The organism is Frigoribacterium sp. CFBP9030, from assembly GCF_034045195.1.
In the GTDB taxonomy this organism is placed as follows: Bacteria; Actinomycetota; Actinomycetes; order Actinomycetales; family Microbacteriaceae; genus Frigoribacterium.
In genome coordinates, this window is sequence record NZ_JAXCWG010000003.1 from 287,283 (window position 1) to 344,953 (window position 57,671).

The following is a 57,671-nucleotide window of genomic DNA, read 5'->3' on the forward strand; positions in this document are numbered from 1 at the left end:
GGTGAGGAGGCGCCGATCACCGTGGCCCTGCGGCTCGCGGCGGACGCGTCCGAGGCATCGGCGGCGCAGTCCGTCGGAGTCACCGTGCTCGTCACGCTCACCGGTCAGGGCGGCGAAACGCTGGATCCGTGCGTCTCGACCGGCGGTTCGGAGACCGGATCGGGCGCCGGGCCGGCAGGCGACCGGGCGGACGACCAGGAGGCGCGCTCCGCTGCGACCGGCGGCTCGACGTCAGCCGGATCCGCATCGTCGGGCTCCGTGACGAGTGCCGCACGGCCGGCGACCGGGGCGGTCTCGATCGAGGCCGCCTCCGGCGGAGAGGGCGTCGACGGCGGTGCGACGGCGGACGACGGCTCGGATGCCCTCGCGGGAGCGATCCCGTTCGTCAGCGTCCCGCTGCCGGGGGAGTGGCTGCCGATCGCCGTGGGCGTGCTGGCCCTGCTCGGCGGCGGTTACGTCGCCCTCGGGCGTCGTCGCCGCGACCGCGGCGACGCGGACGACGCCGGCGACCGGGCCGACTCGGGCGAGCACCTCGTCGAGGCGCCGAGCCTGCTCGTCGGAGGGCCCCGCATGACCGACCGGAGGCGTCTGTGACCGCGCGCCGCGCCTCCTCGGCGGAACGGGGGCTGCTGCACAGCATCGGCGTCGGGCTCAGCGCGGGGCTGCTGCTGGTGGTCGTCGCGCTCGCGGTGCTGCTCGTCATCGTGCCCAAGGCGACCGGTTCGACGCCTCTGACCGTGCTGACCAGCTCGATGGAGCCGAGCCTCCCACCGGGGACGCTGCTCGTCGTCCGCCCGACGTCCACCGAGGATGTGCGGGTCGGCGATGTCATGACGTACCAGATCGAGTCCGGTCGGCCCGAGGTGATCAGCCACCGGGTGATCGAGATCGTGTCGGCGTCGGACGGCACCACGTCGTTCGTGACGAAGGGCGACAACAACTCCGCCGCCGACGAGAAGGCGGTGCTGCCCGTCCAGGTGCGCGGCACCCTCTGGTACAGCGTCCCGTGGCTCGGCTTCGTGAACCAGGCCGTCAACGGTCAGGCGCGGGCCTGGATCGTGCCCCTGCTGGCCGTCGCCCTCTTCGGCTACGCCGGGTACATGATCACCTCGGGTCTCGTGGCGCATCGCGCGGAGCGGCGGCGCGGGCGGGGTCGCGGGCGGCGGTCGGCCGGCCGGTCCGAGGACGCGTCCGAGGGTGCGTCCGAGGGGCGGTCCGCAGGGTCCTCCGAGGGTCGATCCGAGAGCTGATCCGACGGTCGATCGATGGTCGTCCGAGGGTCGAGTCGGGGTCGTGCCACCGGTCGTCCGAGCTGTCTCGGGGTGACCCCCCGGATTGGGGTGCGAGTGCGCGACCGGACGTGCTTGTCGGCCGTTTGGGGGACCGCTACAGTCGGGGACGACGACGCGGCCTGCCCGCCCGGGGCGACATCCGCCCCGAGAGCCCGGCGCCCGTCGATCGGCGGTGTCGCACTGCTGACACCCCGCCGGATGCATCGACGGCCCGGACCCGAGGCCGTCGCGTGCGACGACGAACACGACGAGCGACGGCGCGCGCCCGGACCCGGCCCGAACCGGTCCGGTCGCCGCCGGTGCCCGTGCGTGCGGTGCTCCCGACCCGGCTCAGGCGATCGCTGCGAAGGCTGCCGCGACGGCCGCCACGGCGACGAGGTTCAGGGCGACGGTCGCGGCGAACACGCGCCGGAACGCGGGCTTGCCCGTCTTGTGCCGCAGCAGCTGCTGTGCGACGACGGCGGCCGGCCAGCCGCCGAGCAGACCGCAGAGCAGCAGGCTCCGCTCGGGGATCCGTCGGAGCCCCAGTCGGGCGGCCCGTTTGTCGACGGCGTAGGCGACGGCGGTCGCGAGGTTCAGCAGTGCGACGGCCCCGACGACGGCGAGCCGACCCGCCAGCACGGGCGGATCGAGCGACCACACGCCGGCTGTCCCGGCCTGCGACCCGGTGGACCACACGCTGGCGATCGGCGACAGGGCGACGACGGTCAGGGCGAGCGCGACGACGACGGCCCCGGCGACGGCGAGACGACCCCGCGAGGAGGGGCGCGCGGGTCGGGCGCGCGGCGCCGACCAGGTCGTGCCCGAGGGAGCCACTCTCACCGCCTCGGGCCCGCGGTCGCCGTGGCTGTCGACCGTGTACGCGTACCGCTCGCCGACGCGCGGTCGCGCCGATCCGCCGCTGAAGGCCGTGATGTGGACGAAGACCCGGCCGCGGCCCGCGTCCGGGGTGAGGAACCCGAAGCCGCGGTCGTCGTTCCAGCTCGTCAGCGTGCCCTCGATGCGACGTTCCGACACGGCCGTCGCCCTAGCCGACGCGGTACACGACGACCGTCGGGCCCGAGATCGACAGCGTCTCGCCCGGTCGGCCGGCGTCGGGCAGTCGACGGTCGTCGCTCGACCAGAGGGGCTCGTAGCCCTCGACGCCGTCGACGGTCGGCAGGGTCACCTCGATGATCGTCTCGGCGCCGTGGACGACGACGAGCACGCTGTTCGGTGCCTCGTGCTCGGGGGTCGAGGTGGCGAGGTACTGGAGCGTGCGCACCGCCGCGTCGTTCCACTCGCCGGGCTGCATCTCGGCGCCCGAGGCCGAATGCCACGACATCTGGGTGGCGCTCAGGGTGCAGGCTCCGTCGACGCCGAACCGGACGGGCCGCAGCGCGGGGTTCTCGGCCCGCAGCCGGGCGAGCGCGGCGACGTCGTCGCGGAGCGCCACCTGCCACGGTTCGTCCGACCAGTCGACCCAGGTCAGCTCGCTGTCGATGCAGTAGCCGTTGTTGTTGCCGTGCTGGGTGCGTCCGCGCTCGTCGCCCGCCGTCAGCATCGGGATGCCCGCCGAGACGAAGAGCGTCGCGAGCAGGTTCCGCATCGAACGCCGGCGGGCGTCCGAGATCCAGGGGTTGTCGCTGTGGCCCTCGATGCCGTGGTTGAACGACCTGTTGTCGTCGGTGCCGTCGCGGTTGCCCTCTCCGTTGGTCAGGTTGTGCTTCGCGTCGTACGACACGAGGTCGAGCAGCGTGAACCCGTCGTGCGCCGTGACGAAGCCGACCCCGGCGAGCGGTCCCCGCTCGTGGGCGAAGATGTTGCTCGAGCCGCTGAGCTTCGAGGCGAAGCTGCCGAGACCCGAGGGCGGCAGGCCGTTCGCCCGCGCGGCCGCGACGTCGGTCAGCCAGAACTCGCGGGTGCGGTTGCGGAACCGGTCGTTCCACTCGATCCAGCCGTGGGGGAACGCGCCGGTCTGCCAGCCGCCCATGCCGACGTCCCACGGCTCGGCGATCATCTTCACGCCCTCGAGCGCCGGGTCGGAGACGATCGCCGTGAGGAGGGGATGCTCGGGATCGAAGACGTGGTCGGCGCCGCGGCCGAGGGTCGCCGCCAGGTCGAACCGGAAGCCGTCGATCTGCACCTCGTTCGCCCAGTAGCGCAGCGAGTCGAGCACCAGACGCGACGCGGCCGGGGTGCTCGTGTCGATCGAGTTGCCGCAGCCGGTGACGTCGACGGGTCGGCCGTCGGCGTCGTGCCGGTAGTAACCGGACCCGTCGAGCCCGCGGAGGCTCGTGATCGGGCCGTCGTCCGCCCCCTCCTCGGCCGTGTGGTTGTAGACGACGTCGAGGTAGACCTCGATGCCCGCCTCGTGCAGCAGTCGCACCATGCCCTTGAACTCGCGGAGGACGGCGGAGGCGCCGGCCAGCTGGGCGTCGCGGCTCGCGTACGCCGTGTGGGGAGCGAAGTACGAGAGCGTGTTGTAGCCCCAGTAGTTCTCGATTCCCTGGGCGACGAGACGCTGCTCGTCGACGTGCTGGTGCACCGGGAGCAGCTGCACCGCCGTGACGCCGAGCGACTTCAGGTACTCGATCGTCGGCTCGGCCGCGAGCCCCGCGTAGCTGCCGCGCAGCTCTTCGGGGACGAACGGCGCCAGGCGGGTCAGCCCCCGCACGTGCGCCTCGTAGACGACCACTCGGTCGAGCGGCGTGCGCGGCTTGGCGACGCCGCCCCAGTCGAACGACTCGTCGACGACGGCCGACTGCCAGCCGCCGCGCCCCGTGCGGCCGAGCCCGCGGGCGTACGGGTCGAGCAGCTCGAGCGACGGGTCGAAGGCGTGGCCGCCGCCCGAGGGGCCGTCGGCGTGGAGCCAGTATCGGCGGCCGGGCGTGAGAGAGGGGTCGGTCGCGCTCCACACGTCACCGTCGCCTCGGGTCAGCGGCACGACGCGGTCGTGCGGCGCGTCGTCGATCACGAGGTCGATGCGGGTGGCCGAAGCGGACCACACCCGGAGGGTCGGCCCCTCGGGGCCCTGGGTCAGGCCGAGGTCGCGCAGGGGGTCGATGTCGGACACGGCACTTACAGTAGATGACGGGTCGGCACCGGCTCGACCCGCGCCTCCTGCCTGCGCCCTCCCGCGCCGGCCCTCGCCCGCCCTCGATGCTCGAAGAACCGACATGACCGTCTACCTCGACCACGCCGCCACCACGCCGATGCACCCGGCCGCCATCGCGGCGTACACCGAGGCCCTCGGCGCGGTCGGCAACCCCTCGTCGATCCACAGCGCTGGGCAGAACGCCAAGCGCGTGCTCGAAGAGGCCCGCGAGCGCGTCGCGGCGACCCTCGGCTGCGAACCCATCGAGGTCGTCTTCACCTCGGGCGGCACCGAGTCGGTCAACCTCGCCGTCAAGGGCCTCTGGTGGGCGCGGCAGTCCGATCGACCCCGCCCGCGCCTCCTCGTCGCCGCCGGCGAGCACCATGCCACGGTCGACACCGTCGAATGGCTCGAGCGCTACGAGGGTGCCGTCGTCACGTGGATCCCGCTCGACGCCGTCGGCCGGGTGCGCCTCGACGCGCTCGCCGAGGCGCTCGACGCCCACGACGACGTGGCGCTCGTCAGCCTGCTCTGGGCCAACAACGAGGTCGGCACGATGCAGCCGGTGTCCGAGGTGGTGGCGCTCGCCGGGGCGCACGGGGTGCCGGTGCACTCCGACGCGGTGGCCGCGTACGGGCAGGTGCCGATCGACTTCGGCGCGTCGGGGCTCGCCGCACTCAGCGTCAGCGCCCACAAGATCGGCGGCCCGATCGGCATCGGCGCGCTCGTGCTGTCACGGGCGGCGACGGTCGTCCCGTTGATCCACGGCGGCGGGCAGCAGCGGCAGGTGCGTTCGGGCACCCAGGACGCCCCGGCGGCCGTGGCCTTCGCCGTCGCGGCCGAACAGCCGCATGTCGACTACGCGCCGCTGCGCGACCGGCTGATCGACGGGGTGCGCGCGGCGGTGCCGGGGGCGGTGCTGCGCGGCGATCCCGCCGACCGTCTGCCCGGCAACGCGCACTTCACGTTCGAGGGGTGCGAGGGCGACTCGCTGCTGTTCCTGCTCGACGCCGCAGGGGTGAGCGTGTCGACCGGGTCGGCGTGCCAGGCGGGGATCCCCGAGCCGTCGCACGTGCTGCTGGCGATGGGGTTGAGCGACGACGAGGCGCGCGGCGCCCTGCGCATGACCGTGGGGCACACGTCGACCGCGGCCGACGTCGACGCTCTGCTCGCGGCGCTGCCGGACGCGGTCGCGCGGGCCGGACGCGCCGGCTACGCCGACCGCGCGCCCGCCCTCGGCGCGCGGTAGCGCTGCGCTGCGCTGCGCTGCGCTGCGCTCCGCGCTTGCTCCATCGAAATGACGCGAAGCGGGCCTCTCACGGCTCGAAGGGCGCGTTTCGCGTCACTTCGACGTGGTGTGCGGGGTGCGCGTTCTGGCGTCGCCGCGCCCCGTTCATCGAAGTGACGCGAAGCGGGCCTTCTGCGGCTCGAAAGGCGCGTTTCGAGTCACATGGACGTAGCGCGCGGGGTACGCGCAGTGCTGCATCGCCGCGCCCCGTTCATCGAGGTGACGCGAAGGGGGCCTTCTGCGAAGCGGAGGGCGCGTTTCGAGTCACATGGATGTAGCGCGAGGGGTGCACGCAGTGCCGCATCGCCGCGGGTTCCGTCGAGGTGCCGCGAAGCGGGCCTTCTGCGGTACGGAGGGCGCGTTTCGGGTCACCTCGACGTGGTGTGCGGGGTGCGCGGTGCCACATCGCCGCGCCCCGTTCATCGAGGTGACGCGAAGCGGGCCTTCTGCAGCTCGGAGGGCGCGTTTCGGGTCACCTCGACGTGGGGCGGGGGCCCGCACCCGTCCTCCACAGGGGGCGCGATGCTCGGGCCATCCACAGCACCGGGCCCCACCCCCCGAGACGCCGCGGGGCGGGAGCGAGCATGGCCCCATGCACCCACGTCCTCTGCCTCCGCCGCTGGCCCGGGGCCCGTTCTCGACGGCGACGGCGCGGTCGCACGGCGTCGCGCCCCACCGCCTCCGGGCCCACGACCTCCGCTCGCCCTTCCACGGTGTCCGGTCGCCGTCTCCGGCCGACGGGCTGATCGGCCGGTGTCGCGAGTTCGCACCCCTGCTGCGCCTCGACGAGTACTTCGCCCACGAGACGGCGCTCGCGCTCGCCGGGCTGCCGACTCCCCGCCGTTCCGAGCCCGGGCCCCTGCACGTCGGCACGATTCGATCCCGTCAGCGTCGTCGGGCCGGTGTCATCGGCCACCGCCTCGTCCCCGCCACGCTCCACGACATCGGCGGTCTCCCGGTGGCCGACCCGGTCGACGCGCTCGTGCAGGCGTCGAACGACATGGGCCTCGACGACCTGGTCCGTCTCGGTGACGCGATGTCCGGGTCGTGGTCGAGCCACGCGTTCGCGCGTGAGCTCCCCGTCACGACTCTGCAGGCGGCGGCGTCGGTGCGGGGTCGCCCTGGCATCCGGCGGCTCAGGGAGGCGCTCGAGCTCGTGCGGCCGGGGGTCGACTCGCCGCAGGAGACGGACCTCCGTCTGCTGATCGTGCGGGCGGGACTGCCCGAGCCCGAGGTCAACGTCAAGCGGTACGCGGCGGACGGGTCGTATCTCGGCAAGCCCGATCTCAGCTACGGGTGGTGCCGGCTAGCCCTCGAGTATCAGGGCGATCACCATCGCACCGATCTGGAGACATGGCGCTACGGCCTGGCCCGCCGCGAGCGCTTCGAGGACGAGGGCTGGCGCGTCGTGCTGGTCAGTCGTGACGACCTGTACGGCGCAGCCGCGGCCGTCCTCACGGCCCGGATCCGTCGATACCTCGCTCGCTGCGAATCGAGGTGACCCGTCGGAACCCCTGCGGGGCGTCGGATGGCCCGGTTGGGTCACTTCGATGGTGGTGTGGTGCCGGGGAGGTGCGGGGCAGTGCGAAGGCGGGGAGGTGCGGTGCGGGGAGGCGCGGTGCGGTGCGGTGCCGGGCGGTGCGGTGCGAGGCGAGTTGCGGCTACCTCGCTCGCCGCGAATCGAGGTGACTCGTCGGGACCCCTGCGGAGCGTCGGATGGCCCGGTCGGGTCACTTCGGTGCTCGGGTGGCTCGCCGCAGGCGCGCGGCGCGCGGAGCGCGAGAGCGCGCGCACGCGCAGGGCGGGCAGACTGGGGCGATGCAGCTCTATTCGGCGTCGACGGCGGTCCGTGCGCGTCAGATCACCTCCGACGTCGTGGCGCTCGCGCTCCTGGTCGCGGCGGTCGTGGCCGGTCTCACGGCGGCGGCGTTCGTCCGCACGTTCGCCGAGCTGGGGCGTCGGGTCGAAGACGCGGGGCTGGGGTTCCAGCAGTCGATGGGCGACGCGGCCGAGTCGATCTCGGGTCTGCCGCTCGTGGGCGAGGCCGCGGGGCGCCCGTTCATCGGTGCGAGCGACGCGGCGTCTACGCTGGTGGCTGCGGGTCGGGACCAGCAGGAGGCGGTGGGCACCGCCTCCCTCGTGGTCGGCCTCCTGGTCGCGGGTCTGCCCGTCGTGGTGATCCTGCTGACGTGGCTGAGGCGACGGATCGCGTTCGTGCGCCGCGCCTCCTCGGTGTCGGCCCTGCTGCGCAGCCCCGGGGGCGACGACCTGCTCGCCCTGCGGGCGCTGTCGACGCTCGACGCGCGCGAACTCGCGGCCATGACCCCGGACCCGGTCGCCGCCTGGCGGGCCGGCGACGCCGACACGGTGAGGCGACTGGCCGACCTGGCCCTGCGAGACGCGGGTGTCGGCCGCGCCCGGTAAGCTCGGTCACCATGATCGCACTGGATTTCTCTGAGCAGATTGCCGCCCTCCGGGCCACGTTCGAAGACATCCGCGCGGTGATCGGGCAAGACCGTCTGGTGGCCGAGATCGCCGAGCTCAGCGAGAAGGCGTCCGCCCCCGACCTGTGGGACGACACGGAGAACGCGCAGAAGGTCACGAGCGCGCTCAGCCACCGCCAGGCCGAGCTGGAGAAGCTCGAGACGACCGAGCAGCGCCTCGACGACCTCGGGGTGCTGGTCGAGATGGCCAACGACGGCGACGATCAAGAGAGCGCCGACGAAGCGCAGGTCGAGCTCAAGGCCCTGCAGAAGATGATGGACACCCTCGAGGTGCAGACCCTGCTCGACGGCGAGTACGACCCGCGGCCCGCCGTCATCACGATCCGCGCCGGCGCCGGCGGGGTCGACGCCGCCGACTTCGCCGAGATGCTGCTGCGCATGTACCTCCGCTACGCCGAGAAGCACGGCATGTCGGCGACCGTGATGGACACCAGCTACGCCGAAGAGGCCGGCATCAAGAGCGCCACCTTCGAGATCGACGCGCCCTACGCCTTCGGCACCCTCAGCGTCGAGGCGGGCACGCACCGGCTCGTCCGCATGAGCCCGTTCGGGGCCGCGGGCAAGCGTCAGACGAGCTTCGCCGCGGTCGAGGTCATCCCTCTGATGGAGGAGACCGAGTCGATCGAGATCCCCGAGAACGACATCCGCGTCGATGTCTTCCGGTCGTCCGGGCCCGGTGGTCAGTCCGTCAACACGACCGACTCGGCCGTCCGCCTGACGCACATCCCCACGGGCACGGTCGTCTCGATGCAGAACGAGAAGAGCCAGATCCAGAACCGGGCCGCCGCCATGCGCGTGCTGCAGTCCCGTCTTCTGCTCCTGCAGAAGGAGGCGGAGAACGCGAAGAAGAAAGAGCTCGCCGGCAACATCACCGCCAGCTGGGGCGACCAGATCCGCAGCTACGTGCTCGCGCCGTACCAGATGGTCAAAGACCTGCGCAGCGAGCACGAGGTCAACAACCCGTCGAACGTCTTCGACGGCGACCTCGACGGCTTCATCTCGGCGGGCATCCGCTGGCGCAAGCGCGACGGCTCCTGACGCACACTCCTGAGCCGCCGCCGCTGCCCGCCGACGGCACCGCGCCTCCTCGGCATCCCAGGGGATTCATAGCCCCCGGGCGTGCGCGTCGCTGCGGTGATCACCGGGGCTGGCGCTTAGGGTAGCCACCGTCATGATTCGGTTTGATGAAGTCACCAAGGTCTACGTCGGCAATCCCCGACCGGCGCTCAACGCGGTCACCCTCGAGATCCTCAAGGGCGAGTTCGTGTTCCTGGTCGGGGCCAGCGGCTCCGGCAAGTCGAGCTTCCTCCGGCTCGTGCTGAAGGAGGAGAAGCCGTCGGCAGGGCAGATCCACGTGCTCGGGCAGCGTCTCAGCACGCTCTCGAGCCGCAAGGTGCCGTACTTCCGTCGCAACATCGGCGTGGTCTTCCAGGACTTCCGGCTGCTGCCGCAGAAGAACGTGTTCGACAACGTCGCGTTCAGCCTGCAGGTGATCGGCAAGAGCAAGGGCTTCATCCAGGAGGCCGTCCCCGACGTGCTGAAGATGGTCGGTCTGGTCGGCAAGCAGCACCGTCTGCCGCACGAGCTCTCGGGTGGCGAGCAGCAGCGCGTGGCCATCGCCCGCGCGATCGTCAACAAGCCCGCCGTCCTCCTCGCCGACGAGCCGACAGGTAACCTCGACCCCTCGACCAGCGCCGGCATCATGACTCTGCTCGAGCGGATCAACTCGGGCGGCACCACCGTCATCATGGCCACCCACGACGCCGGCATCGTCGACCAGATGCAGCGTCGCGTCATCGAGCTCAGCGCCGGCAACATCCTGCGCGACGAGCGCGAGGGCGGCTACCAGACGCAGGCGGTGCCCATCCAAGCCATCGGGGTCGAAGACCTGAGCCTGAGAGGGGCCGACGAATGAGACTCGGACTCGTCCTCAGCGAAGTCGGCAGCGGCCTGCGGCGCAACGTCTCCATGGTCGTCGCCGTGGTGCTCGTGACCTTCATCTCGCTGACCTTCGTCGGCACGGCGGCACTGCTGCAGATGCAGATCAATCAGATGAAGGGCTACTGGTACGACAAGGCCCAGGTGGCCGTGTACCTCTGCACCGACACCGACACGACCGGCAACTGCACGGGTGCGAAGGCCACGCAAGACCAGATCGACGCGGTGCAGGCGCAGCTCGACTCCGAGGTGCTGCAGCCGTTCGTCGACCGTTCGTACTTCGAGACGCAGCAAGACGCCTACGACCGCTTCACCACCCAGTTCGCCGACAGCCCCGCGACCGAGTTCGTGCAGCCGTCGTACCTGAACGAGACCTTCTGGGTCAACCTGAAGGACCCGACCCAGTCGGACGTCCTCACCGAGAGCCTCTCGAGTCTCGCCGGGGTGCAGAGCGTCGTCGACCAGCGGGCCTACCTCGACCCGATCTTCTCGGTGCTGAACGCCGCCAGCTACACGGCCATCGGCATCGCCGTGCTGATGCTGATCGCCGCCGTCCTGCTGATCGCGACGACCATCCGGCTGAGCGCCTTCAGCAGGCGGCGAGAGCTCGGCATCATGCGGCTGGTGGGTGCGTCGAACACGTTCATCCAGACGCCGTTCATCCTCGAGGGGGTGATCGCCGCGCTGATCGGATCCCTGCTCGCGGGCGGTGCGATCGTCGCGATCGTCAACTTCTTCGTCAAGGGCTATCTGGCGGTGAACTTCGTGGGCACCCCGTTCGTCGGCCTGCGCGACACCGCACTGGTCGTCCCGCTGGTCATCCTGGTCGGCATCGTGCTCGCGGGCCTCTCGGCCAACATCGCCATCCGCCGGTACCTCAAGGTCTGATCCGCTAGCGGAGCCCCAGAAGCAGATGCCTGCAGGAGGCGCGGTGCCGGTCCGACCGGCACCGCGCCTCCTGCCGTCGCAACCGCAGGTATACTGACAGGCTGCCTGCTACCGGCAGAACCATCATCCGAACGACCAGGAGGCACCTGTGGCGAAAGAACGCGGCGAGAAGGTCGTGGCCACCAACCGCCGCGCGCGCCACGACTACACGATCGAAGACACCTACGAGGCCGGCATCGTGCTGAGCGGCACCGAGGTGAAGTCGCTCCGTCAGGGCAGGGCGTCGCTGGTCGACGGCTACGCGTTCGTCGACGCCAACGAGGCCTGGCTCGACGCGGTGCACATCCCCGAGTACACCGAGGGCACCTGGAACAATCACGCGCCGCGGCGCAAGCGCAAGCTGCTGCTGCACCGCCAGGAGATCGACAAGATCGGCCAGAAGACCAAGGAGGGCGGCTTCACGATCGTGCCGCTCAAGATCTACTTCAGCGACGGCCGGGCCAAGGTCGAGATCGCCGTGGCCAAGGGCAAGCGCGAGTACGACAAGCGGCAGACGCTGCGCGAGCGCACGGCGACGCGTGAGGCGCAGGCCGCGATCTCGGCTCGCAAGCACCTGGGGGAGTAGCCGAGGAGGCACGGCGTGCCTTACACTGGAAGGCCGCAGAACACCGCGGTCGGCTCCATTGCGACAACTCCACAGAGTGTGACAACGGCCCCTCATGGGGATGATCGGTTTCGACATCGCCTGTGTGCGAACGAGAAGCGGGCCGAGGATCCAGGGTTATCTCGTAAACGATCTCTGGAAAACAATAAGTGCCAATAACAAGCGCACTGACTTCGCTCTCGCTGCGTAAGCAGTAGAGCCACATGGAGTCCGTCAGTCTGGTGACCGCCTTCTAACCAGAGCCTGACGTCATCTAGAGGGCTTGCTGCGTGACTACGCCTGAGGGTCACGCGGGACTTGCACTCGGGCTGGGCCCGTCGACCTAGAAGCCAGTAGCAAAGGTCGGGGCCGAGCAGAACGTCTCATCTGGCTACGCCCGTAGAATGCGTGCAATCTCAGCGATGGACGGGGGTTCAATTCCCCCCATCTCCACCATCGGCCGCTGTCACACTCCGTCGGATCACGAACGCCCCGCCTGACTCAGGCGGGGCGTTCGTCGTCTCGTCGAGAGCTATTCGGGTGACATCTGCAAAGTATGCGTGCCCCGGCTCTCAACTCGCCTGCGCCAAGTCGAGCTGCCACCATGCCCCGTCTTCAGGCGCCAGGATGAGCGACGACGGGTGCAGCGGAGGCACCGAGGCATGCGAGATCTTGGGGTGCACGGGGCGGTCGTCGGTCTCGCCGTCACCCACCAGCTCTTCGTGCAGCTTCTCGCCCTCGCGAAGGCCCGTGTAGACGATCTGGACGTCGCGGCCCGACAACGCGATCATGCGCTGAGCGATGTCGAGGATGCGCACGGGCTCGCCCATGTCGAGGATGAGCACCTCGGCAGGCGACCCGATGCCGCCGGCCTGAACCACCAGGTTGCACGCCTCGGGGATGGTCATGAAGAACCGCGTCACGTCGGGATGGGTGATGGTGAGAGGGCCGCCCGCCTCGATGAGCGACGAGAAGACGGGCAGCATCGACCCGCGGCTGCCGAGCACGTTGCCGAACCGGACCGACAGGTAGCGGGCACCGGTCTCGTCGGCCGCCGAGGCGGTGAGGCGCTCGGCCAGACGCTTCGAGCGGCCGAGGGCGCTGGTCGGGTTCGCCGCCTTGTCGGTCGAGATGTTGACGAACGTCGTCACGCCGACCGACCGACTCGCGTCGAGCACATTGCGGGTGCCGAGAACGTTTGTCTTCCAGGCCTCGTCGGGGTACTGCTCGAGCATCGGCAGGTGCTTGAGGGCGGCGGCGTGGAAGACGACGTCGGGGCGACGGTCGGCGAAGATGCGGTGCAGGCTCGCAGCGTCGCGGATGTCGGCCAGCACGACCTCCTTCGTGTCGAGCAGGCCGTTGCCCGAGATGGACAGCTGCGCCTGCTGCAGCCCGGTCTCGTCGCGGTCGAGCATGATCAGCTCGGCCGGCGCGTAGCGGGCGATCTGCCGGCAGAGCTCGCTGCCGATCGAGCCGCCCGCCCCGGTGACGAGCACCCGGGAGCCCGACAGGTAGCCCGCGATCGACTCGACGTCGGTGTCGACCGGGTGCCGACCGATGATGTCCTCGATGGCGATGTCCCGGACGTCACGGAGGCGCGACCGACCGTCGAGGACGTCGGCGAGGGGCGGCAGCACCAGCACCCGCAGGCCCGCGGTCGCCGCCAGATCGGTGACCTCCTGCAGCAGGGAGGCGTCGGCCCGGGCGATGCCGACGATGAGCGCCTCGGCGCCGGAGTCCGCCGCGGCCCGGATGAGATCGCTCCGCGTGCCGAGCACGCGGACGCCCTCGATGCGCAGACCCGCCCGCGTCGGATCGTCGTCGATGAGGCCGACGGGCACGTACGCCGAGTCGGGATCGGTCAGCATACGGCGGACGAGGTGGTTCGCGAGTCGCCCGGCGCCGAAGATCAGGGTGCGCTGCGCGTCGTCGCGCGGTCGGCTGCGACGTTCGATCAGGAGGCGCGCGAGGTACCGCAGGGACCCCATCAGCACGAACGCCACGGGCGTGGCGATGACGGCGGTGCTGCGGGCCAGGTGGATCTCGGTGCCGACGAGCAGCACGGGGATGCCGACGACGAGACCCGTGAGGACGACGGTGCCCGCGACCGCACGGACCTCGAGCGCACTGCCCGACACGAAGCGCCGACGGTAGACGCCGGTGGCGAAGCCGGCGGCGGCGTGGGCCAGCACGGCCACGGCGACGGCGACGGCGGTCGAACCCCAGGCGATCTGGTGCGCCGCGAAGTCGTAGCGCACGAGCACGGCGAAGACGAGCGCCACGGCCCAGGCGCTGGCATCGGCCGCCATCAGCAGCGACGTGCGCCGGGCCGGCGACCGCATGAACCTGGCCGCTGCCGCGTCGGCGACAGCGGGGGAGTCCCGTCGGGTCGGGCGGCGGCGGTCGTCGTTGCGTGATTCCACGGGAGTCCTCGTCTCGATCGGGGTCGGCGCCGGGCGCGGCATCGAGCGCCGGAGGGAGGCCGTGCCGTCAGCACCCTGATCGACCTCCTGCCACGACGCCGACAGCGATTCTCTCACATTCAACATGTGAAACATAAGGTGACATGCGAAGGGCGGTATCGGAAGGCGACGGGTGATCTTGCTGATGAGCGGCTGCGAAACGCGACCCGCGCCTCCTCGGCGTCCTAGCGTGTGATCACGGGCACGATCCCGTGCCCCGAGTGATCAAGGAGGATCACCATGGCAACGAATCACGCGGTCGCTTACAAGGGTCCGGGCCAGGTCGAGGTCATCGACGTCGACTACCCGACCTTCGAGCTGAAGGACGGGCCGGGCGTCAACCCGGCGAACATCGGTCGCAAGGTCAACCACGGGGCGATCCTCCGCACCGTGGCCACGAACATCTGCGGCTCCGACCAGCACATGGTGCGCGGCCGCACCACCGCCCCCACCGACCTCGTGCTCGGCCACGAGATCACGGGCGAGGTCGTCGAGGTCGGCCCCGACGTCGAGTTCATCAAGGTCGGCGACATCGTCTCCGTCCCGTTCAACATCGCGTGCGGCCGCTGTCGCAACTGCAAGGAGCGCAAGACGGGCATCTGCCTGAACGTCAACCCCGACCGCCCCGGCAGCGCCTACGGCTACGTCGACATGGGCGGCTGGGTGGGCGGCCAGGCCGAGTACGTGCTCGTGCCCTACGCCGACTGGAACCTGCTGAAGTTCCCCGACCGCGACCAGGCCCTCGAGAAGGTGCTCGACCTGGCGATGCTCTCCGACATCTTCCCGACCGGGTTCCACGGCGCCGTGACGGCCGGGGTCGAGGTCGGCTCGACCGTCTACGTCGCCGGTGCGGGCCCCGTCGGTCTCGCCGCCGCGACCAGTGCGCTGCTGCTCGGCGCGAGCGTCGTCATCGTCGGCGACATGAACGCCGACCGCCTCGCCCAGGCCCGGAGCTTCGGCTGCGAGACCGTCGACCTGACCAAGGGCGAGCCCGGCGAGCAGATCGATCAGATCCTCGGCGAGCCGCTGGTCGACTGCGCGATCGACGCCGTCGGCTTCGAGGCCAAGGGGCACGGCGGCGGCTCGGGCGAGGAGGCGCCGGCCACCGTGCTCAACTCGCTGATGGACATCACGGCGGCGGGCGGGGCCATGGGCATCCCCGGGCTGTACGTCACCGGCGACCCGGGCGGGATCGACGCGGCCGCGCAGAAGGGCTCGCTGTCGCTGAGCCTCGGCACGGGCTGGGCGAAGTCGCTCTCGTTCACCACGGGTCAGTGCCCGGTGATGAAGTACAACCGCGGTCTGATGATGGCGATCCTCCACGACCGTACGAGCATCGCCAAGAACGTCCACGCCGAGGCGATCAGCCTCACGGACGCCCCGCGCGGCTACGAGATGTTCGACAAGGGAGCGGCGACGAAGTACGTGCTGAACCCGAACGACTACATCAAGGCCTGACGAGGAGGCGCGGGTCGGCCCGAGAGGGTCGGCCCGCCGCCCCTGCCGGTCGGCCCGTCGCCCCGGGGCGGGTGTATGACGGAACCACCCCATGACGAAGCCACGCGAAGCCCCGAGCCCCGAGCGTCAGAAGTGGCAGGCGTTCGCCGTGTGCGTCGCGGTCGCGGCCCTCACCATCCTCGACCTGTCGAAGGTCAACGTCGGGCTGCCGAGCATCGAGGCGTCGCTCGGCGCCGGCCCGACCGCGCTGCAGCTGATCGTCGCCGGCTACGCGCTCGCCTTCGGGCTCTCGCTCGTCCCCTCCGGTCGTCTCGGCGACCTCAAGTCGCGCCGCCTGATGTTCGTCGTCGGCCTGACCGCGTTCACCGTCGCGAGTCTGCTCTGCGCCCTCGCCCCGTCGATCGAGCTGCTGGTGGCCGCGCGCATCCTCCAGGGCGTCGCCGCGGGCATCCAGATGCCGCAGGTGCTCGGGCTGATCCAGCAGCTCTTCCAGGGGAAGGAGCGGGCGCGCGCCTTCGGCTTCTTCGGCGCCATCATCGGCGTCAGCACCGCCTTCGGCCCCACCCTCGGCGGTCTGCTGATCGCGATCGGCGGCCCGGAGGACGGCTGGCGGCTGCTCTTCTGGATGAACATCCCGCTCGGTCTCGCCGCGATCGTCTTCGCGCTGCGTCTGCTGCCGAAGGCTTCGACGGCTCCGAGCGGTCACAACGAACTCGACCTCTTCGGCATCGTGCTGCTCGGTCTGACGATCTTCACCCTGATGCTGCCGTTCGTGCTGACCACCGGGCAGGGCGACGACCCCCTGCGCTGGCTGTTCCTGATCGGCTTCGTCGTCTTCGGCGCCGCCTTCATCCGGTGGGAGCAGCGCTACAAGGCGAGCGGCAGGTCGCCCGTCGTGCACTTCAGCCTGTTCTCGCTCGCGTCGTACCGGAACGGCACCCTGATCGCGACGGTCTACTTCTGCGCGCTGCCCGCGACGTTCCTCCTGACGACGCTCTACCTGCAGCAGGGGCTGGGGCTCGAGCCCGTCTACGCGGGCATGGTCACCATCCCGTTCGCGCTGACCAGCGCCGTGGCCGCGTTCTACGGCGGGCGGCTCGTCGAGCGGTACGGGCGCAGCCTCGTCGTGCTCGGGCTGCTGCTCGTCGCCGTGGGCTTCGTCGCGCTGCTGCTCGCCGCGATCCTCACCCCGCCCGAGATCACGCCGTACGCGATGGGCGTCGGGATGCTGCTCGCGGGCACCGGCGGCGGTTTCGTGATCTCGCCGAACCAGACGCTGACCCTGGCGGAGGTGCCCGTCGAGATGGGCGGCGTGGCGGGCTCGATGGGCCAGGTCGGCCAGCGAGCCGGCACCGCCATCGGCACGGCGGCCGCGGTGTCGACGTTCTACTCGGTGATCGCCGGCGCCGGGGGAGCGGACGGCGCGGGCCTCGTCGAGTACCACGAGGCGTATCGCAACGGCTTCTTCGTCGTGCTGGCTCTCATCTCGGTCGCCCTCGTGCTCGGCCTGCTCGACCTCCGCGGGCGCAAGACCGGCAAGGTGACGAGCTACTCGGCCGACTGAGCGGTCACGTCGGTCGAGTCGGCCACGTCGCCCGTTTCGCCGGGCCGTTCGGCCCCGTCGCTCGGCCGTTCGGCGACGATCGCGAGCACCTCGTCGTGCAGCAGGCCGTTCGTGACGATCGCCGTGCCGTGCCAGGGGCCGTCACGTCCGTCGGCGCTCGTGAACCGCCCGCCCGCCTCCTCGACGATGGGCACGAGCGCCGCCATGTCGTAGGGCTGCAGGTCGAACTCGCCGGCCATGTCGAGTGCGCCCTCGGCGAGCAGCATGTACGACCAGAAGTCGCCGTAGGCGCGGGTGCGCCAGACCCGGCCGGTCAGGTCGAGCAGCTGGGGCAGACGCCCGGCGTCGATCCAGTACTCGAGCCCGTTGAAGCTGATCGACGCGTCGGCGAGGTCGGCGACGCCCGAGACGCGCAGCGGCCCTTCGTGCTCGGTCGAGAAGGCGCCGCCGCCCTGCGTGGCCCACCACCGGCGGGCGAGCATCGGGGCGCTGACGACGCCGACCACGGGCACGCCGTCGACCACGAGCGAGATGAGCGACGCCCAGACCGGCACCCCGCGGAGGAAGTTGGCGGTGCCGTCGATCGGATCGACGACCCACTGCCGGTGCGACGGGGCGTCGTGCCCGTACTCCTCGCCGTAGAAGGTGTCACCGGGGCGGGCGGACGCGACGCGCTCGCGGATCGCCCGCTCGACCGCCTGATCGGCGTCCGTAACGTGACTGCGGTCGGGCTTCAGCGACACGTGCAGGTCGGCCGACCGGTACCGCTCGGTGCTGATCGAGTCGGCCAGATCGGCCAGCTCGAGCGCGAGCGCCAGATCGTCGGCCCAGGGGGAGGAAGCGGAGGAGGCGGGGGTGGGGTCGGTCACGGTGCCAGCGTACCCAGCGGGGCGGCGTCGACCCGCGCCTCCTCGGCTCGGCCTCGGGGGTCAGCCGCGTTCGTCGTCGCGGGCGTCGTCGGCGGCGGCCGCCTGGTCGCGCGCGGTGACGCCGCCCTTCGACGCGAGCAGCGACTGCAGCGAGGCGAGACGCTCGCGACCGACGTCGCCGAGCTCGCCCGCCTCGACCCGGTCGACGATCTCCCAGTCGTGGGCCTCGGCGAGCGGGATGCCGTCGGCGGGTTCGCCGGCGGCGGGGATGGCGTGCGCGGCGAACGACCGGAGGATGTTCTCGGGGTCGACGTGACCGAGGCCGAACGAGCGCACGCCGGGGGTGTCGACGATCCAACCGCCGGTCGGCACCTTGAACGACACCGTCGACGACGACGTGTGACGCCCGCGGCCCGTGACCGCGTTGACGACGCCGACCTCGCGCTGCGACCCCGTGAGGGCGTTGACGAGCGTCGACTTGCCGACCCCGGAGTGCCCGACGGTGACGGTCACGTGCCCGTCGAGGATCTCGCGCAGCTCGTCGAGCACGGCCGACGGTTCGCCGTCGGGCCCCGCGTCGAAGGCCGAGGAGGTGCTGGTCACGATCCGCAGATCGAGGCACGAGAAGTGCGCGGCGAACGGCGCGGGGTCGGCGAGGTCGGTCTTGGTGATGCAGAGGATGGGCTCGACGCCCGCGTCGAACGCGGCGACCAGGTAGCGGTCGACGAGACGGGGGCGGGGTTCGGGGTCGGCGGCCGCGACGACGATCAGCATCTGGTCGGCGTTCGCCACGATCACGCGCTCGACGGCGTCGCTGTCGTCGGCGCTGCGTCGCAGCAGCGTCGTGCGCTCGCGCACCCGGACGATGCGGGCCAGAGAGCCCTCCGCACCGGAGGTGTCGCCGACCACGTCGACGCGGTCGCCGGTGACGACCGACTTCTTGCCCAGCTCGCGGGCGCGTGCCGTCGTGATCTCACGCTCGTCGGGCGTGCCGGCATCCATCAGCACGCCGTAGCGGCCGCGGTCGACCGTCCACACGACGCCCTCGTCGGCGTTAGCGTAGGCCGGGCGCTGCTTCGTGCGCGGCTTGTTGCCCTTCGGGTTCGGGCGCACCCGCACCGAGCTCTCGTCGTACTGGGCGTAGTCGCCCTCGTCGGCGTCGTCGCCGTCCGTCCACCAGCTCATGCCGCGTGCCTCACAGGAATCCGAGCAGGTCGATGTCGGCCGGGCGCGCAGGCGACCGCCGACCGAGGAGGTCGTCCCAGAGCTCGACGAACTGGGGCAGCGTCTTCGACGTCACGCCGACGTCGTCGATCTCGACGCCGTCGACCGCGAGACCGATGATCGCGCCGGCCGTGGCCATGCGGTGGTCTTCGTAGCTGCGCCACTGGCCCGCGTGCAGCGGCGACGGCTCGAGGTGCAGACCGTCGTCGAGCTCTTCGACCGACCCGCCGAGCGCCGTGATCTCGGCCGCGAGCGCCGCGAGGCGATCCGTCTCGTGCCCACGGAGGTGACCGATGCCCGTGATCGTGCTGGGCCCGGACGCGAGGGCGGCCAGGGCGACGAGCGCGGGCGCCAGCTCGCCGCCGCGCGAGAGGTCGACGTCGACGCCGGGCAGCGAGCCCCCGCCGATCAGGCCGACGCCGCCGTCGACGGTGAGCGTGTCGCCGTCGAGGGTGACGGTCGCGCCCCAGAGGGGCAGCAGCTCGATCAGGTCGGCGCCCACCTGCGTGGTCTCGGTGGGCCAGTGACGGATCGACACGGTGCCCCCGGCGACCAGGGCCGCGACCAGGAACGGCGCTGCGTTCGACAGGTCGGGTTCGATCGTGACGTCGCGGCCCGAGATCGGGCCGGGTGCGACCCGCCAGACCCCGGGTTCGGGCGACTCGACCTCGACGCCGCGTCGGGCCAGGGTCTCGATGGTCATCTCGATGTGCGGCAGGCTCGGCAGCCGCTCGCCGGTGTGCCGGATGCTCAGGCCGCGGCTGAAGCGCGGTGCCGAGAGCAGCAGGCCCGAGACGAACTGGCTCGAGGCGGAGGCGTCGATCTCGACCTCGCCGCCCTCGACCTCGCCGGTGCCGTACAGGCTGAAGGGCAGGGCGCCGCGACCGTCGTCGGACACGTCGACGCCCAGGGCGCGCAGCGAGTCGACGGTGGTCGTCATGGGGCGGCGTCGTGCGCTGGCGTCGCCGTCGAATGAGACGGGGCCCAGGGCGAGTGCGGCGACCGGCGGCAGGAACCTCATGACCGTGCCGGCGAGCCCGCAGTCGACGCTCGTGCCGCCGGTCAGCTCGGACGGGGTGATCAGGTAGTCGGGGCCGAACGGCTCGTCGTTCGCGACCTCGTCGATGCCCACACCGAGACCCCGCAGGGCCCGCACCATGAGATCGGTGTCGCGCGAGTGCAGCGGCAGCCGCAGCGTGGAGGGCTCGGAGGCGAGCGCCGAGAGCACGAGCTCGCGGTTGGTCAGCGACTTCGACCCCGGCAGCGACAAGGAGGCGCGGAGCGGCCCGGTCGCCCGGGGCGCGACCCAGCGACCGTCGTCCACCTCGGGGGCGCGGCCCTCGTCGTAGGGACTGAACTCGGGGCCGGAATACCTGAAGACCTGCATCGGTTCACCACCGTAATGCAACGAACAGCGGGAGGACCTGTGCCGACAGCACTTGCACCGAGAGAGATCACCGTGGCCGAACTAGAATCGGCCGTGATGATCACCCTCGAGGGCGACGAGCCCACTTCAGAGCCCACCGGCGCGACGACACGGCCCGCCGTGACGAGCGAGTCGACCGGCGCGACGGCTCCGGCCGCCGAGACCGTCGACGCCGTCGTCGAGGCGGTCGACGAGGCCTCCGCCGGCGAACCCGATCTGCGGGCGCTCTTCGAAGAGCAGGCTCTGCCGTTCATGGATCAGCTCTACGCGGCGGGCATGCGGATGACCCGCAACCCGGCCGACGCCGCCGACCTCGTCCAGGAGACCTTCGTCAAGGCCTTCGCCGCGTTCTCGCAGTTCACGCAGGGCACCAACCTCAAGGCCTGGCTGTACCGCATCCAGACCAACACGTTCATCAACACCTACCGCAAGAAGCAGCGCGACCCCTACCAGGGCACGATCGACGAGCTCGAGGACTGGCAGATGGGCGGCGCCGAGTCGGCGACCCGCGCCTCCGGCAGCACCCGCTCGGCCGAGGCCGAGGCGATCGACCACCTGCCCGACAGCGCCGTGAAGGACGCCCTGCAGAAGGTCCCCGAGGACTTCCGCATGGCCGTCTACTTCGCCGACGTCGAGGGGTTCTCGTATCAAGAGATCGCCGACATCATGAAGACCCCCGTGGGCACGGTCATGAGCCGTCTCCACCGCGGTCGCCGTCTGCTCCGCGAGCTGCTGGCCGACTACGCGCGCGGTCGCGGTATCGAGGTGCCGGTGGGCACGACATCGAAGGGCAGCAAGAAATGACCGACTGCGGTTGCGACAAGGCCAAGGCCGAACTCGAAGAATATCTGCACGACGAGCTGTGCCGCGAAGACGCGGCCGACATCCGTGAGCACATGGCGACCTGCGGCGACTGCGCGGGCGAGCACGAGGTCGGGGTGGTCCTGACCGAGGCCGTCCAGCGGGCCTGCCGCGAGACGGCGCCCGAAGACCTGCGCGGGGCGGTGCTCGCGCGACTGCGCGAGCTGCAGTCGGCTCACCGCTAGAACCCCGCGGGAACCGAGGAGGCCCGGGTCGGCCGGCCTCCTCCACCGCCGGTCGTCACGGGCGCCGGGCCTGCGCTAGCGTCGGTGCATGACCGCACCGGTGCAGCCCCTCGGTACTCCGACCGCTCGCGACCTCGACGACCTCGTGTCGTTGATCCGCCTCCTCGGCTACACCCTCGACTCCGACGTCCTGTCGGCCCGGCTCGGGCGCCTGTCGATCGACGGCGGTCATGAGACCTGGGTCGTGCGCGACGCCGACGACCGCATCACCGCCGTCGCCGGCGGGCGCATCGTCTGGGCCTACAACGACGACTCACCCACGGCCGAGCTGCTGCTGCTGGTGGTCTCCGAGGTCGGACGTCGCGACGGACTCGGCTCGCACCTCCTCGGGCACGTCGAGACCTGGGCCCACGGGCACGGCGCCCGCGTCGTCAACGCCGTCGGCGCCGCCGCGACCGACACCGCCAGCCGGTTCTACCGCAAGCGCGGGTACCACGAGGCCGGCGTCCGCTACTCGAAGCTCATCTGATCGCGCGGCGCTCGCCCGCCGCCGCGCTCGCGAGCCGGCACGAGTCGGCCAGCGGAAGAGGATGTCCGCCGGAGGCATGACGGTGACGAGCGCGTGCAGGGCGACCCCGACGCCGAACGACAGGCCGATGCCGAGCACCGTCCAGCTGAGGCTCGTGGCCCCCACGCGCTCGGTGACGGCCACGGCCATCGCCAACCCGACGAAGTGCGAGAGGTAGTAGACGACGCTGCGACGGCCGACGACGGCGAGCAGTCTCGACACCCGACGGTGCTGGAGGGCCTGAGCCGCCCGCACGATGGCGATCATCCCGACGGCGACCGCGGGCGCCATGCTGGGCAGGTAGTGCACCTCGGCGGTGCCCCGCGCGACGGCGATGGCGACGCAGGCGGCGGCCGCGACGGCGCTGACGACGACGGCCTGCGGCGTCCTCGCGACGGCGACCAGGCGGCTCGGCAGGCGGGTGAGGGCGACGCCGCCCATGAAGAAGGCCAGGAGGACGAAGAAGCGGTCGATCTCAGGGTCGGTGCCGACGCGGGGCGTGACGAGGGCGATGGACCAGGCCCCGACGGCCACGATCGTCGGCGGCAGGCGCCTCGTGAGCAGGGCGATGGCGGAGAAGACCAGCAGATACGTCAGGAACCACACACCCGCCGGCGCGGCCAGTCGCGTGCTGAGCAGTGACTCGACCGGTGAGCTCAGCACTGCCGAGCCGTTCGCCGCGACGACCTGTATGCCCCAGGACATCAGCGACCAGACGACGAGGGGCCACGCCACCCCCGCCAGACGTCGCGTGACGAAGCGCCATGGCCCGTGGCGCAGCGATGCGGGGACGAAGAGGCCGCTCAGCACCATCAGCAGAGGCATGCGGAAGGGCGCCATCGCGTCGTTCAGCCACACCAGCGGAGCCGGCACGAGATGCGCGTTCTGCTGCAGGACGACGTAGTGGAACAGGACGACCAGCACGATGCAGGCTCCCCGCACGGTGTCCGTCCACGTCTCACGCGTCGTGGTGCCGGGATCGCGTCGAGCAGCCTGATGAAACGTCATGTATGCAAAATATCATAGACATAGGAGTTTGTGGTGGTGACAGAGAGACGGGGCGACAGAGAGACGGGGCGCAGCATCGTGCGATGCTGCGCCCCGTCGTCGAGCGATGAACCGTGCCTACAGCGTGAGCGCCTTCTCGATCAGCTCGGTCTGCTGGCGGGCGCTGGCCTTGGTCGACCCGGCAGCCGGAGACGCGGACGCCGGGCGCGAAGCCACCGTGATGCGGCGGTCGAGGTGCTTCTGCAGCTCGAGCACGACGAACGGCCAGGCGCCCTGGTTCTCGGGCTCCTCTTGCGCCCAGAACAGCTCGGCCTCGGGGTACTGCGCCAGCACCTCGCGGATGCGGTCGAGGGCCAGAGGGTAGAGCTGCTCGAGTCGGACGAGCGCGACGTCGTTCTGCACGCCCCGCTTGTCGAGCTCGGCGGCGAGGTCGTAGTGGATCTTGCCGCTGTGCAGCACGACGCGCTTCGTCGTCGACGGGTCGGAGACGCGGGTGCAGTCGAGCACGGGCTCGAAGCGACCGGTCGTGAAGTCGTCGACGCCGCTGGTCGCACCGCGCAGTCGCAGCATGGCCTTCGGCGTGAAGACCACCAGCGGCCGGCGGGGGCGGGCGTAGGCCTGACGGCGCAGCAGGTGGAAGTACGACGCGGGGGTCGACGGCCGGGCGATCGTCATGTTGTCTTCGGCGCACAGCTGGAGGAAGCGCTCCATACGGGCCGACGAGTGGTCGGGGCCCTGGCCCTCGTAGCCGTGGGGCAGCAGGAGGACGACGCTCGAGCGCTGCCCCCACTTCTGCTCGGCGCTCGAGATGAACTCGTCGACGACCGTCTGGGCGCCGTTCGCGAAGTCGCCGAACTGCGCCTCCCACATGACGAGGGCGTCGGCGCGCTCGACCGAGTAGCCGTATTCGAAGGCCATCGCCGCGTACTCGCTGAGCAGCGAGTCGTAGATCCAGAGCTTGGCCTGATCGTCGGAGATGTACTGCAGGGGCAGCCACTCCTGGCCGTTCTCGCGGTCGTGCAGCACGGAGTGGCGCTGCACGAAGGTGCCGCGTCGGCTGTCTTGACCGGCGAGACGCACGGGCGTGCCCTCCGTGACGATCGAGCCCATCGCGAGCAGCTCGCCGAAGGCCCAGTCGATGTTGCCGTTGCGGCTCATGTCGACGCGCTTCTTCAGCAGCTGCTGGAGCTTCGGGTGCACGACGAAGCCCTCGGGCGGGTTGTCGTGCGCGTCGCCGATGCGGTGCAGCAGCTCGAGGGAGATCGCCGTCGACTCGGGCTCGCCGGCGCTGTCGTCGCGCTGGGTCGCCGGGCGCTCGAGATCGGCGACGTCGTGCGCGTCGCCGGTGATGACGGGGATCGACCCGGTCTGGGCGGCGTGCGTCTCGGCGAAGGCCCGCTCGAGTCGATCCTGGAAGTCGCGGTGGGCGCCGTCGTACTCGTCTCGCGTGATGTCGCCTCGGCCGACGAGGGCCTCGGTGTACAGTGTGCGGACGCTGCGCTTCTCCTCGATGAGGTTGTACATCAGCGGCTGGGTCATAGAGGGGTCGTCGCCCTCGTTGTGGCCCCGGCGGCGGTAGCAGACGAGGTCGATCACGACGTCGCGCTTGAACTGCTGGCGGTAGGCGAAGGCGAGCTCGGCCACCCGCGCCACGGCTTCGGGATCGTCGCCGTTCACGTGGAAGACGGGAGCCTGGATGGTCTTCGCCACGTCGGTCGAGTAGACCGACGACCGCGACTCGGACGGCGGGGTCGTGAAGCCCACCTGGTTGTTGATCACCAGGTGGATCGTGCCGCCGACGCGGTAGCCGCGCAGCTGCGACATCTGCAGCGTCTCGACGACGACGCCCTGCCCGGCCATGGCGGCGTCGCCGTGGATCAGGATGGGCAGCGTGCCGAAGACCCCGGAGGCGCCGCGGTCCTGTTTGGCGCGGACGATGCCCTCGAGCACGCCGTCGCCGGCCTCGAGGTGCGAGGGGTTCGCGGCGATGTAGACCGGGATGGTCTCGCCCGTCGCGCTCGTGAACTCGCCCTCGGTGCCGAGGTGGTACTTGACGTCGCCGGAGCCCTGGACGGTCTTCGGGTCCTGGGTGCCCTCGAACTCGCGGAAGATCTGACCGTAGGTCTTGCCGGCGATGTTGGTGAGGACGTTGAGACGACCGCGGTGGGCCATTCCGATGGCGACCTCGTCGAGGCTCTCGCGAGCGGCCTGCTGCAGCACCGTGTCGAGCAGGGAGATGGTCGACTCGCCGCCCTCGAGGCTGAAGCGCTTCTGCCCGACGTACTTCGTCTGCAGGAACGTCTCGAACGCCTCGGCCTCGTTGAGCTTGGCGAGGATGCGCATCTGCTCGTCGTGCGACGGCTTCACGTAGGGGACCTCGACGTGGTCCTGGACCCACTTGCGCTGCGCAGGGTCCTGGATGTGCATGTACTCGATGCCGATCGTGCGGCAGTACGAGTCGCGGAGGATGCCGAGGATGTCGCGGAGCAGGAGGTTCGTCGTGCCGCCCAGGCCGCCGGTGACGAACTCGCGGTCGAGATCCCAGAAGGTGAGTCCGTGGCTCTCGATCGCGAGGTCGGGGTGCGTGCGCTGGCGGTACTCGAGCGGGTCGATGTCGGCCATCAGGTGACCTCTGACCCGGTAGCTGTTGATCAGCTCCTGCACGCGCGCGGTCTTGTTGATGCGCTCGGCGATGTTGACGTTGATGTCGGGGTTCCAGCGGATCGGCTCGTAGGGGATCCGCAGAGCCGCGAAGATGTCCTCGTAGAAGCCGCGCTGACCGATGAGCAGCTCGTGGACCTTCTTGAGGAACTCGCCGGAGCCGGCTCCCTGGATGACGCGGTGGTCGTACGTGCTCGTCAGGGTGATGGTCTTGCCGATGCCGAGCTCGACCAGGGTCTTCGACGCCGACCCCTGGAACTCGGCCGGGTAGTCGAGTGCGCCGGCGCCGATGATCGACCCGGCGCCCTTCATCAGGCGCGGCACGCTGTGGACGGTACCGATGCCGCCCGGGTTGGTCAGCGAGATCGTGTTGCCCTGGAAGTCGGCGGCGGCGAGCTTGTTGTCGCGAGCCCGCTTGACGACGTCCTCGTAGGCCTGGAGGAACTCGCCGAAGTGCATCTCGTCGGCCTGCTTGATGCCGGGCACGAGCAGCGCCCTCGTGCCGTCGGGCTTCGGGATGTCGATCGCGAGACCGACGTTGATGTGCGGGGGAGTGACGATCGAGGGCTTGCCATCGACCTCGTCGTAGAAGACGTTCTGGCTGGGGAACTCCTTGAGGGCCTGGACGAGGGCCCAGCCGATGAGGTGCGTGAACGAGATCTTGCCGCCGCGCGCCCGCTTGAGGTGGTTGTTGATGACGATCCGGTTGTCGATCATCAGCTTCGCCGGGATCGTCCGGACGCTGGTCGCAGTCGGGACGGAGAGGCTCGCGTCCATGTTCGTCGCCAGCGACTTGGCCATGCCCCGCAGCGGTGCGACCGTGTTGACGGGCTCGGGTGTCGGCTGCTCGTCGGTGGACTCGGCCCGTGCCGGCTCCTTCTTCTTCTTCGGAGCCTCGGCCGGGATCGGCTTCTTCGCGGGCTCGACGGAGGTCGTGCGGGCTGCTACCGACTTCTTGGCCGGAGCGCCGTCGCTCGGGGCCTGGTCGGGGGCGGGGGCCGGGGCCGCCGCCGGGGTGGCGGCGTCCGTCTGCGGGGGAGCGGTGGTCGGCGTCGACTCGGACGAGGTCTCGGAGGGGCTGTACGCCTCGAGCACGGGCCACCACGATTCGTCGACCGAGTTCTTGTCGACCACCCACTGCTCGTAGAGCTCGTCGACCAACCACTCGTTGGCCCCGAACTCGGCCGCCGCGCCGTCGTCCGTCGTTCCCGTCACGTGGCTAGTCACTGCCGATCGCCCACTCTCCGTTGATTGTTGATCAGGTGGGGCCCCGAGGGGCCCGCCTCGACCCAGCTTAAACGCTTACCGCGCTCCGGGGGTCTCGGACTCACAGGGATTAACGTTGTCCGCATGAGGTTCTACGAGACGACGCCGACCCACGACCTGACCTACTCCGACGTGTTCCTGGTGCCCAGCCGGTCGTCGGTGACGAGTCGCCTCGACGTGTCGCTCGCCCCCGGCGACGGCACCGGCGCCACCATCCCGGTCGTCTCGGCGAACATGAACTCGGTCACCGGGCCCCGCCTGGCGGCGACGCTCGCCCGGCGCGGAGGTCTCGGGGTCCTCCCTCAGGACATGCCCCTCCAGCAGCTCGACGCCGCCATCCGCTGGGTCAAGAGCCAACCGGTCGAGTACGACACCCCCTACACGCTCGACGCCGGCCAGACGGTCGACGCCGCGCTGTCGACCGTCCCCGCCGTCGAGGGCCACGGCATCGTCCTGCACGACGCGGACGGCGCCTACCTCGGCTGCATCGCCGCCTCCCGCCTCGCGACGGCCCCCCGCGACGCCGTGCTCGGCGACCTCCTCCACGGCGCGCTGACCTCGCTCGACGCCGACGACGTCGAGGGCCCCCGCGCGGCGTTCGACCGCCTCGTCGCCGCCGACCTCGACTTCGCCCCGGTGCTCCGGCACGGCCGCGTCGTCGGAACCGTCAGCCGGAAGAGCGCCCTCCGCTCGACCCTCTACCAGCCCGCGCTCGACGCCGGTGGGCGGCTCCGCGTCGCGGCGGCCGTCGGCATCAACGGCGACGTGGCCGAGAAGGCCAAGGCGCTCGCCGCGGCCGGCGTCGACGTGCTCGTCATCGACACCGCGCACGGCGACCAGGACGGCATGGTCAAGGCCATCGCTGCCGTCTCGGCGCTCGGGCTCGGCCTCCCCATCGTGGCCGGCAACGTGGTCACCGAGCAGGCCGTCCATCACCTGGTCGGCGCCGGGGCGACCATCGTCAAGGTGGGCGTCGGTCCCGGCGCGATGTGCACCACCCGCATGATGACCGCGGTCGGGCGGCCCCAGTTCTCGGCGGTGCTCGAGACGGCGGCCGCCGCGAAGGCCCTCGGAGCCCACGTCTGGGCCGACGGCGGCGTCCGCTACCCCCGCGACGTCGCGCTGGCGCTCGCCGCCGGAGCAGCCTCGGTGATGATCGGCTCGTGGTTCGCCGGCACGATCGAGGCCCCCGGCGATCTGGCGAGCGACGAGCGCGGCCTCTACAAGGAGAGCTGGGGCATGGCCTCGACCAAGGCGGTGCAGGGTCGCTTCGAACGACTCGACCCCTACGAGCTGGCTCGCAAGACCCTGTTCGCCGAGGGGATCTCGTCGTCGAAGATCTACCTCGACCCGCTGCGCCCCGGGGTTGAGGACCTCCTCGACATGATCACGTCGGGCGTCCGCAGCTCGTTCACCTACGCCGGGGCCCGTTCGGTGCCCGAGTTCGCGGAACGCGCCCTCGTCGGCGTGCAGTCCGCCGCAGGCTACGAGGAGGGGAAGGCCCTGCCGGTCGGCTGGTGAGAAGAGGCCCCGAGGGGCGCGCGAGTGCCGTAAGCTCTTCCGTCTATGGACGACCCTCCGTCTCCGACGCCGATCGTGTCGACGACCCCCCTCCCGCACCGTTCCGAGCGAGGTGACCGTTCGTCGTGAACGAGTGGATCCTCCTCGGCTTCGGCCTCCTCCTCACCATCGGCACCGGGCTGTTCGTCGCGAGCGAGTTCTCGCTCGTCAACCTCGACCGGTCCGAGCTCGAATCCCGACAAGGCAAGGGCGAGAAGGGGCTCACGACCACCATCGGGGCCCTGCGCATCACCTCGACGCACCTGTCGAGCGCGCAGCTCGGCATCACGCTGACGACGCTGCTCACCGGTTACACGATGGAGCCGGCGATCTCGCGACTGATCTCGCCTCCGCTGGTGGGCGCGGGCGTCCCCGAGGCCGCCGTGACGATCGCGGCGCCGATCGTGTCGATCGTGGTCGCGACCCTGCTCTCGATGATCATCGGCGAGCTCGTGCCCAAGAACTTCGCCCTGGCCCTCCCGCTCAAGACGGCGAAGCTCGTCATGCCGTTCCAGGTCGGGTTCACCACGGTGTTCAAGCCCGCCGTCGCGCTGCTCAACAACACCGCGAACGGCATCCTCCGCGCGATCGGCGTCGAACCCAAGGAGGAGCTCTCCGGTGCACGGACGGCCGAAGAGCTCTCGTCGCTCGTGCGTCGATCGGCGACCGAGGGCAGCCTCGAGGCCGACACCGCGACGCTGCTGTCGCGCACGCTGGCCTTCAGCGACCACACAGCCTCCGACGTGATGACCCCGCGACCCCGGCTGTCGTCGGTCGCGCGCACCGACAGCGCCGAGACGGTTCTGCAGCTGGCCCGACGGACGGGCTACTCGAGATTCCCGGTGACCGACGACGGCATCGACGACGTCGTGGGCCTCGTGCACGTCAAGCAGGCCGTGTCGGTCCCTCGTGAGCGCCGCGCCGACGTGCCCGTCTCGGCCCTGCAGACCGACGCCGTGCGAGTGCCCGAGACCATGACCCTCGACAACCTGCTGACCGAGGTCAGGGGCAGGGGCTACCAGATGGCGGTCGTCGTCGACGAGTACGGCGGCACCGCCGGGGTCGTCACCCTCGAGGACCTCATCGAAGAACTGGTCGGCGAGGTGTCGGACGAGCACGACCGCAGCCGCGTCGACGTCGTCCGATCACGCAACTGGCTGACCTTCCCGGGTCTGCTCCGCCCCGACGAGCTGCTCGAGCGCGCCTCCGTCAAGGTGCCGGAGGACGGCCCGTACGAGACCGTCGGAGGATGGCTGATGAGCGAGCTCGGACACCTGCCCTCGGCGGGCGACGTCGTCGAGACCGAGGCCGGCGCGTTCCGCGTCGAGCGGCTCGACGGGCGTCGGATCGATCGCATCCGCTTCACGCCCGCCACGGACGACGACCCGGCCGACGGGTCGGGTGCGGTGCCGGTCGACCCGACCCGCGCCTCCTCGGCGACCGCTGCGGCGACCCCTCGCGGGTCGTCCGCCGACCGGAAGGCCGTCCGATGAGCGGCGACTGGTTGGGCATCGTCTGGCTCGTGCTGCTGCTGATGGGCAACGCGTTCTTCGTCGGGGCCGAGTTCGCCGTCATCTCGGCCAGACGGTCGCAGATCGAGCCCCTGGCCGAGGCTGGCAGCCGCGCCGCGCGCACGACCCTCTGGGCGATGGAGCACGCCACGATGATGCTCGCGACGACGCAGCTGGGCATCACCATCTGCTCGCTGCTCATCCTGAACGTGTCCGAGCCGTCGATCCACCACCTCCTGGAGGGGCCGCTCGGTCTGACCGGATTGAGCCCCGAGCTCGTGAGCGTCGTGGGCTTCGTCATCACATTGGTGCTCGTGTCGTTCCTGCACGTGGTGTTCGGCGAGATGGTGCCGAAGAACATCTCGTTCTCGCTGCCCGACCGCGCAGCGCTGATGCTCGCGCCGCCGCTCGTCGCCATCGCGCGCGTGCTGCACGTGGTCGTCGTCTCGCTGAACTGGTCGGCGAACACGGTGCTGCGGGCGTTCAAGGTCGAACCGAAAGACGAAGCCGCCAGCGCCTTCACCGTCGACGAGGTCGCCAACATCGTCGCGCAGTCCCGCCGCGAGGGCACCCTGACCGACGCCAGCGGCACCGTCCAGGCGGCGTTCGAGTTCACCGAGAAGAAGGTGTCCGACGTGGCGGTCCCCATGCCGGGCCTCGTCACCCTGCCCGAAGACGCGACGCCGTCGGACGTCGAGCGGGCCGTCGCGCAGAACGGCTTCTCGCGCTACGTGCTGGTCGACGACCAGGGCGACCCGACGGGTTACCTCCACCTGAAAGACGTGCTCGACCTCGACGACGACGAGTTCGGCGACCCCGTGCCGCCGAAGCGGATCAGACAGCTCATCTCGATCTACCGGGGCACCGACCTGGAGGACGCCCTGGCGACCATGCGCCGCAGCGGCGTGCACGTCGCGCGCTCGTTCGACGAGTACGGCACGACCGAGGGGGTGCTCTTCCTGGAGGACATCCTGGAGGAGCTCATCGGCGAGGTGCAGGACGCCACGCGACGCGGTCGCTGACCGCGCCGCGGCGTCCATGTGACGCAGAAGGGGCCCCCAGCATGGCTGGGGGCCCCTTCTGCGTCACCTCGATGGGGCGGTGGCTGGCGGCGGCGTCGAGGTGACGCGCGGTGGCTGGCGGCGGCGTCGAGGTGACGCGAAAGGGGCCCTCGGGGTGAGTGAAGGCCCTGTTCGCGTCACTTCGATGAACCGCGGGCCGCGGCCGCGGCCGGCGCGGCGGGTCAGCGCGCGCGGAAGGGTGCGCGCTGGTACTGCGCCGGCACGTAGTCGAGCTCGACCCCGAGCTCGGCGGCGGCCCGCAACGGGAAGTGCGGGTCGCGGAGGAACTCGCGCGCCATCAGCACCACGTCGGCCCGACCGCTCGCGACGATCTCGTCGGCCTGCTCGGCCCCGACGATGAGGCCGACCGCGCCGGTCTCGACCTCGGCCTGCGTGCGCACGTGCTCGGCGAAGCGCACCTGGTAGCCGAGGCCGACCGGGATGCTGACCCCGGCGACCAGGCCGCCGGTCGAGATGTCGAACAGGTCGGCACCCGCCTCGCGCGACCACGCGGCCACGGTCGCGGTGTCGTCCTCGTCCCAGCCGCCCTCGGCCCAGTCCGTGGCGCTGAAGCGCACGAGCAGCGGGTAGTCGTCGCCGACCTCGGCGCGCACGGCCCGGACGACCTCGAGCAGGAGGCGCGCCCGGTTCTCGAGGGAGCCCCCGTACTCGTCGGTGCGCTCGTTGCTGAGCGGCGAGAGGAACTGGTGCAGCAGGTAGCCGTGGGCGGCGTGCAGCTCGATCAGCTCGAAGCCGGCGTCGACCGAGCGGCGCGCGGCGACACGGAACGCCTCGACCAGACCGCCGACCTCGGCGGTGGTCAGGGCCACCGGCTCGTCGTAGCCCTCGAAGGCGACGGCGGACGGTGCGACCGTCTGCCAGCCGCCTCGGTCGGCCGCCACGGTGCCCTGCTCGGCGCTCCACGGGCGGAACGTCGACGCCTTGCGACCGGCGTGCGCCAGCTGGACGCCGGGCACGGATCCCTGCGACCGGATGAACGCCGTGATCGGGCGGAACGCCTCGAGCTGCTCGTCGTTCCACAGACCGAGATCCTGGGGCGAGATGCGGCCCTCGGGGGTGACCGACGTGGCCTCCGCGATCACCGCGCCCGCGCCTCCTCGGGCCAGCGCACCCAGGTGCACGAGGTGCCAGTCGGTCGGGACGCCGTCTTCGCGCTCGGCCGAGTACTGGCACATGGGCGCGACCCAGAGCCGGTTGCGGAATCTCTGGCCGCGCAGCGTGATCGGATCGAAGAGTCCGAGGGGGCGGTCGCCGACCTCGTCGCCGTTCTGCGCGGAGGTCTGCGGGGTGGTCGTGGGTGTCGCTGCCGTCTGGGTCACGAGTGGGGTCATCGCCTTTCGATGGTGGATCGTCGTCGGGGTGCAACGGTACGCGGGGGCGGGATGTTCCCTCGGGCGCGGTGCAGCGGGGAAGGGCGCGGCTGACCTCGGGTCGCGAGCGGACTCGCGGCGACGGACTCGCGGCGACGGACTCGCGGCGACGGACGCGCGGCGACCGACGCGCGGCGACCGATGCGCGGCGACTAGCGTCGACGGCATGACCGACTTCGTGCCGTGGACCCCCGCCGACGCCGCCGACTGGATCGCCGTGCCCGCGGCCGACGACGACAAGTACAGCCGCGGTGTGCTCGGCGTCGTCACCGGCTCGAGCGCGTACCCCGGCGCCGCCGTGCTGGGCGTCGAGGCGGCGCTGCACACGGGGCTCGGCATGCTCCGCTACCTGGGCCCGGCGCGCGCGTCGGACTTCGTGCTCCATCGCCGACCCGAGGCCGTCACCAGCCCGGGGCGGGTCCAGGCCTGGCTGCTCGGCTCGGGCGTCGACCCCGACCACCTCGACGACGAGACCCGCGAGGGGTTCGCGACCGGCGCCTCCTCGGGGCTGCCGCTCGTGCTCGACGCCGGCGCCCTCCCGCTGCGCGACGAGGCCACCGGGCCCGTGGTCCTGACACCGCACTTCAGAGAGCTGGCGCGGGCGTCGGGTCGCGAGGTCGCCGACGTGGCCGCCGACCCGGGCGACGCGGCGAGGCGCGCGGCGGGGGAGTGGGGCTGCACCGTGCTGGTCAAGGGGCACCGGACCCACGTGGCCTCGCCCGAGGGCACGCTGCTGGTCGCCGAGAGCGCGCCGACGTGGCTGGCGACGGCCGGTGCGGGCGACGCGCTCGGCGGAGTGCTGGGCGCCCTCGTCGCGACGCACGCCGACGAGATCGCCTCCGACGACGAGGCCCTCGCGCGGTTGGCCGCCACGGCGGCGGTCGTCCACGGTCTGGCGGCGGAGCGGGCGAGCGGCGGCGGACCGATCACCGTGCTGGGCCTGATCGACGGACTGCCCGCCACGATCGCGTCGATCGTGGCGGGCAGAGGGCGGCGAGCCTAGGAGGCGGGGGTCGCCGCCACGAGGAACTCGACGGTGCCCTGGTCCTCGACCTCGACGAAGCCGAGGCTCGGCGCGGTCACGCCGTAGTCGGAGAACGTGACGGGGATCGAGCCGCTGACCTGGACGCCGTCGCCGGAGAGCGCGGCCTGGAGCGGCACCTCCACGGTCTGCGTGACGCCGTGCATGGTCAGCTCGCCGGTGGCCTGGACCGTCGCGACCTGGCCGTCGGACGGCACGGCGGCGTCGATCGGGTCGGTCAGGGTGAAGGTGGCGGTCGGGTAGGTGCCGACCTCCATCGCGTCGTCACGGAAGTACCCGTCGCGGTTGCCGCTGTCGGTGGCGATGCTCGCCACGTCGACGGTGATGTCGGCCGCCGTGACGGTGGTGCCGTCGACGGTCACGGTGCCCGAGACCTGATCGGTGGTGCCGACCACGGTGACGTCGGTGCCGTTCAGCACCTCGTCGACGCGGTAGCCGGCCGAGCTGCCGTCGCCCACCGACCAGTCGCCGGTGAGCTGGCTCTGATCGACCGTGCTGGCACCGGGGGTGAGTGACACGGTGGGGGCGGCGTCGGGCTCGCCGACGATGACGTCGCGGTAGAAGGCGGGGCCGGCGACGGCCGCCGTGACTCCGACGCCGACGACGAGGACCGCCGCCACTCCGATGATGATTCCGGTCTTCTTCTTCATGGTTCGTGTCTCCTGGGTCGGCTCGGGTTGGGCGTGACCACGCCGCGGGGTCGGCTCGGATGCCATGGGCCGGAACGGCTTGGTGGAGATGATGGCGGGTGAGTCTATGGGGTGGCTGGAATCAGCTGGGAGTCACCCGTCAGGCGGTGAAGCGGGTGAGGAACTCTCTCGCCCGCGCGGTTCGCGGCGCCGTGAAGACCTGTTCGGGCGGGCCCTGCTCGGCGACGCGGCCGGCGTCGAGGAACACCACGCGGTCGGCGACGTCGCGCGCGAAGGCCATCTCGTGGGTCGCCATGACGATGGTCGTGCCGACCTCCTTCAGGGTGCGGACCAGATCGAGCACCTCGCCGACCAGCTCGGGGTCGAGAGCGCTCGTGATCTCGTCGAGCAGCAGCAGGGTCGGACGCGGGGCGAGGGCCCGGGCGATCGCGACGCGCTGCTGCTGGCCGCCCGAGAGACGGTCGGGGTAGGCGCCCGCCTTGTCGCCGAGACCGACGCGTTCGAGCAGCTCGCGGGCCCGTGCGTGGGCCTCGGCCTTCGGGCGACGCAGGACATGCCGACTGGCCAGCGACACGTTCTCGAGCACGGTGAGGTGCGGGAACAGGTTGAAGTGCTGGAAGACCACGCCGATCCGCGCGCGCACCGCGTCGGCCTTGACCCGGGGGTCGCTGATGTCGTCGCCGCCGAGCACGATGCGACCGTCGTCGATCGGCTCGAGGAGGTTGATCGTGCGAAGCAGCGTCGACTTGCCCGAGCCGCTCGCCCCGATCAGCGCGACGACCTCGTCTCGGGCGACCTCGAGGTCGATGCCGTCGAGCACCGTCGTGGCGCCGAACGACTTGCGGACGCCCTCGAGACGGAGGACGACCTCGGGGCCGGGGCCGGGGCCGGCGTCGCCTGTGATGCGTGACCCGGTCATACGACGCTCCCTGCCTGTTCGCGACGACGGAGGCGCGCCGACAGCCAGTCCGTCAGCCACAGTGTCGGCAGGGCCAGCACGACGAACAGCAGCCCTGCGAGCACGTACGGCGTGAAGTTCGCGGCGGTCGCCGTCTCGATCTGGGCCGCGCGCACCGCGTCGACCGCCCCGAGCACGGAGATCAGCCCGACGTCCTTCTGCATCGAGACGAAGTCGTTCATGAGCGCCGGCGTCACCTTGCGGATCGCCTGGGGGAAGACCACCAGACGGAGGGTCTTCGCATGACCGAGACCGAGCGACCGCGCGGCCAGCCGCTGCGAGGGGTGCACGGCGTCGATGCCGGCCCGCACCACCTCGGAGACGTAGGCCGAGTAGGTGAGGATGAGCGCGATCGTGCCCCAGAACTCGGCCGGGAGGCGCGGGATGCCGAGCCCGAGACCCGGCAGACCGAAGCCCACGAGGTACAGGACGATGATGAGCGGCAGCCCGCGGAACAGGTCGGTGTAGCCCCGGACGAGCGCGCGGACGGGGAAGAACACGGGGCCCCGGAGGGTGCGGAGGGCGGACAGCAGCGTCGCGAGCAGCGCCACGCCGATCGCCGCCACCACGAGCACCCTGATGTTCAGCCAGAGGCCCTCGACCACGCGAGGCCAGGCGGCGATCAGGGTGGGGCCGTCGAAGAAGCTGAATTTCACGCGCTCCCAGCCCGGGGTGCTGGTGACCGCCCACCAGGCGAGGGCCGCGAAGACGATCGTGCTGACCACGGCGACGAGCACCGAGCGGACCGACTGGCGACGGCGATAGGCCCGTCGCCCCAGTTCGAGATCGCTGATCGGGGCGGACCCCGGGGCGATCGCGGTGGGCGCTACGAGAGGTCCGAGACGTCGTAGTCGGCGAGCCACTGCTGCTGCAGCTCGGCCAGCGTGCCGTCGTCGCGCAGATCGTCGACGGCCTGCGTGACCTCGTCGGTGAGGGCGCTGTCGAGCGGCAGGACGATGCCGAGCTGGTCGCTGGCGCCGTCGACCGCGGCCAGCTGACCGAGGACGATACCTCCCTCGACGAAGTAGGTCGCCGTCGGGACGTCGAGCACGATCGCATCGACCTGCCCCGACTCGAGGGCGGCCTTGGCGTCGTCGTTCGAGTTGTAGGCCTGCACGCCGCCGTCGGGATCGATGACCGACTCGGCCGCGGTGAAGCTCGTCGTGCCGCTCTGCGCCCCGATGTCGAGCCCCGTCAGGTCGGCGACGCTGGTGGCGCCCTCGGCGGCCGAGCCCGGCAGTGTCACGACGGCCTGGCGGGTCTCGTAGTAGGGCGACGAGAAGTCGACCGCCCTGGCCCGCTGATCGGTGATCGAGAACTGCTGCAGGTTGAGGTCGAAGGTCTTCGGGCCGGGGGCGATGGACTCGTCGAAGGTGGCGCGCACCCAGACGACGTCGTCGCGGTCGTAGCCGAGACGATCGGCGACGGCGTACGCGAGCGCGGACTCGTAGCCTTCGCCGGTGGTCGGGTCGTCGTCTTCGACCCAGGGGGAGTAGGCGGGCTCGCCGGTGGCGATCGTCAGCTCGCCCTCGGTGACGGCACCGACGCCGTCCGAGCCCTCGGAGTCGGACGTGGGCGCGCAGGCGGCCAGGACGCCGATCGAGAGGAGGGCGGCGGCGACGGACGCGACGAGTCGCGACGGTGTACGGGTCATGACCCCGAGGATAACGGTGACCGACGACACCGCCGAGCTGTGCGGCGTCGTGTGACGCGCGGCGGCTAGCCTGACCGGATGACCGTCGCCGCGCCTCCTGAGATCCCCGGCGCGCGGACGACGACGGGGCGGATCGTCTCGACGCTGGCACAGCGGCGGGTGGTCCTCTGGACGGCCTTCGCGGTCGTGCACCTCGTGGTCGCCTGGGTCGCGCTGGCCGGCCCCGACCAGTCGCTCGGCGACGTCCGCACCGTCTACCGGTCGTGGATGGACGACTTCGTCTCGGGCGGCGACCGGGTCGGGATCGACGTCGCCTGGGTGTACCCGCTGCTGGCGGCCGTACCGATGCTCATCGCGCGACTCGGCGGCTCGACCGACTACGCCACCGTGTGGCTGCTGGTCGTAATCGCCCTCGACGCGATCGCCTTCGCCGTCCTGCTGCGCCGGGCGACGCGGACGACGGGGACGACGCGGACGACGCGGGCGACGCGGGCGACGACGTCCGCCGCCTGGTGGTGGCTGCTCTTCGTGATCGCGCTCGGCCCGATCGCCTTCGGGCGCATCGACGCCGTCACCGTGGCCCTCGCCCTGATCGGTCTGCTGCTGGTGGCCGAGCGCCCCGTGGCGGCCTCGGTCGTGCTGACGATCGCCGCGTGGGTGAAGGTCTGGCCGGCCGCCCTGGTCGCCGCCGCCGTGCTGGCCTCCCGTCGCGGTATCTCGATCGTCGTCGTCGTCGCCGCGGCCGCGACGACGGTCGTGGTGGTCGCCGTCTCGCTGGCGCTCGGCAGCGGCTCCACCGTGCTCGGCTTCGTCGGTCAGCAGGCGGGCCGGGGGCTGCAGATCGAATCGCCCGCGGCCACCCCCTGGCTGTGGCGCGCTGCGGCGAAGGTGGCCGGCACGGGCGTGTACTACGACCAGCAGATCCTCACCTTCCAGGTGCAGGGCGACGGGGTCGGTCTCGCGGCCAGGGCCGCCACGCTGGTCATGGCTCTGGTGGTGGGCGCCGTGGTGCTGCTCGGTCTGCGGGCGCGACTGGCGGGGGTCGCCGCGCCGCACCTCCTCGGTCCGCTCGCTCTCGCGCTGACGACGGCGCTGATCGTGACCAACAAGGTCGGTTCGCCGCAGTTCGTGTCGTGGTTGGCCGTGCCCGTCGTCGTGGGGCTCGTGACGTCGCGGGCCGGCGGGCCGTCGTTCCGACTCGCGGCGGGGCTGGCGGTCGGCATCGCCGCCCTGACCCAGCTGATCTACCCGTGGTTCTACGACGACCTGCTGCGGGTCGAGCCGTGGATGCTCGTCGTCATCACGCTGCGGAACCTCGGCGAGATCGCCCTGCTCGTCGTCGCGTGCGTCATGCTGTGGCGTCTCGGGGGAGTGCGCCGCGGCCCGGCCGCTGACAGGATGAGCGCATGATCGTCGCCTTCTCGCTCTCGCCCAGCGGCGGTGCCCCCGCCGGAGACCTCGACCCCGACGCCCACGGCGACTCCGTGCACGCCGCGGTGGCCGCCGCCGTGCGGGTCGTGCGGGATTCCGGGCTGCCGAACCGCACCTCCTCGATGTTCACTGAGATCGAGGGCGACTGGGACGAGGTCATGGCCGTCGTCAAGGAGGCCGCGGAGGCGGTGGGCGCGTTCGGCAGTCGGGTCTCGCTGGTGCTGAAGGCCGACATCCGCCCCGGGCGGACCGGCGAGCTCGACGGCAAGGTCGAGCGCCTCGAGCGGGCCCTCGAGGCCTGAACGACGCCTCGCAGTCGGCCCCGTGACGCGTCAGCGCGCGGGACGGCCTCGGAAGTCGGCCAGCGCCTCGGGCGTGTGCCGCTCGAGGTGGTCGAGCAGCTTCCGGTAGTTGTCGTCGCGCCGGTTGGCGATGAAGAGGCGTTTGCGGCGGGCGTCGCGGGCGTCGATGCCCGACCCGTCGATGGCGCCCGGGCTGAGCAGAGGGCGGTACGACGCGATGTCGCTCACCAGGACCCAGCGTGCCGGACGGAACCAGGACTGCACGAGGAGCCCTTCGTCGTGGACGTCGAGGCGCGTGCGCCGGATGCCGCGCCAGAGGAGGACCTCCATGGCCCCGAGGGCGCACAGTGCCCCGGCGATGGCCGAGCCCTCGGCGACGTCGGGCTCGTCGGTGAAGGGGACCTGCAGCGCCAGCACGAGACCGAAGAAGAACGAGGCCAGACCGACGACGGCGAACATGACCGACACGAGGCGCGGGGGGTGCGTGGTGAACAGCGGGGGGGAGTCTGGTGCCGCCGCTCGACGCGACCGGCTGAGGAGTGAGGCGGCGAGCGGCACGCCCACGGCGGCCAGGACCGAGACGGCGGTCACCACGAGCCCGAGGACGGTCCAGTCGATCATCCGGCGATGATACCGACCACTCTGTGGAGAGGATCGCGACAGAAGGCGCCTCTGCCCGTACAGTTGGCATGTTCGAGCCCCGGGGGCGCGTCTTGCGCGGGGGCGGACGCCGGGATCCGTGACGAGTCGTTCGTTGGACACGGCGTCGAGACGACGTATCACCAGGGGGAACGAGAATCGTGGCGAATCCGACCGGCAACGAAGAAGTGACGTTCGACGACGCGACAGCGGACGCTCTCGTCACCGAGGCCAACGCATCGGCCGAGGCGATCGAGGGGCAGGTGGCTTCGCGCCGGTCGTATCGGACCACGGCCGAGCAGGACTTCCTCGGGCGCTTCTCGGAGATCTTCGGCGCGAACCAGGACACCGCGAAGGCGGACGGCGACAAGATCGTCGCCGCGCTCCGCGACATCGCGAGCTGGGTCGGCACGATGAAGGAGTCGGCGCAGAAGGAGAACGCCCGTCGCAAGCGCGCCCGCGAGTGGACGGAGCGTCAGGAGAACCGGTCGGACATCGAGAAGTGGTGGGACGGCATCGTCGGCGGAGAGGACATGCCGACCGAACCGGCCGAGAAGGAGCCGACCTTCCCGGCGTCCACCGTCGCCACCGGTTCCCGGGAGACGCCCCTGCCCGCATCTGGAGGCGGCGCTGCAGGGGGCGGCGCTGCCGGAGGCGCCTCGTCGGCACGACCCGAGAACCTCCGGTCGTTCGCCACGGGCTCGTCGCAGCTCGACACCGAGCTGACGGGCCGGCCGGCCGCGCTGCGGGGCAAGCTCGCGGACTTCGCGTCGCGGTGCAAGTGGGGCGAGATCGAGGCGAGCGGACTCGTCACGGGATTCGAGAAGTGGCTCGAGGCCAACGGCCAGGACGTCGCGTGGGCCAACACCGTGGCCGACGCGTTCGCGGCCGCCGGAGGAGAGGGCGACGTCTCGACCGTATCCGACTCGGCGCTCGCCGCCGCCCTCCAGGCGGCGGGGGTCTCGGCCGACCGGACCGCCCTGACGATCGATCCGCCACGGGCCTTCGGCGAGCAGCCGACCACGGGCTTCACGATGGACCCCGTCAACACGACCACCGGCAACTTCCTCGAACCCGAGCACGACCTGGGCTTCGGGGGAGCCTCGGCGTCACTCGCCATGACGCGCATGTACAACTCGCTCGACGACCGCGTCGGTCTCTTCGGCCCCGGCTGGTCGTCGGTGCTCGAGACGAGGCTGCTGATCGACGACGAGGGAGCGTCGTTCGTCGGGGCGGACGGACGCCAGATCCGGTTCCCCCGTCAGGACACCGGCTGGGGCCGCGGCATCGGCGAGAACCGCTGGCTGACCGAGGAGGACGGCCTCCTCGTCGTCAGCGACAACGAGGGCGTGCGCGTCGACTTCACGCCGTCGGGTCGCTGGGTCGGGCAGCGAGGGAGGCGCGGCACGGCCGTCCGGGTCGAGTACGACGGCGACGTGGTCACCCGGCTCGTCCACGAGCGGGGGCGCTCGATCGAGATCGAGCACCTCGACGGCCGAGTCGTGGTCGTGCGCGGATCGGACGGCCGGCGGGTCGAGTACGAGTACGACCAGGGCCGGAGGCTCGTCGGCGTCACCACGCCAGGGGGGACCCGCCGATACGGCTGGAACGACGAGGGGCTCGTCTCGACGGTCACGAGCGAGGCGGGCGTGATCGAGGTCGACAACACGTACGACGAGCACGGACGCGTCGTGCTGCAGGTCAGCCCCCATGGCCGCCGGGTCCGTTTCGCCTACCTCCCCGGTCGGGTGACGGTCGTCTCCGACGAGGACGGCAGCCGGTCGAACACCTGGCTGGCGGACGCCAAGGGCCGTCTCGTCGGCGTCGTCGACAGCGACGACCGGCGGCAGTCGATGAGCTACGACGCCCACGGGAACCTCGTCTCCGCCACGCAGCGCGACGGGGCGATCACCGTGCACGCCTACGACGACCGCGGTCGTCGGACGCGCACGGTGACTCCGGCGGGAGCCGACATCACCTACGGCTACGACGACCTCGATCGCGTGACGACCGTCGTGACCGAGTCGGGCGGGGTCGTCGCCTTCGAGTACGACGGCGACGACCGGAACCCCTCGGCGATCATCGACCCCGCCGGCGGGCGAACCGAGTCGACGTGGCGGGACGGCCGCCTCGTCCGCGTCGTCGACGCGACGGGCGTGCCGCTCGAACTCGAGCACGACCGCTTCGGGGACATCGTCGCGGCTCGGAACGCGGACGGCGGCGTCGTGCGTCTGGAACGGGACGCCACGGGTCACGTGGTGGCCTCCACGACCCCGTCCGGAGCTCGGACCGAGTACCGCTACGACGGCTCGGACGAGCTCGTCTCGCGGCGCGATCCCGACGGCGCGCTGTGGCGCTTCGAGCGCGGCCCGGCGGGTCGACTCGAGGCGGTCGTCGATCCCCGTGGTGCGGTGACGCGGTACGGCTACGGTCCGGCCGGCGATCTGGTCTCGGAGACCGATCCTCTCGGGCGCACGACCACCCGCACGATGGACGACCAAGGCGACGTCTCGCGCCTCGAGCTGCCCGACGGAGCCGCCTGGGCCTTCGAGCACGACGCCCTCTCCCGCCTGCGGGTCGTCACGGATCCGACGGGCGCGCGCTGGGATCGCGAGTACGGGGTCACCGGGGACCTCCGGTCGATCACGGACCCGACGGGTGTGCGGCGCCTGGCGGAACGCGACGAGACGACCGGACTCTCGTCCCTCCGAGACGCCTTCACGACGACGACCGTGCGGACGGACGAGTTCGGGCGGCCCGTCGAGATGACGTCCGACGAACGCGGGCACGAGCTCGTCACCTACGACGCCTGCGGTCGTCCCGTCGAGCTCGTCGACGGGGAAGGCGGACTCACGCGTCTCGAACGCGATCCGGCCGGCCGGGTCGTCGCCGTCACGACGGCGACCGGGGCGCGATCGACGTACGAGTACGACGCCTGCGGACGGGCCGCCGTCGCGACCGACGCCTCCGGCGCGCGGACCAGCCTCTCGTACGACGCCGACTCGCGCGTGTCCACGCGCACGTCGCCGACGGGCGAGGTGGAGCGATTCGAGTACGACCCCGTGGGTCGTCTCGTGAGTCGCACGATCCCGGGCGCCGGGACGGCACGGTACCGCTGGGACTCCGTGGGTCGTCTCGTCGGCAGCCACGACCTCAGGTTCGGACGGAGGAGCTTCCGATACGACGACGCGGGGCAGCTGATCGCCGTCGTGAACGGCCTCGGCGGCGTGACCTCGTACGACTACGACGAGCGCGGTCGCCCCGTGACGATCACCGACCCGGTCGGCGGCGTGACCCGGCGGGCCTACGATGCCGCGGATCGCGTGGCGGCCGTGACCGACCCTCTCGGACGGACGACGAGGTACTCGTACGACGCCGCGGGGCGTCTCGTGGCACGGACGGACCCCGACGGGCACCTCCTCGAGAACGGGTACGACCGCGCGGGCCGGCAGAGCAGCGTGAGCGTCGACGGCGCGGTGGTGCTCGAGATCTCCCGCGACCCCTTCGATCGAGCGGTCGTCGTGAGCGATCACAGCAGGGGTGAGGGGCGTTCGATCGAGCACGAGCTGCGGCACGACCGACGTGGACTGCTCGTCCGTCGATCGCGGGGTGCCGAGTCCATGACATGGGAGCGCGACGCCGACGGCGCCGTCGTCACCCGTACCGGCCCCACGGGTTCGCGGACGGAGTATCGACGTGATGCGAACGGTCGGGTCGTGGGGGTGGCGCTCGACGGTGCGCACCTCGGCGGCGTCTCGTACGACCGGGCGGGCCGCGTCGTCGAATCGATCGCGAGCGACCTCGTGCAGACGTGGTCGTACGAGGGCGGCGTCGTGGTGGAGCACACCGCGACCCGGGCGAGCGGAGTCGACCGGACCCGCGTCGAGCACGACGCGGATGGGCGCATCTCGGCGGTGGAGCAGGGCGGCGGTCGGGTCGAGTACCGCTACGACGACGCCGCGCAGCTCGTGGGCGCGCAGGCGAGGGGAGGCGCCGGGCGCACCTGGCGGTACGACGTGGCCGGCCGGCTCGTCGTCGAGACCGCCGACGGGGTCGAGACCCGACGGGAGTACGACGCGGCAGCCCAGCTGGTCGCCACCGAGACGCTCGGCGTCCGTGTGGAGTACGTGCACGACGGCCTCGGGCGGCGGATCCGCCGCACCGAGCCGGACGGCACGACGCGGCAGTACGCCTGGTCGGACCTCGGGCGTCTCGGCGGCATCGTCGACCGCGACCGCGACGGCGCGGAGATCGGACGGATCGACGTCTGGGTCGACGGCCTGGGTGAGCTCGCCGAGGCAGGAGGAACGTCGATCTGGTGGGACTCCGCCGCAGCCGTGCCGGCGCTGGCCTGCCTCGGGCCAGCACCCGTGCTCGCACTCCCCGGCGGGGTCACGGCGATCGACGACGCGGTCCTGTCCAGCGGGTGGCGCGCGGCGCGCGCCACGGACGTCGACGACCCGTGGGAGGCGCTGGCCGCCGTGTCGAGTCCCGGTTCGGGTCTCGGACTGCCCGACGGCATCGGCCTCACGGCAGGCGGCGGTCTCACGATCGGCGGCCTCGACTGGCTCGGCGCCCGTGTCTACGACCCCTCGGCACGGGGCTTCCTGTCGACGGACCCGATCGTGGCGACGCTCGGCGCAGGATGGGCGGCCAACCCCTACTCGTACGCCGGCAACGACCCGCTGCAGGCGCTCGACCCGCTGGGCCTCAAGCCCGCCACCGACGCCGACCTCAAGGCCTACAACGATGCGAACCAGGGGTTGCTCGTCGATGCCTGGGACGAGGTCAAGTCGCACAAGGAGGCGATCCTCGCCGGAGCCATGATCGCGGGGAGCATCGCCCTGATGTTCGTGCCCGGTGTCAACATCCTCGCGCTGGCTGCAGGCGGTGCCCTCATGGCGGGCGGGTTCAGCATCATCCAGCAGGGCCCGGACAGCGGGAACGTCGACTACAAGCAGGTCGGTCTGCAGATGCTGATCGGAGGCGCCGCGGGTGCCGCCGGCGGAGCCGCTGCGATCGCGGCGTCGAAGGCCGCTCCGGCGGTGACCCAGGCCGTGGCGCCGGTCGTCCAGCGGATCGCGTCTCCGATCGGCCAGCGCGTCGCGACGGCCGCCGTGGGTCGGGCCGGCCAGGGCGCCGTCGCCGCCGGTGTCGAGGGGGCCACGAGCAACGTGCTCGACTACGGCCTGGACCCGAAGCAGGACCACTCGTTCGCGGGCTACGTCGGCCAGGGAGTGAACGGCTTCGTCGCCGGGTCGGCCACGAGCGGGATCTCGAGCATGATCCCCGCTCCTTCGTCGACGAACATCCTGTCCGAAGCCCTGCCGTCGCTGAGCCCGCGGTGGAACGCGGCGGGCGAAGGGCTGCTCGACATGGGCCAAGATGGCTTGGTGGGCGGGACGTCGGGGCTCGCGCAGTACGCGCTGGATCCCGACCCCGAGACGACTGCCGGGCAGGCGTTCTCGAACGGCTTCTTCTCGGGAGCCGAGGGACCGAGCCTTCCGCGACACTGACCGGCCGCATCACGAGCCGTCTGACGAGAGAGATGAATGACCATGTCGAATTCGCACCGTTCCGCGGCAGCACCACCGAGAAAGCGTTCGGTGCGTCGCGCGCGGCTCATCCTGGTCGGTGGGCTCGCAGTTTTCGTGGTGCTCGTCGGTACGTTCGGCGTCGGACCTCATGTCCTCGAGTCGTACGACTCCTCTCACCGAGAAGAACTCACCTGCAGGGTCGACTCGGTGGACGCCCTGTCGGGGCGGAGCTCGAGCCGGACCGGGATCGGCGGTGCCTCCGCGCTCGTGAGGGTGCAGACCGACTCCTGCGGCGTCCTCGACATCCGCGACGGGGTCACTCCCGAGAACGTCGACGGCATAGCGGCCGAGCTGACCGAGGGCGAGACCTACGTGTTCTCGGTCGGCGCCGGCTCGCTGCAAATCGAGGGCCTGCTCGGATTCTTCAAGCAGGAGCCGCCCATCTACGACTTCCGCCCCGCTGCGTGACGACGGCGCCCTCGGGGCTGTCACCGCGCCTCCTGAGGTCGTAAGCTCGTCGGTGGTCTCGCGCTCATCGAATCGATTCGGTGATGCCCCGACCGGCCGGAGGCGCGGGTCGCCTCCGACGCCCCACCCGGCCCGTTCGACGGAGAGCCCCGGGCCACCGCCGCCCGACACCTCCCACCCCAGCGAAGGCAGCCGCCCGTGAACACCCTCTCCACCCGTCGCAAGACGTTCGCCCTGATCGCCCTGGCCCTCGGCGGCTTCGGCATCGGCTCGACCGAGTTCGTGGCCATGGGGCTGCTGCCCAACATCGCGCAGGATCTGCTGCCGGGGCTGTACGCGCAGTCGTCCGACGAGGGCATCGCCCGCGCCGGCTGGCTGGTCAGCGCCTATGCGCTCGGCGTCGTCGTCGGGGCGCCCACCATCGCCGCGATGTCGTCGCATCTGCCGAAGAAGAAGCTGCTGATGGGCCTGCTCGGGCTGTTCGTGCTCGGCACCGTGCTCTCGGCCGTGCTGCCCTCGTTCGGCTGGGTGCTCGGCGCCCGGTTCTTCGCCGGTCTGCCGCACGGCGCCTACTTCGGCATCGCGTCGATCGTCGCCGCGACCATCATGGGGCCCGGCAACCGCGGCAAGGGCGTCGCGCTCGTGCTCAGCGGGCTGACGATCGCCAACGTGATCGGCGTGCCCACGATCACCGCCCTCGGCCAGGCGCAGGGCTGGCGCGTCGCGTACCTCGCGGTCGCCGCGATCTTCGCACTCACCTTCGTCGCGGTCGCCCTCGCCGTGCCGCACCTCGAGGGCGACTCGTCCGCCTCGATGAGGCGCGAGCTCAGCGCGTTCCGCAAACCCCAGGTCTGGCTCGTGATGGGCATCGGCGCGATCGGCTTCGGCGGGTTCTTCGCGGTCTACAGCTACATCGCCAACGCCGTCACCGAGGGTGCGGGCGTCGACGAGGGCGTCGTGCCGTGGGTGCTCGTCGGCGTCGGGGTCGGCATGACCATCGGCAACGTCATCGGCGGATGGGCCGCCGACAAGAACCTCAAGGCGGCCCTGACCGTCGGGTTCGTCGGGCTCATCGCCGCTCTCGTCGCCTACGCGCTGCTCGTCGACGGCATCGTCGGCATCTTCGCGACGACGTTCCTGCTCGGGCTCGTCAGCTCGATGATCGGCCCGTCGGTGCAGTCGCGCCTCATGGAGGTCGCCGGCGAGAGCCAGGTGATCGGCGCCGCCCTCAACCACTCGTCGATGAACCTCGGCAACAGCGCCGGTGCCTACCTCGGCGGGGCCGTCATCGCCGCGGGCTTCGGCTTCGCCGCCCCGGGCTGGGTCGGAGTCGCCCTGGCCCTCGCGGGCGTCGTGCTCACGGTCGTGAGCTTCCGTCTGCAGAAGAGCGGCGACGCCCGTCAGGCGGCGCTCTGCGCGGCGGCCGCCGAGGCGGACCACAAGGAGGACACCGATAGCGGCTCGATCTTCATCGTGCAGAACTGACGGAGGCGCGGGTCGGCGCGAGAGCCGACCCGCGCCTCCGGCAGGGGGACGCTAGAAGCTGGTCTGCGTCGGCAGATCGGTCTGCAACAGGATGCCGTCTTGGATGGCCCGCTTGCGGAGCGCCACCTTGGTGCCCACGTCGTAGCCGGCGACGCGGTACTTCTCGCGGATCCGCTTGAGGTAGCTCTTCGCCGTCTCCTCGCTGATGCCGAGCTGGTACGCCACGGCCTTGACCGGCTCGCCGCCGCCGTAGAGGGCCATGACTCGTCGCTCTTGAGCGCTGAGCTTCGGCACGCCCCCGACCTCGGCCGCGTTCAGGGCCAGGTCGAGCTCGGCCGAGATGTACGACTCGCCCTGCGACGCCGAGCGGATGGCCTCGACGATCATCTCGGCGTCCTCGCTCTTCACGAGGTAGCCGAGCGCGCCCGCGGCGAGTGCCTCGCGCACGACGTTCGGCTCGGAGTACGTGCTCATCAGCACGGTCTTGACGCCGGTGGTCTTCAGCGTGTTGATCTTGAGCGAGATCGGGATGCTGTCTTTCAGATCGAGGTCGAGCAGCACGACGTCGACGGGGAACTCGGGGTGCGTCAGCAGCTCGGGCCACGAGGCCACGGCGGCGACGACGGAGATGTCGCCGGCCGCCCCGCGGATCCACTCGCTGAGCGCGCCGAGCAGCATCTTGTGGTCGTCGACCAGGGCCAGGCGGATGCGATCGTCGGTGTTCGTCACGGGGTCCTTCTTTCTGGGGAGCTTGACCATCATGCTAGATGCCGGGGGAGGAGCGGTGCCGGCGACGCGGAGCGGCCACGCCGATCACAGTTCGGCCGGGTTGTCGACCAGGCACGAGACCTGCAGCCGCACGCTCTGCTCGTGGGTCGAGACGGTGTACTCGCCCACGCGCTCGAGTGCGCTCCAGGTGGCCGGGGTGACCCGGTTCCGGCGGATGCCGGTCGTGGCGACCACCACGGGGATCTCGACGCTGCGCCCGGCGAGCGAATGCGCGGTCGCGGTGACGGGCCCGAGGGTCAGCGTGATCGTCGTGCCGGGGGTGCGGCTCTTCGAGTCGCCGAGCAGCAGCCAGACGGCCTGCAGCAGACCGTCGCGCTGCGGCGGAGCGAGGAGGCCCGCGAGGGACGACGGGTCGGCGAGCGTGACCGATCGGCCCAGGTACTCGGACTCGGTGACGGCGTGGTGCAGCCAGGTCTCGCGCCGACCCTCGATGAGGTGCAGGCGCAGCTCGGTCGCGAGCGACGCGGCCTGCGACGCGACCTTGGGGGCCAGCGGCAACGGCACGTCGCCGCCCGCGACGCCGTCGAGCAGCTTCTCGGCGGCGAGGTCGAGTCGGGCGAGCTCGTCGCTCGCGAGCATGCCGACCGCGAAGCGCGGCTGCGAGACGTTGCTCTGCACCAGCACGCGATCGAGCTCGACCTGCACCATGCGGCGGAACCTCTGCAGCACGAGCGTCGCGACGGCGCTCGGCAGCACGGCGAGCGAGATCATGGCGATCTGCTGGGGCCCGGTGTCGGCGGTGATCGGGGTCGTCGCGAGGGTCATCGCGACGAAGGCGGCGAAGAGCAGGGTCGTGGCGACGACGATCTCGCGGGCGGGTCGCAGCGTGACGATCGGGAGGAGGCCGAAGCCGACGGCGACGCTGACCGTCGCGTAGGCGCCGACGTCCCGCAGCGGGGCGATGGCCACGAAGTCGAGCGCGACGACCAGGGCGAGCACCACGGCGATGGCGGCGAACAGGCGACCCGTCAGTCGTTGGCCGCGGATGGTGACGAGCGCGGTCGTGACGACGAAGACCGCGATGTAGAGGAGCCATGCGGTGAGGACGGGGGCCACCGACGGGTAGTCGTCGAGGTGGCTGAAGAAGAAGATGAGGCCGTAGACGGCCTGCAGACCGGCGAGGACGGCGGCGCCGATGCCGAGATGGCCCGTGCCGAGGGTCGCCCCCGCGGCCCGGGCCTGACGGAGCGAGCGGGCCCCGGTCGAGCCGATCGGCAGTCCACGGGCGGCGCGACGCCCGCGGGTGACGCCGAGGGTGTTCTCGTCGACGTTCATCGCGGGGCCTCCAGGACGACGGTGGTGCCCGCGCCGGGCGACGAGAACAGGCGGGCGCTGCCGCCGACCTCGCGCAGGCGCCCGACGACGGACTCCTTGAAGCCGAGTCGCTCCTCGCTGACCCCGGCGAGGTCGAAGCCGACGCCGGCGTCGGTGACCATGGCCCGGACCATGCTCTCGTCGTGGATGATCGTGACGTGCGCCTCCGTCACGCCGGCGTGCCGGCGGACGTTCTCGAGGCACTCGGCGAGGGCGAGCAGGAACGCGTCGAGCACGTGGCTCGGCAGCAGCACCTGACCCGTGCCGTGCCAGCTGACCTCGAGGCCCATGCGGCCGAAGCGCTGCTTGACCGACTCGAGGGTCTGACCCAGAGGGTCCTCCTCGACGGTCTCGAGCGAGTACTCGCCCGACGCCTGCGGCTGCGGCGTACCGCCGAGTCGGAGGTGCCTCAGCAGCCGCGCGTCTTCGGCGGCCTGGGCCTGCAGCGCCTGGGGCGTCACCCCGACCCCCGAATGCGCCAGCAGCGTCAGCGTCGCCAGCACCGTGTCGTGCAGCAGTCGCGCCCCCTGTCGGCGCTGCGCCTCGGTCTCACTGGCCTGACGCTCGGCACGGTGCGCGTTGCCGATGCTGTAGATCCGTCGCGCGGCGAGCGGCACGCTGCGGCCCAGCCAGACGCCGGTCACGAAGACGAGCACCCAGCCGAGCACGACCGCCGCGACCGGGTACGTGAGGAAGGATCCGGTGGCCGAGGCCACCAGTGCGACGGCGACGACGAAGGCCACGGCGGCGACCGCGACGCGGACCCGGCTCGACGAGAGGACGACGCAGAACGACGCGGTCGCCCCGCCGACGAGCGGGATGACGGCGGTAGCGAGGGCGGGGTCGGTCGGGTCGCCCGACGGCAGCAGGGCGACGAGGCTCACGGCGATGCCGGAGACGAGCCCGATCAGCACCCAGCGCGGGGCCGCCGACCGGCCGACCATCCAGAGGGAGGCGATCAGGAGAGCGGCGAGCGGCACGATCGCGGCGAGGTGGAGGGGCTCGGTGACGCCGGGGATGGCCAGGGCGACCAGCGAGACGACCGCGCAGGGGATGCCGAGGGCCCGGGCGGTGCTGCCGAGCAACCGGTCTCGCTCCTGCGCGAAGATGTCCATGCGGATCCCAGGTGTGCATCGGGTGTCGTTCATCCTGTCGGTTGACAGCAGACCCCATGCTTCCACACAGGACCCCCCGCCGGGGGGCGTACGCGCCGTTCAGTCGACGAGCAGTCGTCTCAGGTGACCGCCGACGGCTTCGTTCTCGATGAGGAACCCGTCGTGGCCGAACTCGCTCACGATGACCGCGGGCTCGTGCCCGTCGATGCCGTTCGCGAGATGGCGGGCGATGATCCGCTGGTCGGACACCGGGAACAGCCTGTCGCTGTCGATCCCGAGCACGAGCGTGCGGGCGGTCACGCGGTCGAGGGCGGCGGCGACCCCGCCCCGACCTCGGCCGACGTCGTGCGAGTTCATGGCGCCCAGCAGGCCCGCGTAGCTGCCGGCGTCGAACCGGCGCGTGAACTTGTTGCCGTGGAAGTCGAGGTAGCTCTCGACCTGGAACCGGCCCGGGCCGCCGAGGGGCGAGATCTCGCTCTGCCAGCTGCGGCCGAACCGGGCGTTGAGCTCGTCGGGTGAGCGGTAGTTGAGCAGGGCCATGCGCCGAGCGAGGGCGAGACCCCGGTAGGGCCCCTCGCCGTCTGGCGCGTCGTAGAAGTCGCCGTCGTGCCACGCGGCGTCCATGCGGATCGCCTCGTACTGCACCGTGTTGAGCGCGATCTGGTCGGCGCTGACGACCGGCGGGGCGGCGAGCACCGCCAGCCGATCGACCCGGTCGGGGTGCGACACGCCCCATTCGAGGGCGTGCATGCCGCCCATCGAGCCGCCGACGACGGCCGCCCAGCGTCCGATCCCGAGACGGTCGGCGAACGCCGCCTGCGCCTCGACCTGGTCGCGGATGGTCAGATGCGGGAACCTCGAACCCCACTCGACCGCGTCGGGTGCGAACGACGACGGCCCGGTGCTGCCCTGGCAGCCCCCGAGCATGTTCGGGGCGACGACGTGCCAGCGGTCGGTGTCGATCGCGAGACCGGGGCCGACCACGCCGTTCCACCAGCCCGCGGTCGGATGCCCCGGACCGGCGGCACCGCGCACGTGGCTGTCGCCGGTGAGGGCGTGCAGCAGCAGGATCGCGTTGCCGCGGTCGGCGTCGAGCTCGCCCCAGGTCTCGTAGGCGATCCGGGGGCGGGGGAGCACCGAGCCGCTCTCGAGCCCGAGATCGCCGAGGGTGACGAAGCGCCGGTCGCCGGGGTCGTCGCCGTCGCGCCACGCGCCGGTGACCGGCGGCCGCCCCAGCATCGCCAGGCGGGTCCGCTCGCTGACGACGCTCGATGGGACGGTGTCCTCGGGTGTGCTCTGCCAGTCCATCGATCCCCATCCTGGTGGACCCGAGGAGGCGCGGTGCGATTGTTACCGCACCGCGCCTCCTGCAGGGTCCGGGTCAGCTGCTGCGGAGCGACTCGCGGGTGACCGCCTGGGCCGCGGCGAAGCCCGCCTCGAGGTCGGCCTTGAGGTCGTCGATGTTCTCGAGTCCGACCGAGAGACGCACGAGACCCGGGGTGACGCCCGTGGTCAGCTGCTGCTCGGGGGTCAGCTGCGAGTGGGTCGTCGAGGCGGGGTGGATGACGAGACTGCGGACGTCGCCGATGTTCGCCAGGTGGCTGAAGAGGCTCAGCCCGTCGACGAGCGCGCGACCGGCGTCGACGCCGCCCTTGAGCTCGAACGAGAGCACGGCCCCGACGCCGCGGGGGGCGTACTTGTTGGCCGCTGCGTACCAGGGGCTCGTCGGCAGGCCGGCGTAGTAGACGGCCGCGACGTCGGATCGGGAGTCGAGCCACTCCGCGATCTCCTGCGCGTTCTGCACGTGGCGCTCGATCCGGAGGCTGAGGGTCTCGATGCCCTGGATCAGCGAGAACGCCGTGTCGGGGCTGTTCGAGGCGCCCAGGTCGCGCAGCAGCTGCACCCGCGCCTTGATGATGTACGCGAGGGGGTCGCCGACGGCCTGCGTGTAGACGGCGCCGTGGTACGACGGGTCGGGCTGCGTCAGCCCGGGGAACCTCTCGGCGTTCTCCGACCACGCGAACGCGCCGCCGTCGACGATGAAGCCGCCGATGACGGTGCCGTGCCCGCCGAGGAACTTCGTCGCCGAGTGCACGACGATGTCGGCGCCGTGCTCGAGGGGGCGGATCAGGTAGGGGGTCGCGATGGTGTTGTCGACGATCAGCGGGACGCCCTCGGCGTGGGCGACGCCCGACACCGTCTCGATGTCGAGGATGTTGATCTTCGGGTTGCCGATCGTCTCGGCGAAGAACAGCTTCGTGTTCGGGCGGACGGCGCGGCGCCACTCGTCGGGGTCGTCCTGGTTCTCGACGAACGTCGTCTCGATGCCGAGCTTCGCGAGCGTGTACTTGAAGAGGTTGTAGGTGCCGCCGTAGATCGACGACGACGAGACGATGTGGTCGCCCGCCTGCGCGATGTTCAGCACGGCGAAGGTCGACGCGGCCTGACCCGAGGCGACGAGCAGCGCGCCCGTGCCGCCCTCGAGCGCCGCGATGCGCTGCTCGACCACGTCGTGCGTGGGGTTCATGATGCGCGAGTAGATGTTGCCGTTCTCGGCGAGGGCGAAGAGGTCCTGTGCGTGCTGGGCGTCGCGGAAGACGTACGACGTCGTCTTGTAGATGGGGGTGGCGCGGGCGTGCGTCGTCGGGTCGGGCTGCGCCCCCGCGTGGATCTGCTGCGTCTCGAACTTCCAGGTGGACGTGTCGTCGCTCATGCTGTGCTCCTGCGGTCGGGGTCTGCGGCGGCCGAACGGCCGGACTGCGGTGCTGCAACGCTACGCAGGGCGCGCTGGGGCTGTCCACGCGGGCGGACACGCGACGTAACCCGGCGCGCTAGCGTCGACGGATGCCGGGTCGACCGGCGGAGCGTCGGCCGTGGCCGACCCGACGACGAGGAGCAGTGGATGACGAAGCGTGTCGTGGTGACGGGGGCCAGTTCGGGGATCGGGGCGGCGACGGTGCGGCTGTTCCGGCGACGCGGCTGGGACGTGATCGCCGTCGCCCGACGCGAGGAGCGCCTCCTCGACCTCGCCGCCGAGACCGGGGCGACCGCGTTCAGAGCGGATGTCACCGTGGACGCCGACGTGGCCGCGCTGCGCGAGCACGTCGAGTCGACCGGTCCGCTGCATGCGCTGGTCAACAACGCCGGAGGCGCGTTCGGGCTCGACAGCGTCGAGTCGGGATCGATCGACGACTGGCAGCGGATGTTCGACGTGAACGTGCTCGGGACGAAGCGGATGGTCTCGGCGCTGCTGCCGGCCCTCCGCCGGGGCGCCGACGCCGAGCGGGCGGGCGGCGCCGGGGGCGGCGCCGACATCGTGACCGTGACCTCGATCGCCGGTCACGTCGCCTACGAGAACGGCGGCGGCTACAACGCCTCGAAGTTCGCCGAGCACGCCCTGGTGGCGGTGCTGCGCCTCGAGCTCGCCGGAGAGCCGATCCGCGTGATCGAGATCGCACCGGGCATGGTGCACACCGAGGAGTTCTCGGTCAATCGGTTCGGCGGCGATCAGGGCCGGGCCGACGCCGTCTACACCGACGTCGAGGGGCCGCTCGTCGCCGACGACGTCGCCGAGGCGATCGTGCACTCGGTGGAGCTGCCGGCGCACGTCAACCTCGACCTCGTCACGCTGAAGCCGGTGGCCCAGGCCGCCCCGCACAAGGTCGTGAAGGGCCCGCTGCAGACACGGTGACACGCCGACGGCGGTCGTCGAGGGTGATCGAGACGGGTGATTCGCGGACGATACGACGGATCACCCGTCGGTCTCCCGAGCAGTTTCGAGGCGTTCGCAGCCGGGTCCCGACCGCCCCCGGAGGGGGCTCGGCGACCCCTGGACGGGGGGCACGCGAGCGGCTCCCGTGCCTGGTCAGGCGGGTCCGCTCATCTCGAACTGAGTACCACTCAGTCGGATTCGGGGGACAAGCCGTGTCCCCCCGATGTGCCCCGGCCGGGTCGACGATCGGCGCGGAAGCGACGGCATCCGGCCGCGCCGCACAGGGCGCAGTCGCTGCCGCGGCGGTAGTGCTCGTGCGCCTCGCGGGCGTGCCCGCAGACGCAGAGCGTGCTGTCCTCGTCGACTTTCCGCGCCATGGGGCTCCTCCGAGCATCGGTCCGATGTGCCGTCGTGCGACGGCGCCTCGGCGTGCCCTCGACTGTACCCACGACACCCGGGCCAGGGGCGTCGACTCTCGTCGCCGACCGCCCGAGCGGGGGACAGCGGGCGGACGGGCCGTCGGTCGAGGGTGCGACGAGCGCCGTCCGGGTGAGGCGGCGGCCCGGGCACGACCGACGGAGGCCGACGGGCGACACGACGCGATCCCGGGTACTTGCGCTGCCTCGGATCGAGCGTAGGTTTGGTCTCACCCGACGGCGACGTCGTTCAGCCCGAAACTGATCGACCGAGCCCAGCTCTCCTGGCGTGAACCCGAAACTCCGCCCGTGCAGAGCTCCTCTCGCAACACCCCTTTGCCAGTTCGCTTACCCCTGCAAGGACCCCATGAACCAGGTGTTCCCCACGCCCGAAAACGGCGCCGCTCCCCGTATCTCCATCGTCGTCCCGGCACGGAACGAGGCCCGCAACCTCGAGATCGTCCTGCCGATGCTCCCGCTCGTGCACGAGGTGATCCTCGTCGACGGCAACTCGGTCGACGACACCATCGCCACGGCGCAGCGCGTCATGCCCGACATCAAGGTCGTCCGTCAGACCCGCAAGGGCAAGGGCAACGCGCTGGCCTGCGGCTTCGAGTCCGCGACCGGCGACATCATCGTCATGTTCGACGCCGACGGCTCGGCCGACCCGGCCGAGATCCCCCGCTTCGTCGAGGCGCTCACCTCGGGCGCCGACGTCGCCAAGGGCAGCCGCTTCGTCCACGGCGGCGGCAGCGAGGACATCACGCGCTTCCGTGCGCTCGGCAACTGGGGCCTCAACGCCCTGACCAACCTGCTGCTCGGCACGAAGTACACCGACCTCTGCTACGGCTACAACGCCTTCTGGGCCCGCATCGTCCCGAGCCTCGACCTGCTGCCGGCCGACCTCGCACCGCGCGCCGACGGTCAGATGCACAACGGCGACGGCTTCGAGATCGAGACCATCCTCAACTGCCGCATCGCCGCCCTCGGCTACGACATCGTCGAGGTCCCGAGCGTCGAGAAGCTCCGCATCCACGGCGTCAGCAACCTCAACGCGATCTCCGACGGATTCCGCGTGCTGCGCGTCATCCTGGAGGAGCGTCGTCGTCGCCCCTCGGCGGCCGCGCGTCTCCGTCGGTCGATCCGCGAGGCCGCCCTCACGTCGGCCGAGGCCACGAACGAGCCGGCGCCCGTCTTCGCCGTCGTCGACGGCGCCCGTCTGGACGCTCGACTCGGAGCCCGCCAGGACGTCGCGTGACCCAGCAGCCGACGACGGTCTCCGTCGTCGTCTGCGCCTACACCGAAGACCGATGGGACGACCTGGTCGCCTCGGTGGAGTCCGTCCGCGGGCTCCCCGAGGCGCCCGAGGTGCTGCTGGTCGTCGATCACAACGATGGCCTGCTCGCCCGATCGCGCGATCGGTGGAGTGACGTCGTCGTGGCCGCCAACGAGTCCCGGCAGGGGCTCTCCGGCGCCCGCAACACGGGGGTGGCCCTGGCCTCGGGCGACATCGTCGCGTTCCTCGACGACGACGCCTCGGCCGACCCCGCGTGGCTGACGCACCTGCTCGGCCCGTTCGCCGACCCCCGCGTGGCCGGGGTCGGCGGGCATGCGACGCCCGTCTGGCCCGAGGGCGGCAACACGCTCTACCCGGCCGAGCTGCTCTGGATCGTCGGCTGCAGCCACCGCGGTCTGCCGACCCGGCTCTCGGACGTGCGGAACGTCATCGGCTGCTCGATGGCCTTCCGCCGCGACGCGGTCCTGTCGGTCGGCGGCTTCAACCTCGACACCGGGCGCGTCGGCACCATCCCCCTCGGGGGAGAGGAGACCGATCTCTGCATCCGGATCCGGCAGGCCGACCCGTCGGCGCGAATCGTCCTCGAACCGCGGGCCGACGTGCGTCACCACGTGACCGCCGGTCGGGTGACCTGGGCGTACCTCCGTCGCCGCTCCTTCTACGAGGGGGTGTCGAAGGCGGCGCTCAGCCGTCAGTTGGGCGCGTCCGACTCGCTGTCGAGCGAGTCCGCCTACCTGCGTCGCGACATCCCGCGCGCCGCGCTGCGCGAGCTCCGCTCGGTCGGCAGAGGAGGCGCGGGTCGTCTGGCCGCGCTCGTCACCGCGGTCGTCGCCACCGTCGCCGGCTACGCCCTCGGCAGCCTGCGCCGCGCCTCCCTGGCTCCCGTCGATCCCTCGGCCGGCCAGGTCCTCCCCGCTCGCGGATCGGCCCGTCCGGCGTCCGTCGGACCGACGGACGGCGCCCCGTGACCGATCTCCAGCTCGTCCGGCCGATGGCCGGCTCCGCCGCGCCCTCCTGGGGCGGTGCGCTCTGGGTCGGCGAGGTCGACGTCGACGAGCTGACCCGTCCCGGTGTCGGCGACGTCGTGCTGGCGGCCCCCGAGGGGCACCGGGCCGCCCGGCTGCTCGTCCGTCGCGGTCGCGCAGTGCTGGGCTTCGTCGAGGCCCCCGTGGTCGACGGGCGGGTGCCGCTCGAGCTGCTCCGCTCCGAGGTGGCCGCGCTGGCGACGGTCGTCGTGCCCGTCGAGCCGATCCACCTGCCCTCGGTCACGGTCGTGCTGTGCACCCGCGACCGTCCGGGTCATCTCCGCGGCGCCCTCCGCAGCGTGCTCGAACTGGACTACCCCGAGTTCGACGTGGTGGTCGTCGACAACGCCGCCGCGACCACGGAGACCCGCGACCTCGTCCGCACCGAGTTCGACGACCCGCGCGTGCGCTACACGGCCGAGCCCGTCGCAGGCCTGTCGAGCGCGCGCAACGCCGGTCTCGCGGCCGCCACAGGCGAGATCGTCGCCTTCACCGACGACGACGTGATCGTCGACGGGCAGTGGCTGCACGGCCTCGCGTCGGGCTTCGCCCAGGGAGAGGACGTCGCCTGCGTGTCCGGGCTCGTGCCGAGCGGCGAACTGCGCACGCCCGTCCAGCGCTTCTTCGACGACCGGGTGTCGTGGTCGCAGAACACCACCACGCGCGTCTTCCGTCTCGACGAGCCGCCGGTCGACCTGCCGCTGTTCCCGTTCTCGGTCGGCGCGTTCGGCACCGGCGCCAACTTCGCCCTCCGTCGCCCGGTCGCCCTGCTGCTCGGCGGCTTCGACACCGCGTTCGGCGTCGGCACGCCGACAGGCGGAGGAGAGGACCTCGACGTCTTCACCCGCGTGCTGCTCGCCGGGCACGCCCTCGTCGTCGAGCCGTCGGCGCTCGTCTGGCACCGGCACCGCTCCGACCTCGGGGCCCTGCGCGTGCAGGCGAAGGGATACGGCACCGGGCTCGGCGCCTGGCTGACGAAGATCGCCCTCGACCCCGTGACCCTGCGGCTAGCGCTCCGCCGCGCCCCCGGGGCGATCCGGGTGCTGGCCGCGAAGCGCCGTGTCGAGGGGGCGCCCGCCGACGTCGCCGGACCCTCGCGCGCCTCCTCGGCTCCGGTCGACGCCGACCTGACC

General features: G+C 71.4%; 45 protein-coding genes, 1 other RNA gene and 1 pseudogene (2 of these 47 cut by a window edge). 28 read left to right on the top strand and 19 right to left on the bottom strand.

Annotated features, from left to right (window positions below):
- Together SOM13_RS05405 and SOM13_RS05410 are read left to right on the top strand one after the other, a co-directional pair.
- Nucleotides 1–594 carry the 3' portion of a hypothetical protein gene (locus tag SOM13_RS05405; protein WP_320479063.1) on the top strand. It extends 582 nt beyond the left edge of the window, so only the last 594 of its 1,176 coding nucleotides appear in the window; its start codon lies beyond the left edge, outside the window; its stop codon occupies nt 592–594.
- Entirely contained in the window at nt 591–1,250 is a 660-nt protein-coding gene (locus SOM13_RS05410) for a signal peptidase I (protein ID WP_320479064.1), read from the top strand. The genes SOM13_RS05405 and SOM13_RS05410 overlap by 4 nt, the downstream gene beginning before the upstream one ends.
- A 372-nt stretch (nt 1,251–1,622) precedes the next feature.
- Here the strand turns inward: SOM13_RS05410 and SOM13_RS05415 are convergent, their stop codons facing one another.
- Together SOM13_RS05415 and glgX are read right to left on the bottom strand one after the other, a co-directional pair.
- On the bottom strand, nt 1,623–2,309 hold the full coding sequence (locus SOM13_RS05415) for a DUF1294 domain-containing protein (RefSeq protein WP_243216414.1): 687 nt from the start codon (nt 2,307–2,309) through the stop codon (nt 1,623–1,625).
- Between the two features lie 10 nt (nt 2,310–2,319).
- On the bottom strand, nt 2,320–4,347 hold the full coding sequence (gene glgX, locus SOM13_RS05420) for a glycogen debranching protein GlgX (protein ID WP_320479065.1): 2,028 nt from the start codon (nt 4,345–4,347) through the stop codon (nt 2,320–2,322).
- 103 nt (nt 4,348–4,450) lie between these two features.
- Here glgX and SOM13_RS05425 point away from each other — a divergent pair, with 103 nt between their 5' ends.
- From SOM13_RS05425 to ssrA, 8 genes are all read left to right on the top strand, one after another.
- Nucleotides 4,451–5,617: a cysteine desulfurase family protein gene (locus tag SOM13_RS05425; protein ID WP_192058268.1), complete on the top strand. Its 1,167-nt coding sequence runs from the start codon at nt 4,451–4,453 to the stop codon at nt 5,615–5,617.
- 631 nt (nt 5,618–6,248) lie between these two features.
- Nucleotides 6,249–7,157 (top strand): hypothetical protein, encoded by a 909-nt coding sequence (locus SOM13_RS05430; RefSeq protein WP_320479066.1) that lies wholly within the window; start codon nt 6,249–6,251, stop codon nt 7,155–7,157.
- A gap of 317 nt (nt 7,158–7,474) precedes the next feature.
- A complete protein-coding gene (locus tag SOM13_RS05435) occupies nt 7,475–8,080 on the top strand; it encodes a hypothetical protein (RefSeq protein WP_320478171.1) in 606 nt (201 codons plus the stop codon).
- Between the two features lie 11 nt (nt 8,081–8,091).
- Nucleotides 8,092–9,198: a peptide chain release factor 2 gene (gene prfB, locus SOM13_RS05440; RefSeq protein ID WP_320479067.1), complete on the top strand. Its 1,107-nt coding sequence runs from the start codon at nt 8,092–8,094 to the stop codon at nt 9,196–9,198.
- A 133-nt stretch (nt 9,199–9,331) separates the two neighbouring features.
- Complete coding sequence (ftsE, locus tag SOM13_RS05445) at nt 9,332–10,075, top strand: cell division ATP-binding protein FtsE (RefSeq protein ID WP_192058259.1); 744 nt, start codon at nt 9,332–9,334, stop codon at nt 10,073–10,075.
- Nucleotides 10,072–10,986, top strand: coding sequence for a permease-like cell division protein FtsX (ftsX, locus tag SOM13_RS05450; RefSeq protein ID WP_320478173.1), 915 nt, complete (start codon nt 10,072–10,074; stop codon nt 10,984–10,986). The genes ftsE and ftsX overlap by 4 nt, the downstream gene beginning before the upstream one ends.
- Nucleotides 10,987–11,134: 148 nt before the next feature.
- Nucleotides 11,135–11,611: an SsrA-binding protein SmpB gene (smpB, locus tag SOM13_RS05455; RefSeq protein ID WP_192058255.1), complete on the top strand. Its 477-nt coding sequence runs from the start codon at nt 11,135–11,137 to the stop codon at nt 11,609–11,611.
- Between the two features lie 96 nt (nt 11,612–11,707).
- Nucleotides 11,708–12,085: a transfer-messenger RNA gene (ssrA, locus tag SOM13_RS05460) on the top strand.
- A gap of 116 nt (nt 12,086–12,201) precedes the next feature.
- Here the strand turns inward: ssrA and SOM13_RS05465 are convergent.
- Nucleotides 12,202–14,052 (bottom strand): nucleoside-diphosphate sugar epimerase/dehydratase, encoded by a 1,851-nt coding sequence (locus tag SOM13_RS05465; RefSeq protein WP_320479068.1) that lies wholly within the window; start codon nt 14,050–14,052, stop codon nt 12,202–12,204.
- 279 nt (nt 14,053–14,331) lie between these two features.
- Between SOM13_RS05465 and fdhA the strand changes: the two genes are divergently transcribed.
- Nucleotides 14,332–15,549: a formaldehyde dehydrogenase, glutathione-independent gene (fdhA, locus tag SOM13_RS05470; protein WP_192058253.1), complete on the top strand. Its 1,218-nt coding sequence runs from the start codon at nt 14,332–14,334 to the stop codon at nt 15,547–15,549.
- Nucleotides 15,550–15,640: 91 nt separating this feature from the next.
- Nucleotides 15,641–17,113, top strand: a complete 1,473-nt coding sequence (locus SOM13_RS05475; RefSeq protein ID WP_320479069.1) for an MFS transporter — start codon at nt 15,641–15,643, stop codon at nt 17,111–17,113.
- Here SOM13_RS05475 and SOM13_RS05480 read toward each other — a convergent pair.
- Genes SOM13_RS05480 through aroA form a run of 3 tightly spaced genes read right to left on the bottom strand, consistent with a single transcriptional unit; the run spans nt 17,098 to nt 20,593 of the window.
- Nucleotides 17,098–17,982 (bottom strand): inositol monophosphatase family protein, encoded by an 885-nt coding sequence (locus tag SOM13_RS05480; RefSeq protein WP_320479070.1) that lies wholly within the window; start codon nt 17,980–17,982, stop codon nt 17,098–17,100. The two genes, SOM13_RS05475 and SOM13_RS05480, sit on opposite strands and share 16 nt — an antisense overlap.
- A gap of 60 nt (nt 17,983–18,042) precedes the next feature.
- The gene (rsgA, locus tag SOM13_RS05485) at nt 18,043–19,167 is read right to left on the bottom strand and encodes a ribosome small subunit-dependent GTPase A (RefSeq protein WP_243215103.1); all 1,125 of its coding nucleotides are present in this window, start codon (nt 19,165–19,167) and stop codon (nt 18,043–18,045) included.
- A gap of 10 nt (nt 19,168–19,177) precedes the next feature.
- Complete coding sequence (aroA, locus tag SOM13_RS05490) at nt 19,178–20,593, bottom strand: 3-phosphoshikimate 1-carboxyvinyltransferase (protein ID WP_320479071.1); 1,416 nt, start codon at nt 20,591–20,593, stop codon at nt 19,178–19,180.
- Between the two features lie 72 nt (nt 20,594–20,665).
- On the opposite strand from aroA, the gene SOM13_RS05495 reads away from it, so the two are divergent.
- The 3 genes from SOM13_RS05495 (at nt 20,666) to SOM13_RS05505 (ending at nt 22,207) form a co-directional block, all read left to right on the top strand.
- Nucleotides 20,666–21,436 (top strand): sigma-70 family RNA polymerase sigma factor, encoded by a 771-nt coding sequence (locus SOM13_RS05495; RefSeq protein WP_320479072.1) that lies wholly within the window; start codon nt 20,666–20,668, stop codon nt 21,434–21,436.
- The gene (locus tag SOM13_RS05500) at nt 21,433–21,678 is read left to right on the top strand and encodes a zf-HC2 domain-containing protein (RefSeq protein WP_192058243.1); all 246 of its coding nucleotides are present in this window, start codon (nt 21,433–21,435) and stop codon (nt 21,676–21,678) included. The genes SOM13_RS05495 and SOM13_RS05500 overlap by 4 nt, the downstream gene beginning before the upstream one ends.
- An 88-nt stretch (nt 21,679–21,766) precedes the next feature.
- Nucleotides 21,767–22,207 carry a GNAT family N-acetyltransferase gene (locus SOM13_RS05505; RefSeq protein WP_243215100.1) on the top strand — a complete coding sequence of 147 codons (441 nt, stop codon included), beginning with the start codon at nt 21,767–21,769 and terminating at the stop codon, nt 22,205–22,207.
- Between the two features lie 108 nt (nt 22,208–22,315).
- Here SOM13_RS05505 and SOM13_RS05510 read toward each other — a convergent pair.
- Together SOM13_RS05510 and SOM13_RS05515 are read right to left on the bottom strand one after the other, a co-directional pair.
- Nucleotides 22,316–23,254 (bottom strand): annotated as a pseudogene (locus SOM13_RS05510) (acyltransferase family protein); the annotation flags it as partial.
- Nucleotides 23,255–23,371: 117 nt separating this feature from the next.
- Entirely contained in the window at nt 23,372–27,142 is a 3,771-nt protein-coding gene (locus SOM13_RS05515) for a multifunctional oxoglutarate decarboxylase/oxoglutarate dehydrogenase thiamine pyrophosphate-binding subunit/dihydrolipoyllysine-residue succinyltransferase subunit (protein ID WP_320479073.1), read from the bottom strand.
- Nucleotides 27,143–27,265: 123 nt separating this feature from the next.
- On the opposite strand from SOM13_RS05515, the gene SOM13_RS05520 reads away from it, so the two are divergent.
- The 3 genes from SOM13_RS05520 (at nt 27,266) to SOM13_RS05530 (ending at nt 31,274) form a co-directional block, all read left to right on the top strand.
- Nucleotides 27,266–28,702, top strand: coding sequence for a GuaB1 family IMP dehydrogenase-related protein (locus SOM13_RS05520; RefSeq protein ID WP_192058237.1), 1,437 nt, complete (start codon nt 27,266–27,268; stop codon nt 28,700–28,702).
- A 125-nt stretch (nt 28,703–28,827) separates the two neighbouring features.
- Entirely contained in the window at nt 28,828–30,234 is a 1,407-nt protein-coding gene (locus SOM13_RS05525) for a hemolysin family protein (RefSeq protein WP_320478197.1), read from the top strand.
- Nucleotides 30,231–31,274 carry a hemolysin family protein gene (locus tag SOM13_RS05530; protein ID WP_192058233.1) on the top strand — a complete coding sequence of 348 codons (1,044 nt, stop codon included), beginning with the start codon at nt 30,231–30,233 and terminating at the stop codon, nt 31,272–31,274. The genes SOM13_RS05525 and SOM13_RS05530 overlap by 4 nt, the downstream gene beginning before the upstream one ends.
- A 221-nt stretch (nt 31,275–31,495) precedes the next feature.
- Here SOM13_RS05530 and SOM13_RS05535 read toward each other — a convergent pair whose 3' ends face one another.
- Nucleotides 31,496–32,665: an NADH:flavin oxidoreductase/NADH oxidase gene (locus SOM13_RS05535; protein WP_320479074.1), complete on the bottom strand. Its 1,170-nt coding sequence runs from the start codon at nt 32,663–32,665 to the stop codon at nt 31,496–31,498.
- A gap of 205 nt (nt 32,666–32,870) precedes the next feature.
- On the opposite strand from SOM13_RS05535, the gene SOM13_RS05540 reads away from it, so the two are divergent.
- On the top strand, nt 32,871–33,707 hold the full coding sequence (locus SOM13_RS05540; RefSeq protein ID WP_320479075.1) for an ADP/ATP-dependent (S)-NAD(P)H-hydrate dehydratase: 837 nt from the start codon (nt 32,871–32,873) through the stop codon (nt 33,705–33,707).
- On the opposite strand, the gene SOM13_RS05545 is transcribed toward SOM13_RS05540, so the two are convergent.
- From SOM13_RS05545 to SOM13_RS05560, 4 genes are all read right to left on the bottom strand, one after another.
- Nucleotides 33,704–34,396, bottom strand: coding sequence for a YceI family protein (locus tag SOM13_RS05545; protein ID WP_192058227.1), 693 nt, complete (start codon nt 34,394–34,396; stop codon nt 33,704–33,706). The two genes, SOM13_RS05540 and SOM13_RS05545, sit on opposite strands and share 4 nt — an antisense overlap.
- 139 nt (nt 34,397–34,535) lie before the next feature.
- On the bottom strand, nt 34,536–35,315 hold the full coding sequence (locus SOM13_RS05550; RefSeq protein WP_243214260.1) for an amino acid ABC transporter ATP-binding protein: 780 nt from the start codon (nt 35,313–35,315) through the stop codon (nt 34,536–34,538).
- Nucleotides 35,312–36,091: an amino acid ABC transporter permease gene (locus SOM13_RS05555; RefSeq protein WP_243214259.1), complete on the bottom strand. Its 780-nt coding sequence runs from the start codon at nt 36,089–36,091 to the stop codon at nt 35,312–35,314. The genes SOM13_RS05550 and SOM13_RS05555 overlap by 4 nt, the downstream gene beginning before the upstream one ends.
- Nucleotides 36,092–36,180: 89 nt before the next feature.
- Complete coding sequence (locus SOM13_RS05560; protein WP_320479076.1) at nt 36,181–37,008, bottom strand: ABC transporter substrate-binding protein; 828 nt, start codon at nt 37,006–37,008, stop codon at nt 36,181–36,183.
- A 78-nt stretch (nt 37,009–37,086) separates the two neighbouring features.
- On the opposite strand from SOM13_RS05560, the gene SOM13_RS05565 reads away from it, so the two are divergent.
- Nucleotides 37,087–38,418, top strand: a complete 1,332-nt coding sequence (locus SOM13_RS05565; RefSeq protein WP_320479077.1) for a glycosyltransferase 87 family protein — start codon at nt 37,087–37,089, stop codon at nt 38,416–38,418.
- The gene (locus SOM13_RS05570; RefSeq protein WP_243214255.1) at nt 38,415–38,741 is read left to right on the top strand and encodes a thiamine-binding protein; all 327 of its coding nucleotides are present in this window, start codon (nt 38,415–38,417) and stop codon (nt 38,739–38,741) included. The genes SOM13_RS05565 and SOM13_RS05570 overlap by 4 nt, the downstream gene beginning before the upstream one ends.
- Before the next feature lie 30 nt (nt 38,742–38,771).
- Here the strand turns inward: SOM13_RS05570 and SOM13_RS05575 are convergent, their stop codons facing one another.
- On the bottom strand, nt 38,772–39,362 hold the full coding sequence (locus tag SOM13_RS05575) for a hypothetical protein (protein ID WP_192058215.1): 591 nt from the start codon (nt 39,360–39,362) through the stop codon (nt 38,772–38,774).
- 179 nt (nt 39,363–39,541) lie between these two features.
- On the opposite strand from SOM13_RS05575, the gene SOM13_RS05580 reads away from it, so the two are divergent.
- From SOM13_RS05580 to SOM13_RS05590, 3 genes are all read left to right on the top strand, one after another.
- Nucleotides 39,542–44,896 (top strand): DUF6531 domain-containing protein, encoded by a 5,355-nt coding sequence (locus tag SOM13_RS05580; protein WP_320479078.1) that lies wholly within the window; start codon nt 39,542–39,544, stop codon nt 44,894–44,896.
- Between the two features lie 228 nt (nt 44,897–45,124).
- Nucleotides 45,125–45,385 (top strand): hypothetical protein, encoded by a 261-nt coding sequence (locus SOM13_RS05585; protein WP_320479079.1) that lies wholly within the window; start codon nt 45,125–45,127, stop codon nt 45,383–45,385.
- Nucleotides 45,386–45,583: 198 nt separating this feature from the next.
- The gene (locus SOM13_RS05590; protein WP_320478206.1) at nt 45,584–46,870 is read left to right on the top strand and encodes an MFS transporter; all 1,287 of its coding nucleotides are present in this window, start codon (nt 45,584–45,586) and stop codon (nt 46,868–46,870) included.
- Between the two features lie 51 nt (nt 46,871–46,921).
- Here SOM13_RS05590 and SOM13_RS05595 read toward each other — a convergent pair whose 3' ends face one another.
- The 5 genes from SOM13_RS05595 to SOM13_RS05615 form a co-directional block, all read right to left on the bottom strand.
- The gene (locus SOM13_RS05595; RefSeq protein ID WP_308196197.1) at nt 46,922–47,599 is read right to left on the bottom strand and encodes a response regulator transcription factor; all 678 of its coding nucleotides are present in this window, start codon (nt 47,597–47,599) and stop codon (nt 46,922–46,924) included.
- Between the two features lie 84 nt (nt 47,600–47,683).
- Nucleotides 47,684–48,934 (bottom strand): hypothetical protein, encoded by a 1,251-nt coding sequence (locus tag SOM13_RS05600; protein WP_243214250.1) that lies wholly within the window; start codon nt 48,932–48,934, stop codon nt 47,684–47,686.
- Nucleotides 48,931–50,088, bottom strand: a complete 1,158-nt coding sequence (locus SOM13_RS05605) for a sensor histidine kinase (protein ID WP_243214248.1) — start codon at nt 50,086–50,088, stop codon at nt 48,931–48,933. The genes SOM13_RS05600 and SOM13_RS05605 overlap by 4 nt, the downstream gene beginning before the upstream one ends.
- 99 nt (nt 50,089–50,187) lie before the next feature.
- Nucleotides 50,188–51,396: a homoserine O-acetyltransferase MetX gene (gene metX / locus SOM13_RS05610; RefSeq protein ID WP_243214247.1), complete on the bottom strand. Its 1,209-nt coding sequence runs from the start codon at nt 51,394–51,396 to the stop codon at nt 50,188–50,190.
- A 73-nt stretch (nt 51,397–51,469) separates the two neighbouring features.
- Nucleotides 51,470–52,801 carry a bifunctional o-acetylhomoserine/o-acetylserine sulfhydrylase gene (locus SOM13_RS05615; RefSeq protein WP_320479080.1) on the bottom strand — a complete coding sequence of 444 codons (1,332 nt, stop codon included), beginning with the start codon at nt 52,799–52,801 and terminating at the stop codon, nt 51,470–51,472.
- A gap of 189 nt (nt 52,802–52,990) precedes the next feature.
- Between SOM13_RS05615 and SOM13_RS05620 the strand changes: the two genes are divergently transcribed.
- From SOM13_RS05620 to SOM13_RS05635, 4 genes are all read left to right on the top strand, one after another.
- Entirely contained in the window at nt 52,991–53,779 is a 789-nt protein-coding gene (locus SOM13_RS05620) for an SDR family oxidoreductase (RefSeq protein ID WP_192058200.1), read from the top strand.
- Between the two features lie 804 nt (nt 53,780–54,583).
- On the top strand, nt 54,584–55,474 hold the full coding sequence (locus SOM13_RS05625; RefSeq protein ID WP_192058198.1) for a glycosyltransferase family 2 protein: 891 nt from the start codon (nt 54,584–54,586) through the stop codon (nt 55,472–55,474).
- Nucleotides 55,471–56,481 (top strand): glycosyltransferase family 2 protein, encoded by a 1,011-nt coding sequence (locus SOM13_RS05630; protein WP_320479081.1) that lies wholly within the window; start codon nt 55,471–55,473, stop codon nt 56,479–56,481. The genes SOM13_RS05625 and SOM13_RS05630 overlap by 4 nt, the downstream gene beginning before the upstream one ends.
- Nucleotides 56,478–57,671 carry the 5' portion of a glycosyltransferase family 2 protein gene (locus tag SOM13_RS05635; RefSeq protein WP_320479082.1) on the top strand. It continues 171 nt past the right edge of the window, so 1,194 of the gene's 1,365 nt are visible here — the first part of the coding sequence; its start codon is at nt 56,478–56,480; its stop codon lies beyond the right edge, outside the window. The genes SOM13_RS05630 and SOM13_RS05635 overlap by 4 nt, the downstream gene beginning before the upstream one ends.

What these genes read in the sequence shown, in the direction of transcription:
- SOM13_RS05425 (WP_192058268.1), top strand. Translation starts at nt 4,451, where the DNA reads ATGACCGTCTACCTCGACCACGCCGCCACCACGCCGATGCACCCGGCC.
- SOM13_RS05430 (WP_320479066.1), top strand. Translation starts at nt 6,249, where the DNA reads ATGCACCCACGTCCTCTGCCTCCGCCGCTGGCCCGGGGCCCGTTCTCG.
- SOM13_RS05435 (WP_320478171.1), top strand. Translation starts at nt 7,475, where the DNA reads ATGCAGCTCTATTCGGCGTCGACGGCGGTCCGTGCGCGTCAGATCACC.
- prfB (WP_320479067.1), top strand. Translation starts at nt 8,092, where the DNA reads ATGATCGCACTGGATTTCTCTGAGCAGATTGCCGCCCTCCGGGCCACG.
- ftsE (WP_192058259.1), top strand. Translation starts at nt 9,332, where the DNA reads ATGATTCGGTTTGATGAAGTCACCAAGGTCTACGTCGGCAATCCCCGA.
- ftsX (WP_320478173.1), top strand. Translation starts at nt 10,072, where the DNA reads ATGAGACTCGGACTCGTCCTCAGCGAAGTCGGCAGCGGCCTGCGGCGC.
- fdhA (WP_192058253.1), top strand. Translation starts at nt 14,332, where the DNA reads ATGGCAACGAATCACGCGGTCGCTTACAAGGGTCCGGGCCAGGTCGAG.
- SOM13_RS05475 (WP_320479069.1), top strand. Translation starts at nt 15,641, where the DNA reads ATGACGAAGCCACGCGAAGCCCCGAGCCCCGAGCGTCAGAAGTGGCAG.
- rsgA (WP_243215103.1), bottom strand. Translation starts at nt 19,167, where the DNA reads ATGAGCTGGTGGACGGACGGCGACGACGCCGACGAGGGCGACTACGCC.
- aroA (WP_320479071.1), bottom strand. Translation starts at nt 20,593, where the DNA reads ATGCAGGTCTTCAGGTATTCCGGCCCCGAGTTCAGTCCCTACGACGAG.
- SOM13_RS05500 (WP_192058243.1), top strand. Translation starts at nt 21,433, where the DNA reads ATGACCGACTGCGGTTGCGACAAGGCCAAGGCCGAACTCGAAGAATAT.
- SOM13_RS05505 (WP_243215100.1), top strand. Translation starts at nt 21,767, where the DNA reads ATGACCGCACCGGTGCAGCCCCTCGGTACTCCGACCGCTCGCGACCTC.
- SOM13_RS05520 (WP_192058237.1), top strand. Translation starts at nt 27,266, where the DNA reads ATGAGGTTCTACGAGACGACGCCGACCCACGACCTGACCTACTCCGAC.
- SOM13_RS05530 (WP_192058233.1), top strand. Translation starts at nt 30,231, where the DNA reads ATGAGCGGCGACTGGTTGGGCATCGTCTGGCTCGTGCTGCTGCTGATG.
- SOM13_RS05535 (WP_320479074.1), bottom strand. Translation starts at nt 32,665, where the DNA reads ATGACCCCACTCGTGACCCAGACGGCAGCGACACCCACGACCACCCCG.
- SOM13_RS05540 (WP_320479075.1), top strand. Translation starts at nt 32,871, where the DNA reads ATGACCGACTTCGTGCCGTGGACCCCCGCCGACGCCGCCGACTGGATC.
- SOM13_RS05545 (WP_192058227.1), bottom strand. Translation starts at nt 34,396, where the DNA reads ATGAAGAAGAAGACCGGAATCATCATCGGAGTGGCGGCGGTCCTCGTC.
- SOM13_RS05550 (WP_243214260.1), bottom strand. Translation starts at nt 35,315, where the DNA reads ATGACCGGGTCACGCATCACAGGCGACGCCGGCCCCGGCCCCGGCCCC.
- SOM13_RS05560 (WP_320479076.1), bottom strand. Translation starts at nt 37,008, where the DNA reads ATGACCCGTACACCGTCGCGACTCGTCGCGTCCGTCGCCGCCGCCCTC.
- SOM13_RS05565 (WP_320479077.1), top strand. Translation starts at nt 37,087, where the DNA reads ATGACCGTCGCCGCGCCTCCTGAGATCCCCGGCGCGCGGACGACGACG.
- SOM13_RS05570 (WP_243214255.1), top strand. Translation starts at nt 38,415, where the DNA reads ATGATCGTCGCCTTCTCGCTCTCGCCCAGCGGCGGTGCCCCCGCCGGA.
- SOM13_RS05575 (WP_192058215.1), bottom strand. Translation starts at nt 39,362, where the DNA reads ATGATCGACTGGACCGTCCTCGGGCTCGTGGTGACCGCCGTCTCGGTC.
- SOM13_RS05600 (WP_243214250.1), bottom strand. Translation starts at nt 48,934, where the DNA reads ATGAACGTCGACGAGAACACCCTCGGCGTCACCCGCGGGCGTCGCGCC.
- SOM13_RS05605 (WP_243214248.1), bottom strand. Translation starts at nt 50,088, where the DNA reads ATGGACATCTTCGCGCAGGAGCGAGACCGGTTGCTCGGCAGCACCGCC.
- metX (WP_243214247.1), bottom strand. Translation starts at nt 51,396, where the DNA reads ATGGACTGGCAGAGCACACCCGAGGACACCGTCCCATCGAGCGTCGTC.
- SOM13_RS05615 (WP_320479080.1), bottom strand. Translation starts at nt 52,801, where the DNA reads ATGAGCGACGACACGTCCACCTGGAAGTTCGAGACGCAGCAGATCCAC.
- SOM13_RS05620 (WP_192058200.1), top strand. Translation starts at nt 52,991, where the DNA reads ATGACGAAGCGTGTCGTGGTGACGGGGGCCAGTTCGGGGATCGGGGCG.
- SOM13_RS05625 (WP_192058198.1), top strand. Translation starts at nt 54,584, where the DNA reads ATGAACCAGGTGTTCCCCACGCCCGAAAACGGCGCCGCTCCCCGTATC.